This window comes from Luteibacter sp. (genome assembly GCF_009912395.1).
GTDB lineage: Bacteria > Pseudomonadota > Gammaproteobacteria > Xanthomonadales > Rhodanobacteraceae > Luteibacter.
In genome coordinates, this window is the sequence record NZ_WNDO01000009.1 from 113,963 (window position 1) to 171,465 (window position 57,503).

At 66.1% G+C, this 57,503-nt stretch carries 46 protein-coding genes and 1 riboswitch (1 of these 47 cut by a window edge); of the genes, 25 read left to right on the forward strand and 21 right to left on the reverse strand.

Going from position 1 to position 57,503, the window contains the following annotated elements; translation table 11 throughout:
- Positions 1-805: the 5' portion of a ribosome small subunit-dependent GTPase A gene (gene rsgA / locus GAK28_RS10400; protein WP_291778243.1), read on the reverse strand. Its footprint begins 251 nt before the window's first position; only the first 805 of its 1,056 coding nucleotides appear in the window; its start codon is at positions 803-805; the stop codon falls past the left edge of the window.
- 118 nt (positions 806-923) lie between these two features.
- Here rsgA and GAK28_RS10405 point away from each other — a divergent pair, with 118 nt between their 5' ends.
- The 4 genes from GAK28_RS10405 to grxD all read left to right on the forward strand — a co-directional run bounded on the left by GAK28_RS10405 (position 924) and on the right by grxD (position 4,810).
- Positions 924-2,168: an aminotransferase class I/II-fold pyridoxal phosphate-dependent enzyme gene (locus GAK28_RS10405; protein WP_291778246.1), complete on the forward strand. Its 1,245-nt coding sequence runs from the start codon at positions 924-926 to the stop codon at positions 2,166-2,168.
- Positions 2,169-2,171: 3 nt separating this feature from the next.
- Entirely contained in the window at positions 2,172-2,792 is a 621-nt protein-coding gene (locus GAK28_RS10410; protein ID WP_291778249.1) for a GDSL-type esterase/lipase family protein, read from the forward strand.
- Between the two features lie 165 nt (positions 2,793-2,957).
- On the forward strand, positions 2,958-3,827 hold the full coding sequence (locus tag GAK28_RS10415) for a UDP-2,3-diacylglucosamine diphosphatase (protein WP_291778252.1): 870 nt from the start codon (positions 2,958-2,960) through the stop codon (positions 3,825-3,827).
- Positions 3,828-3,886: 59 nt separating this feature from the next.
- Positions 3,887-4,810 carry a Grx4 family monothiol glutaredoxin gene (gene grxD, locus GAK28_RS10420; protein ID WP_291778255.1) on the forward strand — a complete coding sequence of 308 codons (924 nt, stop codon included), beginning with the start codon at positions 3,887-3,889 and terminating at the stop codon, positions 4,808-4,810.
- Positions 4,811-4,943: 133 nt separating this feature from the next.
- Here grxD and GAK28_RS10425 read toward each other — a convergent pair whose 3' ends face one another.
- The 6 genes from GAK28_RS10425 to GAK28_RS10450 all read right to left on the reverse strand — a co-directional run bounded on the left by GAK28_RS10425 (position 4,944) and on the right by GAK28_RS10450 (position 11,526).
- Positions 4,944-6,119: an acyltransferase gene (locus tag GAK28_RS10425; RefSeq protein ID WP_291778258.1), complete on the reverse strand. Its 1,176-nt coding sequence runs from the start codon at positions 6,117-6,119 to the stop codon at positions 4,944-4,946.
- Positions 6,120-6,204: 85 nt separating this feature from the next.
- Positions 6,205-6,684: a nuclear transport factor 2 family protein gene (locus tag GAK28_RS10430; protein WP_291778261.1), complete on the reverse strand. Its 480-nt coding sequence runs from the start codon at positions 6,682-6,684 to the stop codon at positions 6,205-6,207.
- Between the two features lie 103 nt (positions 6,685-6,787).
- Positions 6,788-7,279: a hypothetical protein gene (locus GAK28_RS10435; RefSeq protein WP_291778264.1), complete on the reverse strand. Its 492-nt coding sequence runs from the start codon at positions 7,277-7,279 to the stop codon at positions 6,788-6,790.
- Positions 7,280-7,380: 101 nt separating this feature from the next.
- Positions 7,381-10,011, reverse strand: a complete 2,631-nt coding sequence (gene mgtA / locus GAK28_RS10440) for a magnesium-translocating P-type ATPase (protein WP_291778268.1) — start codon at positions 10,009-10,011, stop codon at positions 7,381-7,383.
- A 153-nt stretch (positions 10,012-10,164) separates the two neighbouring features.
- Positions 10,165-10,344: a hypothetical protein gene (locus GAK28_RS10445; protein WP_291778270.1), complete on the reverse strand. Its 180-nt coding sequence runs from the start codon at positions 10,342-10,344 to the stop codon at positions 10,165-10,167.
- 258 nt (positions 10,345-10,602) lie between these two features.
- Positions 10,603-11,526, reverse strand: coding sequence for a LysR substrate-binding domain-containing protein (locus tag GAK28_RS10450; RefSeq protein WP_291778272.1), 924 nt, complete (start codon positions 11,524-11,526; stop codon positions 10,603-10,605).
- Between the two features lie 122 nt (positions 11,527-11,648).
- On the opposite strand from GAK28_RS10450, the gene GAK28_RS10455 reads away from it, so the two are divergent.
- The 4 genes from GAK28_RS10455 (at position 11,649) to GAK28_RS10470 (ending at position 15,636) form a co-directional block, all read left to right on the forward strand.
- A complete protein-coding gene (locus tag GAK28_RS10455) occupies positions 11,649-11,846 on the forward strand; it encodes a hypothetical protein (protein ID WP_291778274.1) in 198 nt (65 codons plus the stop codon).
- Between the two features lie 65 nt (positions 11,847-11,911).
- On the forward strand, positions 11,912-12,859 hold the full coding sequence (locus tag GAK28_RS10460; RefSeq protein WP_291778277.1) for an aldo/keto reductase: 948 nt from the start codon (positions 11,912-11,914) through the stop codon (positions 12,857-12,859).
- A 131-nt stretch (positions 12,860-12,990) separates the two neighbouring features.
- Complete coding sequence (locus GAK28_RS10465; RefSeq protein ID WP_291778280.1) at positions 12,991-14,235, forward strand: SGNH/GDSL hydrolase family protein; 1,245 nt, start codon at positions 12,991-12,993, stop codon at positions 14,233-14,235.
- A 153-nt stretch (positions 14,236-14,388) separates the two neighbouring features.
- Positions 14,389-15,636 (forward strand): SGNH/GDSL hydrolase family protein, encoded by a 1,248-nt coding sequence (locus tag GAK28_RS10470; RefSeq protein ID WP_291778282.1) that lies wholly within the window; start codon positions 14,389-14,391, stop codon positions 15,634-15,636.
- 54 nt (positions 15,637-15,690) lie between these two features.
- Here GAK28_RS10470 and GAK28_RS10475 read toward each other — a convergent pair whose 3' ends face one another.
- From GAK28_RS10475 to GAK28_RS10490, 4 genes are all read right to left on the reverse strand, one after another.
- Complete coding sequence (locus tag GAK28_RS10475; RefSeq protein ID WP_291778285.1) at positions 15,691-17,919, reverse strand: NADP-dependent isocitrate dehydrogenase; 2,229 nt, start codon at positions 17,917-17,919, stop codon at positions 15,691-15,693.
- Between the two features lie 602 nt (positions 17,920-18,521).
- The gene (locus GAK28_RS10480; protein ID WP_291778288.1) at positions 18,522-21,644 is read right to left on the reverse strand and encodes an efflux RND transporter permease subunit; all 3,123 of its coding nucleotides are present in this window, start codon (positions 21,642-21,644) and stop codon (positions 18,522-18,524) included.
- Between the two features lie 131 nt (positions 21,645-21,775).
- On the reverse strand, positions 21,776-25,015 hold the full coding sequence (locus GAK28_RS10485; RefSeq protein ID WP_291778290.1) for an efflux RND transporter permease subunit: 3,240 nt from the start codon (positions 25,013-25,015) through the stop codon (positions 21,776-21,778).
- A gap of 71 nt (positions 25,016-25,086) precedes the next feature.
- Positions 25,087-26,355 carry an efflux RND transporter periplasmic adaptor subunit gene (locus GAK28_RS10490; protein ID WP_291778292.1) on the reverse strand — a complete coding sequence of 423 codons (1,269 nt, stop codon included), beginning with the start codon at positions 26,353-26,355 and terminating at the stop codon, positions 25,087-25,089.
- 375 nt (positions 26,356-26,730) lie between these two features.
- Here GAK28_RS10490 and GAK28_RS10495 point away from each other — a divergent pair, with 375 nt between their 5' ends.
- Positions 26,731-27,228, forward strand: a complete 498-nt coding sequence (locus GAK28_RS10495) for a c-type cytochrome (protein ID WP_291778361.1) — start codon at positions 26,731-26,733, stop codon at positions 27,226-27,228.
- 152 nt (positions 27,229-27,380) lie between these two features.
- Here GAK28_RS10495 and GAK28_RS10500 read toward each other — a convergent pair whose 3' ends face one another.
- Positions 27,381-27,968, reverse strand: a complete 588-nt coding sequence (locus tag GAK28_RS10500; protein ID WP_291778295.1) for an ACP phosphodiesterase — start codon at positions 27,966-27,968, stop codon at positions 27,381-27,383.
- A gap of 48 nt (positions 27,969-28,016) precedes the next feature.
- Here GAK28_RS10500 and GAK28_RS10505 point away from each other — a divergent pair, with 48 nt between their 5' ends.
- From GAK28_RS10505 to GAK28_RS10520, 4 genes are all read left to right on the forward strand, one after another.
- Positions 28,017-28,712, forward strand: coding sequence for an alpha/beta hydrolase (locus GAK28_RS10505; RefSeq protein ID WP_291778298.1), 696 nt, complete (start codon positions 28,017-28,019; stop codon positions 28,710-28,712).
- On the forward strand, positions 28,709-29,821 hold the full coding sequence (gene zapE, locus GAK28_RS10510) for a cell division protein ZapE (protein ID WP_291778302.1): 1,113 nt from the start codon (positions 28,709-28,711) through the stop codon (positions 29,819-29,821). The genes GAK28_RS10505 and zapE overlap by 4 nt, the downstream gene beginning before the upstream one ends.
- A gap of 90 nt (positions 29,822-29,911) precedes the next feature.
- A complete protein-coding gene (locus GAK28_RS10515) occupies positions 29,912-30,355 on the forward strand; it encodes a hypothetical protein (protein WP_291778304.1) in 444 nt (147 codons plus the stop codon).
- Positions 30,352-31,131 carry an N-acetylmuramoyl-L-alanine amidase gene (locus GAK28_RS10520; RefSeq protein WP_291778307.1) on the forward strand — a complete coding sequence of 260 codons (780 nt, stop codon included), beginning with the start codon at positions 30,352-30,354 and terminating at the stop codon, positions 31,129-31,131. The genes GAK28_RS10515 and GAK28_RS10520 overlap by 4 nt, the downstream gene beginning before the upstream one ends.
- A 299-nt stretch (positions 31,132-31,430) precedes the next feature.
- On the opposite strand, the gene ltaE is transcribed toward GAK28_RS10520, so the two are convergent.
- Positions 31,431-32,444: a low-specificity L-threonine aldolase gene (ltaE, locus tag GAK28_RS10525; protein ID WP_291778309.1), complete on the reverse strand. Its 1,014-nt coding sequence runs from the start codon at positions 32,442-32,444 to the stop codon at positions 31,431-31,433.
- Positions 32,445-32,522: 78 nt separating this feature from the next.
- Here ltaE and GAK28_RS10530 point away from each other — a divergent pair, with 78 nt between their 5' ends.
- Positions 32,523-33,038 carry a gluconokinase gene (locus GAK28_RS10530; RefSeq protein ID WP_291778312.1) on the forward strand — a complete coding sequence of 172 codons (516 nt, stop codon included), beginning with the start codon at positions 32,523-32,525 and terminating at the stop codon, positions 33,036-33,038.
- Here GAK28_RS10530 and GAK28_RS10535 read toward each other — a convergent pair.
- Positions 33,011-33,790, reverse strand: coding sequence for a helix-turn-helix transcriptional regulator (locus tag GAK28_RS10535; RefSeq protein WP_291778315.1), 780 nt, complete (start codon positions 33,788-33,790; stop codon positions 33,011-33,013). The genes GAK28_RS10530 and GAK28_RS10535 overlap by 28 nt on opposite strands.
- 98 nt (positions 33,791-33,888) lie before the next feature.
- Here GAK28_RS10535 and GAK28_RS10540 point away from each other — a divergent pair, with 98 nt between their 5' ends.
- Entirely contained in the window at positions 33,889-35,106 is a 1,218-nt protein-coding gene (locus tag GAK28_RS10540) for an MFS transporter (RefSeq protein WP_291778317.1), read from the forward strand.
- Between the two features lie 42 nt (positions 35,107-35,148).
- On the opposite strand, the gene hmpA is transcribed toward GAK28_RS10540, so the two are convergent.
- Positions 35,149-36,330 (reverse strand): NO-inducible flavohemoprotein, encoded by a 1,182-nt coding sequence (gene hmpA / locus GAK28_RS10545; protein ID WP_291778320.1) that lies wholly within the window; start codon positions 36,328-36,330, stop codon positions 35,149-35,151.
- A 150-nt stretch (positions 36,331-36,480) separates the two neighbouring features.
- Between hmpA and norR the strand changes: the two genes are divergently transcribed.
- Positions 36,481-38,001, forward strand: a complete 1,521-nt coding sequence (norR, locus tag GAK28_RS10550; protein WP_291778323.1) for a nitric oxide reductase transcriptional regulator NorR — start codon at positions 36,481-36,483, stop codon at positions 37,999-38,001.
- A gap of 543 nt (positions 38,002-38,544) precedes the next feature.
- Here the strand turns inward: norR and GAK28_RS10555 are convergent.
- The 4 genes from GAK28_RS10555 to GAK28_RS10570 all read right to left on the reverse strand — a co-directional run bounded on the left by GAK28_RS10555 (position 38,545) and on the right by GAK28_RS10570 (position 46,202).
- On the reverse strand, positions 38,545-41,004 hold the full coding sequence (locus tag GAK28_RS10555; RefSeq protein WP_291778325.1) for a membrane-bound PQQ-dependent dehydrogenase, glucose/quinate/shikimate family: 2,460 nt from the start codon (positions 41,002-41,004) through the stop codon (positions 38,545-38,547).
- Positions 41,005-41,085: 81 nt separating this feature from the next.
- Positions 41,086-42,726: an AMP-binding protein gene (locus GAK28_RS10560; RefSeq protein ID WP_291778327.1), complete on the reverse strand. Its 1,641-nt coding sequence runs from the start codon at positions 42,724-42,726 to the stop codon at positions 41,086-41,088.
- An 87-nt stretch (positions 42,727-42,813) separates the two neighbouring features.
- A complete protein-coding gene (locus GAK28_RS10565) occupies positions 42,814-43,665 on the reverse strand; it encodes an NmrA family NAD(P)-binding protein (RefSeq protein WP_291778329.1) in 852 nt (283 codons plus the stop codon).
- A 290-nt stretch (positions 43,666-43,955) separates the two neighbouring features.
- Complete coding sequence (locus GAK28_RS10570) at positions 43,956-46,202, reverse strand: response regulator (RefSeq protein ID WP_291778331.1); 2,247 nt, start codon at positions 46,200-46,202, stop codon at positions 43,956-43,958.
- Between the two features lie 218 nt (positions 46,203-46,420).
- Positions 46,421-46,633, forward strand: a riboswitch (cobalamin riboswitch).
- A 157-nt stretch (positions 46,634-46,790) separates the two neighbouring features.
- Here GAK28_RS10570 and GAK28_RS10575 point away from each other — a divergent pair.
- The 7 genes from GAK28_RS10575 to GAK28_RS10605 all read left to right on the forward strand — a co-directional run bounded on the left by GAK28_RS10575 (position 46,791) and on the right by GAK28_RS10605 (position 54,057).
- Positions 46,791-49,301 (forward strand): ribonucleoside-diphosphate reductase subunit alpha, encoded by a 2,511-nt coding sequence (locus GAK28_RS10575; protein ID WP_291778334.1) that lies wholly within the window; start codon positions 46,791-46,793, stop codon positions 49,299-49,301.
- 93 nt (positions 49,302-49,394) lie between these two features.
- On the forward strand, positions 49,395-50,423 hold the full coding sequence (locus GAK28_RS10580; RefSeq protein WP_291778337.1) for a ribonucleotide-diphosphate reductase subunit beta: 1,029 nt from the start codon (positions 49,395-49,397) through the stop codon (positions 50,421-50,423).
- A gap of 173 nt (positions 50,424-50,596) precedes the next feature.
- Positions 50,597-50,986 carry an acyl-CoA thioesterase gene (locus GAK28_RS10585; protein ID WP_291778339.1) on the forward strand — a complete coding sequence of 130 codons (390 nt, stop codon included), beginning with the start codon at positions 50,597-50,599 and terminating at the stop codon, positions 50,984-50,986.
- A gap of 46 nt (positions 50,987-51,032) precedes the next feature.
- Positions 51,033-51,470, forward strand: coding sequence for a MerR family transcriptional regulator (locus GAK28_RS10590; RefSeq protein ID WP_291778342.1), 438 nt, complete (start codon positions 51,033-51,035; stop codon positions 51,468-51,470).
- Positions 51,467-52,459, forward strand: coding sequence for an aldo/keto reductase (locus GAK28_RS10595; protein WP_291778344.1), 993 nt, complete (start codon positions 51,467-51,469; stop codon positions 52,457-52,459). The genes GAK28_RS10590 and GAK28_RS10595 overlap by 4 nt, the downstream gene beginning before the upstream one ends.
- Positions 52,460-52,505: 46 nt before the next feature.
- Positions 52,506-53,333, forward strand: coding sequence for an NADPH-dependent 7-cyano-7-deazaguanine reductase QueF (queF, locus tag GAK28_RS10600; RefSeq protein WP_291778347.1), 828 nt, complete (start codon positions 52,506-52,508; stop codon positions 53,331-53,333).
- Between the two features lie 139 nt (positions 53,334-53,472).
- Positions 53,473-54,057: a hypothetical protein gene (locus tag GAK28_RS10605; RefSeq protein ID WP_291778350.1), complete on the forward strand. Its 585-nt coding sequence runs from the start codon at positions 53,473-53,475 to the stop codon at positions 54,055-54,057.
- A 112-nt stretch (positions 54,058-54,169) separates the two neighbouring features.
- Here the strand turns inward: GAK28_RS10605 and GAK28_RS10610 are convergent, their stop codons facing one another.
- Entirely contained in the window at positions 54,170-54,949 is a 780-nt protein-coding gene (locus tag GAK28_RS10610; protein ID WP_291778353.1) for an isocitrate lyase/phosphoenolpyruvate mutase family protein, read from the reverse strand.
- A 223-nt stretch (positions 54,950-55,172) separates the two neighbouring features.
- On the opposite strand from GAK28_RS10610, the gene GAK28_RS10615 reads away from it, so the two are divergent.
- On the forward strand, positions 55,173-55,346 hold the full coding sequence (locus GAK28_RS10615) for a DUF1328 domain-containing protein (RefSeq protein ID WP_291778364.1): 174 nt from the start codon (positions 55,173-55,175) through the stop codon (positions 55,344-55,346).
- 63 nt (positions 55,347-55,409) lie between these two features.
- Here GAK28_RS10615 and GAK28_RS10620 read toward each other — a convergent pair whose 3' ends face one another.
- Positions 55,410-56,108 carry a dienelactone hydrolase family protein gene (locus GAK28_RS10620; protein WP_291778355.1) on the reverse strand — a complete coding sequence of 233 codons (699 nt, stop codon included), beginning with the start codon at positions 56,106-56,108 and terminating at the stop codon, positions 55,410-55,412.
- A gap of 76 nt (positions 56,109-56,184) precedes the next feature.
- Here GAK28_RS10620 and GAK28_RS10625 point away from each other — a divergent pair, with 76 nt between their 5' ends.
- Positions 56,185-57,141: a helix-turn-helix domain-containing protein gene (locus GAK28_RS10625; protein ID WP_291778357.1), complete on the forward strand. Its 957-nt coding sequence runs from the start codon at positions 56,185-56,187 to the stop codon at positions 57,139-57,141.
- Positions 57,142-57,503: the final 362 nt, after the last annotated feature.

Below are 57,503 nucleotides of genomic sequence, written 5' to 3' on the forward strand. Positions count from 1 at the left end.
AGAGATCGAGGTTTTCCTCGCCGGTGAGCTTCAGCTCACGCATGCCCGGCGTATCGATCAGGCAACCGCCGGTCGGCAGGCTGAGCAAGGCACGATGCGTGGTGGTGTGGCGACCGCGGCTGTCGTGCGAACGCACGGCGCTGGTGGCCATGCGCTCCTCGCCCAGCAGCGTATTGGTCAAGGTGGACTTGCCCGCGCCCGACGACCCGACCAGCACCGCGCTGGAACCCGGACCCAAGTAGGGCTCCAGCAACGCGACGGTGGAGGAATCCTTGCCATTGATCGCATGCACCGCCGCCTCGGCAGGCAGGCGCGCGCGCAATGCGTCTACGGCCGCGTCGACATCGACGCCCGTATCCGCCTTGCTCAACAGCACCACGGGACGTGCGCCTGACCCCTCGACCAGGGTCAGGTAACGCTCGATGCGCGCCGGGTTGAAGTCGCCATCGAGTCCGGTGAGCACCAACACGTAGTCGATGTTGGTGGCGATGATCTGCCGTTCGTAGCGCTCGCCGGCCGCCGCGCGGGTCAGCACGCTGCGCCGGGGAAGTACCGCTTCGATCACCGGATGCGAGGCGTGGTCCAGGAAGACGAAGTCGCCGACGGCGGGGCGCAGCGACGGATCGAGTCCTCGCTTGAGGAACTGGCCGGCCGGCTGCGCGTTGAACGCGGACGCGCCGTCGTGCACCTCGTAGCCGGCGCGATGCTGCGCCACCACGCGGGCGAGTCGGCGTGGATCGTCGGGCAAGGCGGGCTCGCGCCAGCCGATTCGGCGCAGGCGCGCCAGGTCCGCAGGGTCGGTCATGGCCGCGATTATGCCCGCTCGGCGACCGAATTCCGCCTCGCGACACCACGGCGACGCTGATAGGATCGGGACAGACCGCCGGGAAAGGGCCTGGCGGTACCTACCGGAAGTCCGTGACGTGTCCTCGATCAAGCCCAGTGCGCACCTGGCGGAAGTGCGCTATGAAATCCGCGGCGCCCTCACCCGACGCGCGCGCGAACTGGAGGCCGCCGGCCGGCCGATCATCAAGCTCAACATCGGCAACCCGGGCCGCTACGGGTTCACCACCCCGACGCACCTGCGCGAAGCCATCGCCAGCCACCTGGTCGACAGCGAGGCCTACGGCCACGAGCAGGGCCTGGAAGAAGCCCGCGAGGCCATCGTCACCCAGCAGCGCGCCCGCGGCGCCTTCGGCGTGGACGTGGAACGGGTGTTCATCGGCAACGGCGTCAGCGAGCTGATCGACCTGTCCCTGCGCGCCCTGCTCCAGCCAGGCGAGGAAGTACTGCTACCCAGCCCGGACTATCCGCTGTGGAGCGCGGCGACGATCCTCAACAACGGCCATCCGCGCTACTACCGCTGCCTCGCCGAGAACGGCCACCTGCCAGACCCGGACGAAATGGAATCCCTGATCGGCCCGCGCACCCGCGCGCTGGTGCTGATCAACCCGAACAACCCCACCGGCGCCGTCTATCCGAAGGCGCTGCTGGAGCGCATCGTCGCCGTGGCCCGCAAGCACAACCTGCTGCTGCTCTGCGACGAGATCTACGACGAGATCCTCTACGACGGCACGCCGTTCCAGCCGCTCGCCGCCGTCGCCGGCGACCATCCCTGCGTGAGCTTCGGCGGCCTGTCCAAGGTGCATCGCGCCTGCGGCTACCGCGTCGGCTGGATGAGCCTGTCCGGCGATGCGAAGCGCACGGCCGAGTATCGCGACGCGCTCCAGTTGCTGGCCGCGCTGCGCCTGTGCGCCAACGTCACCGCACAGTGGGCGGTGAAACCCGCGCTGCTCGACAAGCCCACCATCGTCGACCTCACCTCGCCGGGCGGCCGCCTGCACGAGGCGCGCCGTCTGATCCTCGATCAGGTGAAGGCCAGCCCGTACTTCGACGTGGTCGCACCCGGTGGGGCCATCTACGCCTTCCCCTGGATCCGCGCCGACGCGGTGCCGCACTTCGACGACACCGCGTTCGCCCTGCGCCTGCTGGACGAAGAGAACGTGCTGGTCGTGCCGGGCACGAGCTTCAACCTGCCGGCCAGCCGCCACCTGCGTCTCACCCTGCTGCCCGAACTGTCCCAGCTGAGCGAAGTATTCGCCCGCATGGACCGCGTGCTGGGTCGCATGGTGGCCGACAGCCGTCCGCTCGCCAGCGCGGTCGCCTGATCCATGGCGGCACCGACCTTCCTCGCCCTGGGCGATTCGTACACCATCGGCGAGGGCGTTCCGGAAGCCGGTCGCTGGCCGGTGCAACTCGTCGCCCGGCTGCATGCCGAGGGCGTGGTGGTGGGCGATCCGCGCATCGTGGCGACCACCGGCTGGACCACCGACGAACTGTCGGCGGCGATGGACCAGGCCCATCTGCATCCCGGCCATGGCCTGGTGACGCTGCTGATCGGCGTCAACAACCAATACCGGGGCCGCCCGGCCACGGAATATCGCGAACAGTTCCTTGCCCTGCTCCAGCGCGCCATCGGCCTTGCCGGCGACGCGCGACGCGTGGTCGTGGTGTCGATCCCCGACTGGGGCGTCACCGCCTTCGCCGAGGGCCGCGACCGCACGGCGATCGGTCGGGACATCGATACGTTCAACGCCATCGCGAAGGACGAGACCCTGCGCGCCCATGCACGCTGGGCCGACGTGACGCCGGCCTCGCGCGAAGCCGGCGCCAAGCACGACATGCTGGTGGACGATGGCCTGCACCCTTCGGCGAAGCAGTATGGGCGCTGGGTCGACGTCATCCTCCCGGAGGCCCGGGCGGCGTTGCGGGAGTTGCCGTCGTCTCGTTAGCGCCGGGGTCGCGCGCAAGCGCGCTCCTACAGCGGCTTCCGCAAGCCGGGCTCATCAGCTGAAACATGGGCTTATCGCCGAAACCTCATTGAAACACCCTCGCCACGGCCCGGTTACCTCCCGGGCCGATACTGGTTTCCCGGGACAGCCCCGGAAACCGACGCCATGGCCAAGCTCACCTGCCGCAGCGCCTTCATCTCCGACGTGCACCTTGGCACGCCTGACTGCAAGGCCGCCTATCTTCTCGACTTCCTCCGTCACCTGGATTGCGAGCGCCTGTACCTCGTCGGCGACATCGTCGACCTGGAAGCCCTGGCGAAGCGCCACTGGTGGCATCCGGACCACAGCGCCGTGATCGCGGAACTGGTCGCCATCGCCGCGCGCGGCGTCGAGGTGATCTACATTCCCGGCAACCACGACTTCCAGATGCGCGGCATGGCGGGTTCCACCATCGCCGGCATCCGTGTCGAACTGGACGCCCTGCACGAAGGCGCCGACGGCCGCCGCTACCGGGTGAGCCACGGCGACGAATTCGATCCGGAGCACATCGGCAAGCGCTGGCTCACCGTGCTGGGCGACGCCATGCACCGGGTGATCTGCTGGGCCAACCGGCGCATGCATGCGGTGCGCCGCCGCCTCGACATGCCCTACCTGCCGCTGTCGATCATCATCAAGTCACACATCCGCCTCGCCATGGAGTACATCCGCGGCTACGAGCAGCGGGTGGCGAAGGATGCGAAGGAACGCGGCCTCGACGGGCATATCTGTGGCCATATCCACTTCGGCCACATGCGCCCCATCGACGACATCCTGTACCTCAACGACGGCGACTGGGTGGAGCACTGCACCGCGCTGGTCGAGGATTTCACCGGGGCCATGGAGCTGATCCACTGGACCGAGCGCTACACCCCGCTGGGCCGGGCCAGCCGCGAGACGGTGCTGCCCTCCCCCGAGGCGGTGTTGAGCTTCGCTCCGCTGGCGGACTGCCGGGCCGACCTTTCTGGCCTCCGCGCCGAGGTGTCGGTAGCGGGTTGAAACGGACAGGGGCGCGCCCATGTAAAATGGGTTCTTTCCCCCTTCCGCGGTGACCCTCCATGGCCCTTGATACCCCCACCCGCGAGCGCATCGAAGCCCTGCTCGCCCAGCACGAGGTCGTGCTGTTCATGAAGGGCACGCGCCAGCAGCCGATGTGCGGCTTTTCCGCCGCCGCCACCAACACGCTCAACGACGTGGTCGACCAGTACCACACCGTGAACGTGCTGGAAGACCCGGAAATCCGCGAGGGCATCAAGGAGTACGGCCAGTGGCCGACGATTCCGCAGCTCTATGTGAAGGGCGAACTGGTCGGTGGCTCGGACATCATTCGCCAGCTCTACACCAGCGGTGAGCTGTACACCCTGTTCGGTTCGACCCCGCCGGATCGCACCCCGCCGGAGATCACCATCACCGAGAAGGCCGCCGAGGCTATCCGTGGCGGCATGGCCAACGCCGACGGCATGGCCCTGCACCTGGAAATTGGCCCCGACCACAGCGCCGGCTTCCAGCTCGCTCCGGCCGGCGATTTCGACATCGTCACCGTCGCCAACGGTATCGAAGTGCATTTCGATCCGGGCAGCGCCCAGCGCGCCAAGGGCATCGTGATCGACTGGGTGACCACGGTGCAGGGCGAAGGCCTCAGCCTGAAGTTCCCGGGCGCGGTCGAGATCGGCACGCTCTCGGTGCACCAGCTGAAGGACCGCCTCACCGCCGGCGACATCGTGCTCGTGGACGTGCGTCCGTCGCACGGCCGCGCCGTGGCCGCCCCGCTGGCCGGCGCGCGCATCCTTGAAGACGAAGGCTACGAGGCCCTGGCCTCGCTGCCGAAGGACACGCCGATCGCCTTCATCTGCCACCACGGCATCTCCAGCCGCGCGGCAGCCGAGCGCTTCGCCGCGCACGGCTTCACCAGCCTCTTCAATGTCGAAGGCGGCATGGACGCGTGGGCACGCGAAGTCGACCCGACCGTTCCGCGTTACTGAGAAAAAAACGACGCCCAGGGCGCCGTTTCCCTGTAGGAGCGCGCTTGCGCGCGAACCCTCAGGGCAGCCATAGCGAATGAGGCCTTGCGTTGATCTGGCGAGCTGTAACAGCTCGCTTGATCATCGCGAGGCTTCATCGTTTTAAAGGATCCGTTGAGGGTTCGCGCGCAAGCGCGCTCCTACAAAAACGGTGCCCGGGTTTCGTTGGCGCTCCTACAGGAGCATGACGGTCGCGCCAGCTTAGGAAGGGGCGCTCTACCGCGTAATGGAGCACGGCGCCGCCGGCCAGGGTTGCCGCGGCGAAGATCGCGAAGCGGACGAAGCGATGGTCGTCCAGCGAGTCGCCGATGGCGGTGTCCACGAGCGTGAACACGCCTTTGTGGCTCAGGTAGAGACTGTACGAAGCGCGGGCCAGCCAACCTGCGCCGGGGATGCGAAGACGACCGAGCCGCGTCGGCCCGGAGGCTGCGGTGACGAACATCGCCATCGACAGCGCCACGAGCGGATAGCCCAGCACGCATGGCCAGAAATCGACACGGGCGCCATCGAACAGCACGATGGACGCCCCGAGGCAGGCCAAGCCACCGACCAGGATCTTGCCGGCGTGGGCATGCATCCGGGCCATCATCGTCGGGCGGTAGACCGTGATCGCCGCGATCAGCACACCAGCCAACAGACCGTCGCAACGCGACCATGTCGGGTAATACAGGTAGCGCAGGTACGGCAGCCCCGGCCTGCCACCGGCCTTGACGATCGGCTCGATGTAGTGCCACCAAAGCCCCGCACGCAACGCAATGCCACCGATCAGCATGAACGTGCAGACGGCGACGAACGCCCGTACCGAGGATCGCCGCGACAGCAGCAACGCCAGGAACGGGAAGACGAGATAGAACTGCTCCTCAACGCAGAGCGACCAGACATGCGAGAAGGCGTAGTTGTCGCCGTTGTCGTAAAGCAGGTTGAACGTGAAGGTCGGGAACTGCCATAGCGGCTGCATGCCTTGCGTTTCGCGCCACGCAGGCCAGAAGGCGTAAAGCGTCAGCACGACGAAGAACGCAGGCAGGATGCGGATCGCTCGCCGCTTATAAAAGGCAGGGAAATCGACGCTTCCCGTCCGCTGCAACGATGCCAGCACCTGGCGGCCGATCAGGAAGCCGCTAAGCACGAAGAACAGGTCCACACCCATCCAGCCCGAGCGTTCGAGTTGACCGAAGCCTTCGCCGAGCCCGCCGACGAGATAGCTATGGAAAAGCATCACCCACGCGATGGCGATGGCGCGCAGGGTGTCGAGGCCGGGCTGACGATCCATGGAACGTCCTTGGGATGGATCATGGAAATCTGGGCCGCGCCGATGACGCGGCCGGGGTGGAAAGATGGCCAAACGCGGGCGACCGTCAGAAGTTGCTGGAATAGAGCATCGCGACGATCTTCCAGCCATCATCGGTACGCAGCATCTGCCAGGTTTCGGCGCCGTGGTTGTTGACCTTGCCGTCGCTGACGAACTCGAAATCGAAGTACACGGTGGCGACGCTGCCATCGGTATGGATACGCACATCGTGGAAGCGCTCCTCGATGGCGCCACCCGGCTTGCCCACGTAGTCGGCGAATTGCTGCCAGGTGCCCTGCTTGTAGCGCGGGACCGGCTTATCGGGGTGCTCCTTGCGCACCTTGTCCAGGGAGGCCTGGCCCAGCGTGGTGTACCAGGCCGTGCTGTCGGCCACGAAGAGCGAGCCCAGCGTCTTGGCATCGTGCGCCTTGAGCGACGTCTGGAAGGTCTCGACGACCTTGCGGATGTCCGCTTCGGCGGCCTCGTCGGCGAGGATCGGCAGCGGCAGTAGAAGGGCGACGGCGAGCAGGTAGCGACGAAGGTTCATGGGAAGACTCCGTTGACCAAGGGAGCCCAAGAACACCAAAGCGAAGGCCCGCCGCATAGCAGGATGCGGCGGGCCGTGGTCGTCCAGCGATGAACCGGTGGCGTTAGAGGCAGCCCACCAGGCCGTCGTAGATCGATGCACGCGACATCGGCAGCTTGCCATCAAGCGGTGTCTCGCCTTCGAGGAGCGCATAGAAGGCATCCACCGGCGTGTCCTTGGCGAGCGGCAGCTTGCACTTGTAGAGCTTGGCGGCGACCTGCACGGCGCCGGTCTTGCCGTTCACCCCGGCATGGCTGCCGGAGAAGGTCCACACACACTGCTTGACGGTGCTCTTGGTGGCATCGACCGAACAGCGCAGCTGCAGCGGACGGAGGTTGGCGTACTCGCCTTCGCAGAAGGTGTCGCCACAGACCTTGTCGAAGGCCGCGTTGAGGCGGACCTCGGCGTTGAAGAAACGATCCATGCCCGCTTCAGAAGCCGGCCAGTCGATGACGTCGACGTAGCGGGCAGGCGCGGGGACCGGGGTCGGCGCGGTTTGTGCGAAGGCGGTGGCGGAAACGGCGAACAGGGCGGCGACGAGAGTGCTTCGAACCATGATGTGGCTCCTTTGTTGTGGAGCCGCTATCTCACCGTCTGCGGCGCCACGGGTCTGTCCCGTGGCGCCGAAAGCATCGTGTAGTCGCTAGGCGCCCCGGCTTATAGCCAGCGCCCGTAACGACGGATGTAGATCGTCTTCATCACCTGGGTCAGCACGCAGTAGCAGGCGAGCGTCAGCGCCAGCCAGGCGAAGTAGATGCCCGGCAACGGCTGCATGCCGATACGTGCGCCCAGGGCCGTGTACGGGATGTACATGCCGACGATCATGATCGCGCTGGTCAACGCCAGCACCGGCGCCGAGGCGACGCTGCGCAGGAACGGGATACGACGCGTGCGGATCATATGGACGATCAGCGTCTGCGAGAGCAGGCCCTCGATGAACCAGCCGGACTGGAACAGCAACTGGTGCTCGGGCGAGTTGGCGCCGAAGTAGTGCCACATCAGCCAGAACGTGGTGATGTCGAACACCGAGCTGACGGGACCGATCCAGACCATGAAGCGACCGATGTCGCCCGCGTCCCACTTCTGCGGCGCGCGCAGGTATTCCTCGTCCATGCGGTCGAACGGGATCGACAGCTGGGAGAGGTCGTAGAGCAGGTTCTGCACGAGGATCTGCAACGGCATCATCGGCAGGAACGGTAGGAACGCGCTCGCCACCAGCACGCTGAACACGTTGCCGAAGTTCGAGCTGGCCGTCATCTTGATGTACTTCATGATGTTGCCGAAGGTGACGCGGCCTTCCAGCACGCCCTCCTCCAGCACCATCAGGTTCTTCTCGAGCAGGATGATGTCCGCCGATTCCTTCGCGATATCGGTGGCGGTATCCACCGAGATACCCACGTCGGCATCGCGCAACGCGGGTGCGTCGTTGATGCCGTCGCCGAGGAAGCCCACGGTGTGGCCGCGACGCTGCAGCGCCTTGACCACGCGGGCCTTCTGCACGGGCGACATCTTCGCGAACACGGTGGTCTTCTCCACCATCGCGTCGAGCGCGTCGTCGTCGAGCTGCTCGATGTCGCGTCCCTGCGCCGAGGCCGTGACATCGAAGCCCACTTCCGCGCAGATCTTGCGGGTCACGGCCTCGTTGTCGCCGGTGATGACCTTCACCGCCACGCCGTGGTGGTTGAGCGCGCGGATCGCCGTGGCAGCGGAATCCTTCGGCGGATCGAGGAAAGCGAGGCAGCCCACGGCCGTGAGGCCGGCTTCGTCGGCGACGCCGTAGGCGCGGTCGCCGGTCGGGTCACGGCGCACCGCCACCACCAGCACGCGCAGGCCATCCTCGTTGAGGCGGCGGGTCATCGCGCGGATCTCGCGGCGCTTCTCGTCCGTCATCGGCTCGACGATGTCGCCAGTGCGCGCCTCGGTGCAGATGGAGAGCATTTCCTCCACGGCGCCCTTGCAGACCAGCAGCTGTTCGTCGCGGCCGTCGGTCACCACCACCGACATGCGGCGGCGCTGGAAGTCGAAGGGAATCTCGTCGACGATGCGGTAACGCCCCGCCACGGCCTCGAGGTCGCGGTGGGTAAGCACGGCCTTGTCCATGAGGTTGCGCAGGCCGGTCTGGAAGCGGCTGTTGAGGTAGCCCCACTCCAGCGCTTCGTCCGAGTCCTCACCGGCCAGGTCGACATGGCGCTCCAGCACGATCTTGTCGAGCGTGAGGGTGCCGGTCTTGTCCGTGCAGAGCACGTCCATCGCGCCGAAGTTCTGGATCGCGTTCAGACGCTTCACCACCACCTTACGCTTCGACATGGCGATGGCGCCCTTGCCGAGGTTGGCGGTGACGATCAGCGGCAGCATCTCGGGCGTGAGGCCCACCGCCACCGACAGGCCGAACATGAAGGCACCGAGCCAGTCGTGCTTGTCGAAGCCGTTGATCAGGAAGACGACCGGCACCATCACCGCCATGAAGCGGATCAGCAGCCAGCTCACCGAGGAGATGCCGCGGTCGAAGCTTGTCTGCACGCGCTCGCCGGACAGCGTGCGCGCCAGCGAGCCCAGGTAGGTGCGCGGACCGGTCGCCAGCACCACGGCGGTGGCGGTACCGGACACCACGTTGGTGCCCATGTAGCAGACGGTCGGCAGGTCGAGCGGGCCGCTGGCGTCGGAGGCTGCCTGGGCATGGCCGTTCGGCGCGGCCTTCTCCACCGGGAGGGATTCGCCGGTGAGGATGGCCTGGCTGATGAAGAGGTCCTTCGTCGCCAGCAGGCGCAGGTCGGCGGGAATCATGTCGCCCGCGCCGAGGTGGATGATGTCGCCCACCACCAGTTCTTCCACCGGCACCTCGATGCGCTCGGCGTGGCCGTCGTCGGCGCGGCGCGTGACCGTGGCCGTGTTGCGGACCATCGCCTTCAGCTTCTCCGCCGCCATCGAGGAGCGGTACTCCTGGGTGAAGGAGAGCAGCACGCTGATACCGACCATCACACCGATGATCGTCGGGCCGGTGAGGTCGTCGGGCTCGGTGAACAGCTGCACCACCGCCAGCACGAGCAGCACGATGATGAACGGGTTGCGGAAGGCGCGCAGGAGCTGGATCGACCAGTGCGCCGGTTTCTCGTGACCTACCTCGTTGACGCCGTCCCGATCCAGCCGCTCGGCGATGGCGGCCTCGTCGAGGCCGTCCGTGCGGGAATCGAGCGAACGCAGCAGGTCGTCCGCGGGACGATAGGCGTCCGCGGTGGCGTTGGTGAAGGTCTTGGCGGCGACGGCCGCCTGCGAGGTGTGCTTCTTCATGGCTCGCTGCCTTTCCGGACGCAGGCTCCGGCGGCGCGAGCGGGTATCAGCGAGGGGCTGAGACCAGGCGCGCCGGCAAAGGCCGACGGACGGTAATCCGGGTGGTCGTGACGACGGGCGGCGCAGGCCGCGCCGTACTGTCTATGTCGCTTTTCATGACTGTTGCAGTTTGCCGCTCGCCTGTTTCAGGGAGCTTTCAGTCGTGTCCAGGGAACGCGGCACCGTGATGGTGCGCTTGACCGGCACGATGGCGGTGTTGCGACGACGGGCGATGGCGAACGCGAGACGGCGGCCGAACATGAGCGGACCGGTCTTTTCGAGCTGGAGGTTCATGGCTCAATCCTCGAATAACGGAAGCTCACGGCTTCCGTCGAGGTGAGCCGGACTTTCCCTAGTGAAGGAAAGCGCCGGCCGACCGTGAGCGGTCGCCGCGGGCGATTTTATTTTTCAACGCCGGTACCCGATGCTTGCGGATGCCGGCGCGTCGACTAGGGTGAACGTCCATATGCCTGGATAAGCTAAGGAGGGTGCCGCCCGGGCAGAAGAGCCGCCTGGGTAGCCGGGGAATTGTCGCGCCGCAGCGTAGATGGGTCAAGCCTTTGGAAGCTCGGATTCGACCGGCCCGGGAAGGGACAGGCCGGCCTCGTACTCCGCCGCCTCGGCGAGCAGCCATTCGCGGAACTTGGTCACGCCGCAGTGGGACTCGGAGCGCTTGGGGTAGACGAGGTAATAGGCCTCGGTGACCCGCATGCGCTCCTTGCACAGCACCGTGAGGGCCCCGCATTCGATCAGCGAGCGGGCCATCACCAGACGTCCCAGGGCCACGCCCAGGCCTTCGAGCACCGCGCGCTGGAGGCTTTCGGTGTTGTCGAAGCGGGCCACGTAGCGCGACGGCAACGGCATGCCGAATTCGGCCGCCCAGTCGCTCCAGCGCCCGGAGGGATCGCCCAGCAGCGGCCAGCCCTTCAGCGACACATCGGGCAGGCCGCCCATGCGACGCACCAGTGACGGGCTGGCGATGGGCACGATGTATTCGCCGAAAAGACGCTCCGCCCGCGTACGCGGCCACACGCCCAGGCCATAACGCATGGCGCAGTCGATCGTGGGCTCCCTATCGAAGTCGATCACCTCGGTCGAGGAATGCTGGCTCAGCTCCAGCTCCGGGTACTTGGCGATGAGGCGAGGCAGGCGCGGCACCAGCCAGCTGGACGCCACGGAGGGCATCATGCTGAGGGTGATCGAATCCTGGTGGCGGCTCTGGTAGCGGCCAAAGGCGTGCTCGATGCCCTCGAAATGATGGCCGATGGCGTCAAGCAACTGGCTGCCCTCGGCCGTCAGCGTCACGCCGCGCGGTCCGCGATCAAACAGGGTGCGGCCCAGCCGGCCCTCCAGATTGCGGATCTGGTGGCTCAGGGCGCTCACGGTGAGGTTGAGCTGCTCGGCGGCGCGCGAGAACTTGCCCGAACGGGCAACCAGTACGAACCCCTGAAGCAGGCCGAGCGGCAAGCGGGACATATGAAAATTCCTCAAGTCCTGCTTGCAAACATATCGCTTTTACGGGGCCTGGGGAAGGCGCACCCTTTAGCTCACCGAAAGTCGCAGGGTATCGCGACCCTTAACTTTCACGGGAGGGTGTCATGGCTTCGATCTTCACCGGCCTTGCCTTCATGCATGGCCATATCGTGGACCGCGAACTGATCCAGCGCCTGGGCAGGGAGGAGCCGCAGGTCGACCGCGGCGCAGGCGCTCGCAAGACCGTGCCAAAGGCCGTACGCAAGCCGCTATGGCGCTTCAGGACGGCGCCAGCCCGTTGTGCCAGCGGCGCCTGCTGCTGACGCCTCACACGATGGCAACCCTCCGGAAGCGATCATAGGCATTTGATCCTTCCGGAGACCTTCGCATGAACCTTCGTCCACTCGGCCGCTCCCCGCTACAGGTGGCCCCGCTCGCCTTCGGCGGCAATGTGTTCGGCTGGAGCGCCGACGAGGCTCGTTCGTTCGAGCTGCTCGACGCCTTCGTCGACCACGGCTTCAACCTGGTCGACACCGCCGATGTCTACGAAGCCTGGGTACCGGGCAACGAAGGCGGCGAATCCGAGGCCATCATCGGCAAATGGCTGAAGCAGTCCGGCAAGCGCGACAAGGTGCTGATCGCCACCAAGGTCGGCAAATGGGCGCGCTATCCGGGCCTGTCGCCCACGAACATCCGCGAAGCCGTGGAAGCTTCGCTGCGTCGCCTGCAAACCGACCGCATCGATCTCTACCAGTCGCATCAGGATGATCCGAAGGTGCCGCTGGAAGAAACCCTGCGCGCTTTCGACGACCTGGTGACCGCGGGCAAGGTACGCGTGATTGGCGCGTCCAACTACGACGCCACGCGACTGGGCGACGCGCTGGACATCAGCGCGTCGAAGGGACTGGCACGCTATGAATCCCTCCAGCCCGAATACAACCTCATGGATCGCAAGGGCTTCGAGGACGCGCTGCAACCGCTTTGCGTGAAGGACAACGTGAGCGTGATCAGCTACTACTCGCTGGCGAGCGGTTTCTTGAGCGGCAAGTACCGCAGCGAAGCCGACCTCGACAAGAGCAAGGCCCGCGGCGCGAAGGTGAAGAACTACCTCAACGATCGCGGCCATCGCGTGCTCGACGCGCTGGATATCGTGGCGAAAAACCACAACGCGACGCCTGCGCAAGTCTCGCTGGCCTGGGTGATGGCGCAGCCTTCCATCGCCGCGGCGATCGCCAGCGCGACCACGGTGGAACAACTGGCGGATATCGCAAAGTCGGCCACGCTCAAACTCAGCGACGCCGAGCTTCACTCCCTGCGTGACGCGAGCGCCGCATAAAGCCTTACAACGCGCGCGGCCGTATCTGACGCGGCAGCCGGGATAATCCGGCTGCCATCACCGGCGCCGCCGACGAAGATAGTCGGGCCGGAACCGCTCCGGCGCACCCCAAAAGCAGACAAGGAATGTCTATGCGCACGATCACCAAGCGTTTCGTTTTTTCCGCGCTGGCCCTGGCGACGCCGTTATCGGCGTCGATCGCCTCGGCGCAACAGTATGAGAATCCCTTCGACCGCCCCACCGTCGCCCAGCTTCGCTGCTGGTACAAGGATTCATCCAGCCAGACCGACCTGAAAACCGGGTATGTCGACGCCAGCGACTTCACCCTGCGCGGCCATTGGCGAAGCCTCAGCGCGCTCAACGAAGGCGCCCTGTTCTTTACGCTACAGGAGCCAGAGGACGTGACCGACGCCTGCCGTCGGGCCCTGGATCGCAAGGGTAAGGGCCTGCTTGTCCAGGCAAGCGCAGCCAGCGGTTCGTGGGGAAAGAACTTCCAGATATGGTATGACGGCGATGTCGCGGCACGCCGTGGCAACCCCGTGGAGCGCATCGTCTCGTTCGGCGACAGCCTCAGCGACACCGGCAACATCTATAACGAACTGCAGCAGACCTTTCCGATCCACACCTCGTGGTTCCTCGGACGCTTCAGCAACGGACCGGTATGGACGGAATACCTCGCCCGGCGCACCGGACTGCCACTCAACACCTGGGCTACCGGCGGCGCGCAATCGGATAACGCCTACGGCGTGATCAACGGCGTCAAGGCACAGGTGGATTCGTTCCTGCGCTACATCCGGTTGAATACCAACCGGTACGATGTCAGCCGCACCTTGTTCACGGTATGGATCGGAGGCAACGACGCCATGAACGGAAGAAAGGCCGGCGACGTCATCGCCGACCTGGACAAGGCCCTCAACGCCCTGGTGGATCGGGGAGCACGCAAGATCGTCCTCATGGGGCTACCCGATCTCACCCGTGCACCCGCCTTCCGCCCGATCGAGGGCAAGGAAGGCACGGGGCGGCACGACACCGACGAGGTGTACGCCACGGTCAGCGCACTCAACGAGGCACTGCCCAGGCTGGCCCGGGACGTTGCGACGAGAACGGGGGCCGACGTCGTGTGGATCGACGCCGCAAAGCACTTTGACAGTGTGCTGGCCGATCCTGGTGCCTATGGATTCTCGGAAGTGACGCGACCCTGCCTCGCGTTGCGCTCGCAAGGCTCGCAGGTCTACCTCGGTACGCAGCAGGTCAGGAGCGATTGCACCCCCGAGCGCTACGTCTTCTGGGACATGGTCCATCCCACCACGCGCATGCACGAACTGATGTCACGTTGGGTGCTCGCCGACCTGCCCTCGACGTGGGATCTGCGATGAGATCGCATGGCTAACCCCATCGGGCATGCCCTACACAGGCCGCGCCTTTGACTGACGCAACAGCCGGACCTCGTCCGGCTGTTGTCGGTGACACCTCCGACGAAGATAGTCAGGCCGGAACGACTCCGGCCCCGATCCCCAAGGAGGCTCACCATGTCCAGGAAAGGACGCACCCTGTCGGCCGCACTCGCATGCGCCGCATCCCTGTTCGCCACCACGACGGCGCTCGCCCAGGCGCCGTACGCAGACACTCACATCGCGACACTCCGCTGCCTTTACCAGGATCTCATCGATCCGACAGGCGCGCGCACCGGCGAGGTCGAGGCCGCCGAGCCCATCGCCGGCACCTGGCGATATCCGAAGGTATGGTCCTGGAGCAAGTTCTTCACCACCTACCGTCCCGAAGCCGAGGTGGATGCCTTGTGCGAGCGAACCGTCGCCACCGTGCCCGACGCGCGCTATGTCCAGGCCCGCGTCGCCGGCACCGGTCTTCTCCAGCTTTCGTACCAGATCTGGTACACCGGCGATGTACGACCGGGCGAGCCCATTGAACGTATCGTCTCGTTCGGTGACAGCCTGACCGACACCGGCAACATGTCCACGGTGTCGCAAACCTTCCTCAGTGTCTTCGGCGGCGCGCTGCCCAGCTCGACCTGGTTCGCCGGTCGCTTCAGCAACGGACCGAGCTGGGTCGAATACCTCGCCACGCGCAACGGCATCACACACAACAACTGGGCGGTCGGCGGCGCGCAAACCGAAGATGCACAATTCGGCCTGATCAATGGCATCGAATCGCAGATCAAGAGCTACTTCGATAGCGTCGCCGTGATCCCCGATCACAAGCTCGACCGCACGTTGTTTACCTTCCTGGTGGCCGGCAACGATTTCGTCAACGACAGTAAATACGCCACGAACATCGTCAGGCTACAGCGTGATGCCCTCAACAAGCTCGTCGATGGCGGTGCGCGCAAGATCCTGGTCGTCGAACTGCCCAATGTCAGTGTGGCTCCTGTCTTCCGTATGGGACGAACGGACAGGGAACAGGTCCACCAGCGTGTTTATACCTACAACAGTGGGCTGGACGGCATCATCGCCAACGTGAAGAAACGTGCCAAGGATCAGGGCATCGACAACCTGGAAATCCGCAAGGTGCCTGCCTATGCGAAGTTCGACCAGGTGTTGAATTCGCCGGCCAGCTATGGTTTCGACAACGTCACCGAGTCGTGCCGGAAGATCGATTCGAACAACTTCCTCAATTACCTGAAGACGCCTCAGCCGCGCACGCACTGCGTGGCCGATCGCTTCCTGTTCTGGGACACGCTGCACCCGTCGACGAAGATGCACGAGGTGATGTCACGCTGGGCCACCGATTACGCGGCGCCCGACTGGAAGCTCAAGTAACAAAAAAGGGCCGCTCCGTGGAGCGGCCCTTTTCATGTCACGAAACGCGATGGATCAACGCAGGCCGTCGATCACCGTGTTGAACGTGGTGCTGGGACGCATGGCGGCGCTGACCAGAGCCACGTCCGGGTGGTAATAGCCCTTGATCTCCACCGGCTTGCCCTGCGCACCGTTGAGCTCGCCGATGATCTTCGCCTCGTTCTCGCTCAGCGCCTTCGCCACCGGAACAAACTTCGCCTTGAGGTCGGCATCGTCGTCCTGCCCGGCCAGCGCCTCGGCCCAGTACATGGTGAGGTAGAAGTGGCTACCGCGGTTGTCGATCTCGCCCACCTTGCGGGCCGGTGACTTGTTGCTGTCGAGGAAGCGGCCGTTGGCCTGGTCGAGCGTCTTGGCCAGCACGCGGGCATGCCGGTTGTCGTAACGCTCGGCGAGGTGTTCCAGCGAGGCGGCCAGGGCGAGGAACTCACCCAGCGAATCCCAGCGCAGGTAATCCTCTTCGACGAACTGCTGCACATGCTTCGGCGCCGAACCGCCCGCACCGGTCTCGAACAGGCCGCCACCGGCCATCAGCGGCACGATGGAGAGCATCTTGGCCGAGGTGCCCAGCTCCATGATCGGGAACAGGTCGGTGAGGTAGTCGCGCAGCACGTTGCCAGTGACCGAGATCGTGTCCTGGCCCTTGCGGATGCGCTCCAGCGAGAACGTCGTGGCGTCGACCGGCGCGAGGATACGGATGTCCAGACCCGAGGTATCGTGGTCCTTGAGGTAGCGCTCGACCTTGGCGATCACCTGGGCGTCGTGGGCACGCGCCTTGTCGAGCCAGAACACGGCCGGGGTTTCCGACAGGCGCGCACGCTGCACGGCGAGCTTCACCCAATCCTGGATCGGGGCGTCCTTGGTCTGGCACATGCGCCAGATGTCGCCCTGCTCCACCGCATGCTCGAATACCACCGAGCCGTCCTCGGCGAGCACGCGCACGATGCCGTCGGCCGGAATCTGGAAGGTCTTGTCGTGCGACCCGTATTCCTCGGCCTTCTGCGCCATCAGGCCCACGTTGGGCACGCTGCCCATGGTGGCTGGGTCGAAGGCGCCATGGGTGATGCAATCCTCGATCACCGCCTGGTACACGCCAGCGTAGGAACGATCGGGAATGACGGCCTTGGCGTCCTGCAGCTTGCCTTCGGCGTTCCACATGCCACCCGAGTCGCGAATCATCGCCGGCATGGAGGCGTCGACGATGACGTCGCTGGGCACATGCAGGTTGGTGATGCCCTTGTCGGAATTGACCATGGCCAGCGCCGGGCGCTTGGCGTATTCGGCCTTGAGGTCGGCTTCGATGGCGTCGCGGGTCGCCGCGTCGAGCTTGTCGAGACGGGCGTAGAGATCGCCGATGCCGTTGTTGGCATCAAAGCCGACCTTCGCCAGCGCGTCGGCGTGCTTGGCGAGCACGTCCTTGTAGAACTCGCGCACCACGATGCCGAACATGATGGGATCGGAGACCTTCATCATGGTGGCCTTCAGGTGCAGCGAGAACAGCACGCCCTTGGCCTGGGCATCGGCGATCTGCGCGTCGATGAAGGCGGCCAGCTTGTTCTTGCTCATCACGGCGGCGTCGACGATCTCGCCGGCCTTCACCGCGACCTTTTCCTTCAGCACCTTGACGGCACCGTCCTTGCCGGTGAACTCGATGCGGAGGTTGCCGGCCTTCTCGATCGTGGTGGACTTCTCGCTACCGTAGAAATCGCCGCCATCCATGTGCGACACATGCGACTTCGATTCCGACGACCACTTGCCCATGCGATGCGGGTGCTTGCGGGCATAGTTCTTCACCGACAGCGGCGCGCGGCGATCGGAGTTGCCTTCGCGCAGCACCGGGTTCACGGCGCTGCCCATGGCCTTGCCGTAGCGGGCGTTGCTTTCCTTCTCGGCGTCGGTGGACGGGGCGTCCACGTAATCCGGAAGATCGTAGCCCTGCGACTGGAGCTCACGGATGGCGGCCTTCATCTGCGGCACGGAGGCGCTGATGTTGGGCAGCTTGATGATGTTGGCTTCCGGCGTGGTGGCCAGCTCGCCCAGCTCGGCGAGGTGGTCGCCGATACGCTGCGCGTCGGTCAGACGCTCGGGAAACTGAGCGAGGATGCGGCCGGCGAGCGAGATGTCGCGCGTCTCCACCGCTACGCCGGCGGTACCCGCGAAGGCCTCGATGATCGGCAGGAACGAAGCCGTGGCGAGGAACGGGGCTTCGTCGGTGAGCGTGTAGATGATCTTGGGCGACTTGGACATGATGCGGCGAGCCTTGTGCTTGAGTGGGCCAGGTCATGGGGCCGGCAGGCAGGCGCCTCAAGGGCGGGCCGGCGGCCAGACAACCTCTCCATTGTGGCCCGGATGGCCCGGACGGGGAAAGCGAGGGTGCAGCATGAGACTTTTGCCGCTGGGGCAATGGCGCTTCGGCCGGCGGCTCGCCTTACGGCATTGCGTTCGGCGCTCGTGCGCGGTCGCCCAGGCGCTGGCGGGTGCGCCCTGGGGCGCGCCGGCCTGCGGTGTCCCTCGGGAAAGGAGAGCTGCTGCGCAGCTCGTGTCTTATGGCTGCGCCCCTTCGGGCCCGGTGAGCGGGCGGGGTTTTCCGACTCGGCTCCTGCCTCGGCGGAAAAGACGGTTCATCCTGACCCGCCCCCTGCGGGCCTTGTCCGCCCGCTCCCCTCACCTCCGTCAAGTCGCGCCCCAGGACGCACCCGCCAGCGCCTACCCATCTCACGGAGTACGACAGACATGTAGGAGCGCGCTTGCGCGCGATGGGTGCTCGCGATGGAGCCCAATCGCGCGCAAGCGCGCTCCTACAGTTACTTCGTAGCCGCTAAGTACGAGCGCCCCCAACCACGACGCGATCAGGCCTGCGAAGCGCGCAACGCCTTGCGTTCCTTGCGACGGGCCTTGCGTGCCTTCCAGCGTTCGGAGAGGCAGGCGAAAATCACGTACAGCGCCGGAGTGGAGAGCAGCGTCAGGCTCTGCGAGATCAGCAGGCCGCCGATCATGGCGATACCCAGCGGACGGCGCAGTTCGGAGCCTTCGCCCAGGCCGATGGCCAGGGGGAGCGCCGCGAGGATGGCGACCATGGTGGTCATCATGATCGGGCGGAAGCGCACTAGGCACGCCTCGCGGATGGCTTCCTTCGAGGTCAGGTGATGCTCGCGCTGCGCGACCAGGGCGAAGTCGATCATCATGATCGCGTTCTTCTTTACGATGCCGATCAAGAGCACCAGCGCGATCATCGCCACCACCGACAGCTCGGTGTCGGTGATCACCAGCGCTGCCAGCGCACCAACACCGGCCGCCGGTAGGGTCGAGAGAATGGTCACCGGGTGGATCAGGCTCTCGTAGAGCATGCCCATCAGCAGGTATACGGTGACGATCGCGGCGAGGATCAGCAGAGGCATGTCGCTCTGCGACTGCTGGAAGCGACGGAAGTCACCGCCCGCCTCCAAGCGGATGTCGCCCGGCATGCGCATGCCGTCGATGGTCTTCTGGATGACCACCATGGCCTCGCTCATGCTCGCGTCCGGCGCGAGGTTGAAGCTTACGTCCATCGTCGTGTACTGGTCTTCGTGCACGATCTGCACGGGGGCCAGGCCGGGCTCCTGGCGGGTCAGTGCCGACATCGGCACCATCTTGCCTGCGCTGGAGCGCACGTAGATCTCGTTCAGCGCCTCCGGCGTCGCGGCCATCTGCGGCAGCGAATTGACGATGACGCGGTACTGGTTGATGTCTGAATAGATGGTGGACACCGCACGCTGGCCGAACGCGTTGTAGAGGGCACCGTCGATATCGCCGATGCCCACGCCGAGACGGCCTGCCGTATCGCGGTCGATCACCATGTTCTGGCGCAGGCCGGCTGCGTCGATGTCGCTGCCCACGTCCTTGAGCACCGGGCTCTTCTTCAGCGCGTCGACGAGCTTAGGCAGCCATATCTGCAATTCGCCGACGTCGTTGCCCTTCAGCGATACGGAGTACTGGCCGCCCTGCGAGGAACCACCACCGCCGCCCGTGAGCAGGTCCTGGATCGGGCGCAGGCGCAGGTTGAGGTCGGGATAGCGATTGGCCTTGGCGGACAGGCGGGCCAGCGCATCGAAGGTGGTGTCCTTGCGCCCATCCGCTACCGTCTTCAGCTCGATATTGAAGCTGCCCGTGGAACCGGTACGGCTAGTGCCCAGGCGCGAACCGACCGCCTTCACGTCGGGATCGGCGAGCAACATCTCGGTGAGGCGCGCCTGGCGCGTCATCATCTCGCCGAACGATACCGTGGAGCTGGCCGTGGCACGCGCGGCGATCAGGCCGGTGTCCTGCGGCGGGAAGAAGCTGCCCTTCACCATGCCGAACAGGAAGAAGGTGATGATGATCAGGCCCAGCGGCGTGAGCGCCATGAGCAACGCGTGGCGTAGCGTCCAATCCAGCGCGCGGGCATACGCGGAGACCATGCGCTCGTGCATGCGCTCCAGCGCACGACCCAGCTTCGATTCCGGCTCGTCGCTCTTGTGCGAAGTGAGGAAGTGGCCGCACAGCGACGGCGTGAGGGTCAGGGAGACCACGGCCGAGACCACGATCGCCGCGATCAGCGTGACCGTGAACTCCTTGAAGAACATGCCGATGATGCCCGGGGCGAGCAGCATCGGGATAAAGACGGCGATCAGCGAGCCGGTGATCGAGACGATGGTGAAGCCGATCTCGCGTGCACCCAGCAATGCCGCTTCGAATCGCGGCACACCTTCATCCATGTGACGGATGACGTTCTCGATCACCACGATCGCATCGTCCACGACGAAGCCGATGGCGATGACCAGTGCCAGGAGGGTCAGGTTGTTCAGCGTGTACCCGAAGGCGTACATCACCACGAACGCGCCGGCCAGCGACAACGGCACGGCGAGGCCGGCGATCACGGTGGGGGCCAGGCGACGCAGGAACAGCGCCATGGTCATGATGACCATGGCCAGGCTGATCAACAGCGTGGCCTGCACCTCATGCAGCGACGCGCGAATGGTCGGCGTGCCGTCGAAGAACGAGTGCAGCTCGGCGCCCGCGGGCAACCAGCTCTGCATGGTGGGCATCAGCGCCTTCACGCGATCCACCGTAGCGATGATGTTCGCGTTCGACTTGCGGTACACGTACATCAGGATGCCGGGCTTGCCGTTGAACCAGGCCGCCTGGTAGGCGTCCTGCTGGCCGTCGTAGACCTTGGCGATATCCGACAAGCGCACCGGCACGCCGTTCTTGTTGGCGATCACCAGCTTCGCGAACTCTTCGGCCGTGTGCAGCGAGTCGTTGGCGGTGACGGCGATATTGGTGTTGCCGTCGGTGAGGAAGCCCTGCGGCGAGGTGACGTTGGCGGCCGTGAGCGCGTTGCGCAGCTGGTCGGGCGACAGGCCCATGGCGTTGAGCGCGCGCAGGTTCACGTCCACGCGGATGGCCGGCGTCGCGCTGCCGGCGATGTCCACCGTGGCGATGCCTTCCTGCTGGCGCAGGCGCTGCGCGAGGATCGAGTCGGCCACGTTGTAGAGCGCGGTACGCGCCATCGTGTCCGAGGTGAGCGCCAGCACGATGATCGGATCGTCGTTCGGATTGGCCTTGGTGTACGACGGCGCGTTGAGCAAGCCGGTGGGCAGGTCGGGCTGTGCCGAGTTGATCGCCGACTGCACGTCGCGTGCGGCGGCGTCGATGTTCACGCCGTTCTGGAAGAACAACAGCACGAAGGTCGAACCCTCGGAGCTGTTCGAACGCATCGACTCCACGCCCGGCACCTGGCCGAGATGGCGTTCCAGTGGCGCGGCCACCGTGGACGCCATGGTGCTGGCATCCGCGCCCGACTGCTGGGCCTGCACAAAGATAGCCGGGAACTGGATGCCTGGCAGCGCGGTGACGCCAAGCAACGAGTAGCAGATGAGGCCCACGACGAAGATACCGATCGCCAGCAGGGATGTGCCGATCGGGCGGCGGATGAAGGGGCCGGAAATATTCATCGGGGAAATAAAGTCGGGAGCGGGATGGCGCGGATCATTTCCTTACGAACGCGCCAGCCGGAAAAAGGTTTCGCCGGGCGCTTGCGCGCCCGGCGATGAGGTCGGAACAAAGGCCCTGGCGCCCAGCGCCATCAGCCCGCCGTCCGTGGCGCGCCGTGGGCCAGCGCGCGTTGGCGCTTGCGTTCGGCGAGCCAGTCGGAGAACCGTTCCATGTACAGGTAGATCACCGGCGTGGTGTACAGCGTGACCAGCTGCGACAACAGCAGGCCGCCCACGATGGACACGCCCAACGGCTTGCGCAGCTCCGAACCGATGCCGTTGCCGAGCGCCAGGGGCAATGCGCCCAGCAGCGCCGCCGCGGTGGTCATCATGATCGGACGGAAGCGCAGCAGGCACGCGCGGCGGATGGCGTCGGTGGCGTTCATGCCGGTGCGCTTCGCCTCGATGGCGAAGTCGATCATCATGATCGCGTTCTTCTTCACGATGCCGATCAGCAGCACGATGCCGACGATGCCGTCCACCGAGAGCGTCATGCCGCACATCAGCAGCGCGAGCAGCGCACCCACGCCCGCCGGCGGCAGGGTCGAGATGATCGTCAGCGGGTGGATGTAGCTCTCGTAGAGCACGCCCAGCACGATGTAGATCACGATGATCGCCGCCAGCAGCAGGAGCACCTCGTCACCCACCGAGGTGGAGAACTCGGCGGCCTTGCCGATGAACTGGCCGCGCACCTGCGGCGGGAAGCTCAGTTCCGACTCCACGTCGTGGATCGCGGCAACGGCCTCGGACAGCGAATAGCCCTGGGCGAGGTTGAACGAGATCGTGACGGCCGGCAGCTGCTGCAGGTGGCTCACCACCAGCGGTGCCGTGGTGACCTTGGCGCTGGCCAGCGACGCGATGGGGATCGTGCCGCCCGCGCCGACCTGGAAGCCGACGTTACCCGTGCTGCCGATGCCGGCCGGGGTCGCCGAGTTGCTCGACGCGAGCTGGCCGAAGCTGGTGGCGTTGGAACCGGTGAGGGCGCCGTTGCCGTTGCCGCGCACGGTCAGCTTGTTGAGCAGGTCGGCGCTGGTGCGGAACTCCGGCGACACCTCCAGCACCACGCGGTACTGGTTGAGCTGGGTGAAGATCGTCGAGATCTGGCGCTGGCCGAAGGCGTCGTACAGCGTGTCGTCGATGGTCTGCACCGGCACGCCGAGGCGGCTGGCGCTGTCGCGGTCGATGGTGAGCTTGAGCGCGGTGCCCTGGTCGGCGAGGTTGTTGTCGACGTCGGCCAGTTCCTTGCGCTTGCGCATCGCGGAGGTCATCTGCTGCGCGTAGCCGGCCAGCTCCGTCGAATTCACGTCGGACAGCGAGTACTGGTACTCGGTGGCGGAGACCTGGCTGTCCAGCGTCACGTCCTGCACCGGCTTCAGGTACAGCACGACACCGGCGATGCCGCTCACGGCGTTCTGCAGGCGCGGCAGCACCTTGTCGAGGCCGTCGCGGTCACTGCGATCCTTCAGCACCAGCGAGATCTGACCCTGATTGAGCGTGGGATTGACCGAGCCGGCACCGATGAACGCGGCGACGCCCGCCACGTCGGGATCCTTCTGCAGCGCGTCGGCCACGGCCTTGGTGCGCTGCTCCATCTGCGGGAAGGCGACGTTCTGGTCGGCCTGGACCACGGCGGTGATGAGGCCGGTGTCCTGTTCGGGCAGCAGTCCCTTCGGGATCACGATGTACAGCACGACGGTGAGCGCCACAGTCAACGCCGCCACCAGCATGGTGAGCGGACGGTGATCCAGCACCCAGTCCAGGCTGCGGCCATAGCCCTCGACGATGCGCGACCAGGTGGTGTGCTTGCCGGCGGCGATGGCATGCTCGTGCGCGTCTTCCGCATCCGGCAGCTCATCGGCCTTGAGCAGGTAGGCGCACATCATCGGGGTGAGGGTCAGCGAGACCAGCATCGAGATCGCCACGGCGATCGTCAGCACCCACGCGAATTCGTGGAACAGGCGACCGGTGACACCCGGCATCAGCAGCAGCGGCAGGAACACGGCGATCAGCGAGACGGTCAGCGAGAGCACCGTGAAGCCGATTTCCTTCGCACCGATTTCCGCCACCATCTTGCCGTCGTGGCCTTGCTCGATATAGCGGACGATGTTCTCGATCATCACGATCGCGTCGTCCACCACGAAGCCGGTGGCCACCGCGAGCGCCATGAGCGAGAGGTTGTCCAGCGACATCCCCGCGAAGGCCATCACGCCGAAGGTGCCCATCAGCGACAGCGGCACCGCCACCGAAGGGATCACCGTGGCCCACAGGCGACGCAGGAAGACGAAGATCACCGCCACCACGAGGCAGACCGTGAGGATCAGGGTAAACTGCACGTCCTCGACCGAGGCGCGGATGGTGATGGTGCGGTCGGCGAACACGTTCAAGTGCACGTCGGCCGGCAGCACCTTCTGCAGGTCGGGGATGGTCGCGCGGATCTGCTTGACCGTCTGCACGATGTTCGCGCCGGGCTGGCGGCGGATGTCGAGCAGCACGGCGGGTTTACCGTTGGCCCACGCGGCGAGCTGGTCGTTCTCCACGCCGTCGATCACGTTGGCGACGTCGGACAGACGCACCGGCGCGCCGTTCTTGTAGCTAATGATGGTGCCCTTGTAGTCGGCGGCGTCCGCGAGCTGGTCGTTGGTGCCGATCGAGTACGACTGGGTCTTGCCGTTCAACGTGCCCTTGGGCGCGTTGACGTTGGCCTGGGTGAGCGAGCTGCGCACGTCCTCCATGGTGAGGCCGAGGTTGGCCAGCTGCGCCGGGTTCACCTGGATGCGCACGGCCGGACGCACGTTGCCGGCGATGGACACCAGGCCCACGCCCTGCACCTGCGAGAGCTTCTGCGCGAGGATCGAATCCGCGTAGTTGTTGACGTCACGCAGCGGCAGGCTGTCCGAGGTGAGCATCAGCGTCATGATCGGCGCATCGGCCGGATTGACGCGGTTGTAGACCGGCGGATACGGCAGGTTGTTCGGCAGCGTGCCGCGCGCCTGGTTGATCGCCGCCTGCACGTCCTGCGCCGCGATGTCGATGTCGCGGTCCATATTGAACTGGAGCACGATCGTCGACAGGCCGGCTGACGAGTCCGAGCTCATCATGCTCAGGCCGGAAATCTGGCCGAAGTTGCGCTCGAGCGGCGTGGTGACCAGCGCCGCCATGGTCGTGGCGCTGGCACCGGGGTACTGGGTGGTGACGACGAGGCTCGGCGCGTCGATCTCCGGCAGTGCCGACACGGGCAGCTGGCGGTAGCCGAGGATGCCGAGCAGCAGCACCGCCACCATCAGCAGCGAGGTCGCGATCGGTCGGCGAATGAAGAGTGTCGAGAAACCCACGTTCTGATCCTGGTGTGGCGGAGCCGTAAGGCCCGTGGGCGGCGCGCCCGTCGTGGACGCGCCGCGCGCTATCAGCCGCCTCGGCGGCCGCCCTGGCGACCCTTCTGGCCATCCTTCGCCTTCTGCAGTTCCTCGGCAGTCGGCGCGGCGGGCACCTGGCCCGGCGCCAGCGGCTGGATCTTCGAACCCGGCTTCAGACGGAACTGACCTTCGGTGACGACCTTGTCACCCAGCTTGAGGCCCTTGCTGATCATGACGTGGCTGTCGCCGACCTCGGTGGCGGTCTCCACGGTCTGCATCTTGACCGTGTTGTCGCCCTGCACGAGATACACGTAGTCGCCATCGGGGCCGCGCTGCACGGCCTGCGCCGGCACCACGAGACCGCCCTTGACCGTGCGCACGCGCAGCTGCACGTTCACGAACTGGCCCGGCCACAGCTGGGTCTTCTCGTTGTCGAACAGCGAACGCAGGCGGAAGGTGCCGGTGGTGGTGTCGATGGTGTTGTCGATCACGTCGAGGTGGCCGGTGGCCATCACGTGCGCATCGACGCGATCGAGCGCCTGCACTTCCAGCGAGGACAGCGACTGCTCGTCACCCTGCGTGGAGGAACGAACCATGTCGAGGTTCTTCTCCGGCAGGTAGAACATGACGTAGATCGGATGCAACTCCGTGAGCGTCACGATGGAATCGGTGGTGGCCACGATGTTGCCCACGTCCACCGCGCGGATGCCCGCGAGGCCGTCGATCGGCGAGATCACCTTGGTGAAGCCCAGTTGCACCTGCGAAGCGCGGATCGCGGCCTGATCGGCGATGACCGTGGCGGTGGCCTGGTCAAGCGTGTTCTTCAGGTTGTCCAGGTCCTGCTTCGAGACGTACTGCTGGCCGCCCTTGCTGACCAGGTTCTGCGAACGGTCGAGGTTGTTCTTGGCGGTGGCGGCGGCGGCCTGGTCCTGCTTGAGCTTGGCCACCGACTGGTCGTACTGCGACTGGATCGTGCGCGGGTCGATCTCCGCGATCACGTCACCGGCCTTTACTTCCTGGCCTTCCTTGAAGTTCAGCTTCATCAGCTGGCCGCCCACCTGCGGCTTCACCGTGACGGTGTTGCGCGCCTGCACGGTACCCAGCGCCGTGAGATAGACCGGAACATCCTGGCTCACGGCCGGGACGACGGTGACCGGTACCGGTGGCTGATCCTTGCCCTGCCCTTCGCCGTTGGCACGGGCTCCGGCCGCCGCAGCACCCTCACCGCCCTTGCCGCCATGCAGGCGTGGAACGATGAAGAAGCCCGCGATCACCAGTACCACGATGACGGCCAGCGCGATTTTCCAGAAACGCGACATGAAACACTCCCAGATGAATAACCGGTCGAACGCGGCGGACGGTGGGGAACCGGGCGCGCCGGGCGCCAAGGGTTTATACCCGTAATACGTTAAGAATCCACGGCGCCAATATAGGTGTAGGGGAACGGGATTGAACAATGCCGGTTGACAGGGGTGCACCATGACTGACGGCATGCCTCCCCCGGATCGCAAGCCCCCTGACCGGCCCGTGTTTCGCAGACCACTGACGCACGCCGAGGTTCCGCTATACTCGGGAAGGTTAGACGCCGCATCGCGGCTTGCAGGCACGCCGGTCCCCGGGGAGGGGGACGGCAAACCCAAACCCAGTGGAGTGAATGCGTGAGCGGTTCTCCAAGCAAGTCCGACCAGAACTTCATGCGCCAGTTTTCCTGGCTTACCGCCGGCCTGAGCATCCTGGCCATCGCCTTGATGGTGCTCGCATACACCATCTACAGCCACATTCCGAAAGAGCAGGACCCGGCCGTCGCCAAGCGCACCGAGGCCCGCATCGCTCCCGTGGGTGGCGTGTACGCGGGCGACACCGGCCGCGCCGCCATGCAGGCTGCCCAGGAAGCCGCGGCCAAGGCCGCCGCCGCCCAGGTCGCCTACGGTGGCAGCACCGACGGCAAGACCATCTACGACAACCTGTGCCACAGCTGCCACACGGCCGGCGTGGCCGGTGCGCCGAAACTGGGCGACAAGGGCGCCTGGGGCTCGCGCATCGCCGAAGGCACCGCCGTCCTGGTCAAGCACGCCATCGAGGGCTATACGGGCCCCGACGGCAACCACATGCCGGCCAAGGGCGGCAATCCGTCCCTCACCGACGAGCAGGTGGGCAACACGGTCAAGTGGATGATCGACCAGGCGAAGTAACGCACGCGGACATTGCGGGAAGGTTGCCTTGCCGAAAAAAGCGAAAGGCCGCGAGCGATCGCGGCCTTTTTCGTGGCGAAAAAGCTCCTGTAGGAGCGCGCTTGCGCGCGATGGGAGCTCGTCGCGACCTGTCATCGCGCGCAAGCGCGCTCCTACGGGTGTTGGCGGATCCAGTCGGCCGCAAAGGCCTGCAGGTCGGGGAAGAATCGCTCGAAAGTGCCGTGCAGGGCTGCCTCGTCGGCGAGCAGCACCGGCACGGCCTCCGCGATGGGGTTGGCCCGGGACAATCGGGTCGACAGGCCCGCCAGAGCGTGCTCTACCCGTTCCAGCCGCTCGTAGCCCGCGGGCAGGTCGTACCTGTCCATATATATAAGGAAGCGGCGCAGTCGCTCCGGCAGCAACGGCATCGCCTCGTGCAGCTCGGCGCGGTAGCGATCCGAGAACGTGCCCAGCGGTTCGTCACTCCAGCGGGCGAAGTCCCGGGCCAGACAATGGTCGAACCACACATCGAGCAGGATGCCCGCGTAACGCCGGAACGGGGGCGGCATGCGCTCTCGTGCCGCACGCACCTCGTCGTGGCTGTCGGTGAAGCCGTCGATGGCGCGATGCAGGTAAATCCCATCGCGGACCCGCGCCGGCAGAGCCTCGTCGGGCGTGCCGTGGGTGAAGTCGCCGAGGATGCCGCCCAGGCGCAGGGCCGCGTCGTCACCCGCCAGCAGGGCATGGGCCAGCACGTTCATGGCGCGTGTCCGGGGCGACAGCGGGAGGCAACGGGTATCATGGAGGGCATGAGCGATCTACTACCTGATGCGCCGGGACAGTTCCCGGCCGAAACGACGAGCTTCGCGCTCGCCGGCCCCGCGGGCAAGCTCGAATGCGAGGCGAAGCCCGCCACCGAGGGACGCCGCGACGCCGTCGCCGTCATCTGCCATCCGCTGTCCACCGACGGCGGCAGCATGCACAACAAGGTGGTGACCATGGTCGAGCGCTCGCTGCGCGAGTCCGGCCTCGACACCGTCATCTTCAATTTCCGCAGTGTCGGCCGCTCCGAAGGTGCCTTCGACCACGGCAATGGCGAAAGCGACGACCTCGCGGCCGTCGTGGCCTGGGCCCGCCAGGTCCGCCCCGGCGCCAAGCTGTGGCTCGCCGGCTTTTCGTTCGGCAGCTACGTCAGCCTGCGCAACGCCGTCGCCCTTCAGGCCGATGCCCTCATCAGCATCGCGCCGCCGGCCGCTGGCCGTGGCTGGGACTTCTCGCCGATCAAGCTGCCGTCCTGCCCCTGGCTGGTCGTCATGGGCGACGCGGACGAAATCGTGGAACCGAAGGCCGTATACGACTGGGTCGCCAGCCTGCCCGAAGGTCATAAGCCGACCCTGGTGAAGATGGAAGAGACCAGCCATTTCTTCCACCGTCGCCTCATGGACCTGCGTGGCGTCATCAAGCACGCCGTCAAGAACTGGCCGCCACACCCGGAACACGCATGACCTGCAGCGAATCCACCCCGGGCGAGCGCTATCGCGATGGCGTCGCCGGACACCGCTGGGAATCCGACCCGGCCCAGCTCGGCGTCGTCGCCGAGTTCGACCGCCTCCATGCGGCACTGTGCACGGCCGAGCCCGCCAACGGCGGCCTGTTCGGCCGGCTACGCACCATGCTTGGCGGTGAACAACGCAAGACGGTGCAAGGCCTGTACCTCTGGGGTAGCGTCGGTCGCGGCAAGACCTTCCTGATGGACCTCTTCGTCTCCAGCCTCTCGCCGGGGCTTGCACTGCGTCGACACTTCCATCGCTTCATGCAGGAAATCCACGCCACGTTGCGCGAACTGGGCGAGCGCCAGAATCCGCTCGACGAAGTCGCCGCGCGACTGGCCGCAAAGTGTCGCGTGCTCTGCCTCGACGAATTCCTGGTTACCGACATCGGCGACGCGATGATCCTGGCCGGCCTGATGGATGGCCTGTTCCAGCGCGGCGTCGTGCTGGTCACCACCTCGAACACGCCGCCGTCCAATCTCTACAAGGATGGCCTGCAGCGCGCCCGCTTCCTGCCGGCGATCGCTGCCATCGAGAAACACTGCGTGGTGCATGAGATGGTCTCGCCGCGCGACTGGCGCCTGCGTGCACTGAGCCAGGCCTCGGTGTACCTGGTACCACCGGGCCAGGAAGCCGAGCGCTCGCTGGCGAAGATCTTCGCCGGACAGGCGCAGGGCGATATCGTCGAAGGGGGCGGCCTGCACATCAACGCACGCGACATCCCCGTGCGTCGTCGTGCCGAGAACATCGTCTGGTTCGACTTCGAGGCCCTTTGCGAAGGACCGCGCGCCGTCGCCGACTACATCGAACTGGCCAAGACCTTTCCCGCGGTCATCGTCTCCAACGTGCCGCAGTTCACCGTCTACTCGGAGAACGAAGCCAAGCGTTTCGTGCTGCTGGTGGACGAGTTCTACGATCGTCACGTGAAACTCGTACTCTCCGCCGCCGCGCCGATCACCGAGTTGTACGACGGCGCGAAAGTACGCGCCGAGTTCGGTCGCACCGAATCCCGCCTGATCGAAATGCAGAGCGAGGACTACCTGGGTCGTGACCACAAACCTTGAACCGAATAGCGGGAGGACGGCTGGTCGTGCGCCCCCGATTGCGGGCATGCTTGGCGGGCGGTCAACCCGCACCATCCCACGAGGTACGCCATGGAACATTGCGAACTGATTCCCGGCCGCGGCATCCGCCGGGGCGACACCGATATCTTCTTCGGCATGCGCCGCAAGGCACTGCGTGACGCACTCGGCTATAAGCCCGCCAGCGAGAACATGTGGGACGACGAGGACGAATACGCCGACAGCCACGGCAACGACTGGCTGCTGCTGCGCTTCCTCGACGACAAGCTCTGCGACATCGAGGTTCGCGGCGGCCGCCTCGGCCACGAAGGCATCGAGCTGAAGGACACCAATGTCCACGCCCTCAAGGCCGCACTGAAGAAGACCGGCATGGACTTGGAAAAAACCCAGTGGTTGTCCGAAGGGCGCGACTGCGTCGACCTGCAGGTGGTCGTCGCCTCCCAGGAAGATGCCGGCGACGTGGGCGACGAGATCGAATGGGTCATCGCCAGCAGCGACTTCAAGGTCGAGGAATGAATCCACGGGCCATGGCGTTTGTCTCGCTGCCGCGCTTCGGCGTCGCCGCCGCGCTGATGCTCGCGCTGGCCGGCTGCGCCAGCACGCCCGCCGTAGCGCCGCAACGCAGCGCCCTGGCCCAATGGTCGCCCTCGCCCAACTTCAACGCGCGCAAGGCGCAGTTCATCGTGCTGCACCACACGTCCACCACGAACGCCGCCGAAGCGCTCAAGGTGCTGAAGAGCCGCAACAGCGGTGGCCCGGTGAGCGCGCATTACCTCGTTGAAGCCGATGGCCGCATCGACCAACTGGTCGACGATGGCGCCCGCGCCTGGCATGCCGGTGCCGCGCGCTGGGGCGACATGACCGACCTCAACTCATCGTCCATCGGCATCGAACTGGACAACGACGGCGTGTCGCCCTTCACCCAGCCGCAGATCCAGGCGCTCATCAACCTGCTCAACGATCTCACGACACGGCTAGGCATTCCGAAGCAGGCCGTGATCGGTCATGGCGATATCGCGCCGGGGCGCAAGAACGATCCCAGCGTGCGGTTTCCGTGGTCCACGCTGGCGAGCTACGGCTTCGGCCTGTGGCCCGACCAGCCACTGATCCCCGCACCGCCCGGCTTCGACAGCCTCGCCGCGATGCGCCTGGTGGGCTACGACGTGTCCAATCCGCGTGCCGCGATCATCGCCTTCCATCGGCACTATCGCGCGATGGAGAGCGACACGCTGGACAACACGGATGCGTCGATTCTGTATGCGTTGCAGCGCAAGCTGATGGCACCGCGCTGACCCACCGTCGTTCCAGCGCACGCTGGAACCCAGCGCGAGGCGATCGGTTATCGCGACGCGGCCTCCTACGTAAAGCCGATGCGATGCCCTCGCCGTGCTGGCGAACCGGGGCGCTGGGTTCCTGTTTTCACAGGAACGACGAGGCTGGGAGACCGTCGTTCCAGCGAACGCTGGAACCCAGCGCGAGGCGATCGATTATCGCGACGTGGCCTCCTACGCAAAGCCGATGCAACGCCCTCGCCATGCTGGCAAACCGGGGCGTTGGGTTCCTGTTTTCACAGGAACGACGGTAGGTAGGGTTAGTATGAAAACGAAGCAAACGCCGCGATCGTCCGCTCGACGCCTTCATCGTCCACGTCGATATGCGTGACCATCCGCACCTGCGGCAGATAACCGATGCTCAACAGCACGCCCGCCTTCGACATGTGCGCAGCAAGATCCTTTAGCCGTTCCGCAGGCACGTCCACGAAAACCATATTGGTGTGGCAGCCCTTCACCGCCAGCCCGTCGATGCGGCCGAGTCCTTCGGCGAGGCGTGCCGCGCGGGCGTGATCCTCCGCCAATCGCTCCACATGGTGATCCAGCGCGTACGTCGCGGCGGCCGCCAGCATGCCGGCCTGGCGCCAGCCACCGCCGGTGACCTTGCGCCAGCGACGCGCACGCTCGATCAGCGACGCGCTGCCCACCAGGACGGAACCCACCGGCGCACCCAATCCCTTCGACAGACAGATGGACACGCTGTCGAAACCGGCGACGACCTCGCGCACCGGCCGCCCGTACGCGACGGCCGCGTTGAACAGACGCGCGCCATCCAGATGCAGGCCCAGCCCACGTCGCGTCGCCAGCTCGCGAGCACGCGCAAGATAACCAAACTCGATCGTGCGCCCCATCCACGTGTTTTCCAGCGTGAGCAACCGCGTCCGCGCGAAATGGGGATCGATCGGCTTGATCACGGCCTCCACTTTGTCCAGCGGCAAGCTGCCGTCGGCGTCCTGCGGAATCGGCTGCGGCTGGATCGAACCGAGTACCGCTGCGCCGCCACCTTCGAAACGGTAGGTATGCGCATCGGCACCCACGATGTACTCGTCGCCGCGCTCGCAATGCGACATCAACGCGAGCAGGTTGCTCTGCGTGCCTGACGGCACGAACAACCCCGCCTCGAAACCGAGATCGGCCGCCAGGCGCTCTTGCAGCGCGTTGACCGTGGGGTCTTCCCCGTAGACATCGTCACCGACCTCCGCCCGAAGCATGGCCTCGCGCATCGCCTGGGTGGGTCGGGTCACGGTATCGCTGCGCAGATCGACGGGAGTCATGGGCTTGTTGGCGGGTAGTGGTCCCCCATCCTAATCCACGCTTTCGCCTTCACACATCCCGGTGCATCATTTGTTCCCATGATCACCATCGTCATGGGCGTCTCCGGCAGCGGCAAGAGCACGATCGGCGAAGGGCTGGCCACGCGGCTGGGCATTCCCTTCATCGATGGCGACAGCCTCCATCCCCAGGCCAATCGCGACAAGATGGCCCAAGGCATCCCCCTCGACGACACCGACCGCCAGCCCTGGCTGGAAGCGATCGTCGCCGAGATGGATCGTCATCGCGCCGATGGACGGTCGCTGGTGCTGGCCTGTTCGGCGCTAAAGAAGCGCTATCGCGATTTCCTGCGCCAGGGTCACGATGACGTGCGCTTCGTCTACCTGCACGGATCGCGCGACTTACTGGCCGCCCGATTGGGTCACCGCAGCGGGCATTTCTTCAACCCCGCCCTGCTCGACAGCCAGCTGGCGACGCTCGAAGAACCCTCGCGCGACGAAGCCTTCTGGGTCGACATCGGCGATTCGCCCACCGACACCATCGAGACGGTGATCCGCAGCGGCTGCGCTCAGGCACGCGGCGCCGCGTCGCGATAGCTGGTGGGCGCGCGACCGAGCGCACGACGGAACATCGTGGAGAAACCCGTCGGGTTCTCGTAGCCCAGGTCCAGCGCGATCTCGGTCACCGACTCGCCCGCCGACAGGCGTGGCAGCGCATGTAGCAGGCAGGCCTGCTGGCGCCACTGCGCGAAGCTCATGCCGGTCTCGTGACGGAACAGGCGAGTGAAGCTGCGCCGGTGCATCGCCAGGTCGTCGGCCCACGCGTCGATGGGCTCGGTGATCGTCGGACGTTCCAGGAAGCGCGTACAGCGCTCGGCCAACGCAGCGTGCGTCGGCAACGGCAAGGCGAGAGGCACGGTCGGCGCGCGGCCGATCTCGGCGACCAGCAAGGCCATCAGCAAGCCATCGCGCCCCGTCGGCTCGTACTCGCGTGGCACCTGCTGCGCCTCCACCAACAAGGCACGCAGCAACGGCGAAACGGCGAGCACGCGGCAGCCTTCGTCCACCGGACCGATCGCTCCCGGCTCGATATAGACGCCACAGGTGAACACCACGCCGATCATGCGCACCGAATGCGGCATCGTCGGCGGAATCCACACCGCCCGCTCCGGCGGCGCGATCCACGCCCCGTCTGGCGTGGTGACCGCCACGGTGCCCTGCGAGGCATAGAGCAACTGGGCCCGACGATGATGATGGGTCGCCAGCTCGAAAGAGGCCGGATAGACGTTGGCCCGCGCGACGACGGGCCGGGCCACGGCCTCGAAGCTGTCCGGATCGCGCTCGGTCATGCCCTGTCCCATTCTCGAAGGCTTGTGACCCATATTCTAGCGCGGGACGAACCCTGAGCATGTTCTCATAGACCTTCCACGCTACCCCAGGAACGTCCATGCAAGCCCCGACCACCGACGCCCCGGTGGAAACACCCCGCGCCGCCACGCCCACCGTCTATGGCGTGATCTTCGCGATCAGCTTCTGCCACCTGCTCAACGACATGATGCAGTCGCTGCTGCCGGCCATCTATCCGGGATTGAAAGAGGGTTTTCATCTGGACTTCGGCCAGATCGGCCTGATCACCCTCACCTACCAGATCACGGCCTCGATCCTGCAGCCTCTGGTCGGCCTATACGCCGACCGTCGCCCGACGCCGCTCGCGCTGCCCGGCGGCACGCTGTTCTCGCTGGCTGGCCTGCTCGTGCTGTCGGTGGCCCACTCCTATCCGATGCTGCTGGTCGGCGCGTCGCTGCTGGGCATGGGTTCGTCGGTGTTCCATCCCGAGTCGTCGCGCGTGGTGCGCATGGCCGCCGGCGGCCGTCACGGCCTCGCGCAGTCGTTGTTCCAGGTGGGCGGCAACGCCGGCCAGGCGCTCGGTCCGCTCGCCGCCGCCGTGGTCGTGGTGCGCTGGGGCCAGTCGAGCCTGGCCTTCTTCGCCCTGCTCGCCCTGCTCTCCGGCGCCGTGCTGTGGAACGTAGGTCAGTGGTATCGCCACCACGGCCTCGTGCGCCTGAAGAGCGGCGGCGGTGCACACGACGTCGCGCCGCCGACCAGCGCGGAAGCACGCCGTGGCATCACGGTGCTGCTGGCGTTGATCTTCTCGAAGTACGTGTACCTCGCCAGCCTCACCAGCTACTTCACCTTCTATCTCATCCACCGCTTTGGCGTGTCGGTGGAAAACGCGCAGCTGCACCTGTTCGTCTTCCTCGGCGCGGTAGCCGTCGGCACGATCCTCGGTGGTCCGATGGGCGACCGCTTCGGCCGCAAGCACGTCATCTGGTTCTCGATCCTCGGCGCGCTGCCATTCACCCTGCTGCTGCCCCACGCGAACCTGTTCTGGACGGCACCGCTAACCGTCGCGATCGGCCTCATCCTCGCCTCTGCGTTCCCGGCCATCGTCGTCTTCGCGCAGGAGCTGGTGCCCGGCAAGGTCGGCATGATCTCCGGCCTGTTCTTTGGCTTCTCGTTCGGCATGGGCGGCCTCGGTGCCGCTGGCCTGGGCGAACTCGCGGACCATATCGGCATCGAAGCCGTCTACCAGGTCTGCGCGTTCCTGCCGCTGATCGGCCTGCTCGCCGCCTTCCTGCCCAACCCGAAGCGAAAGACCGCCTGACCATGAAAGCGGCCGCGCCTGCGGCCGCTTTCCCATGGCAGGTCAGTCCAGCGACGCCGCCGGCCCGAAGAACTCGTATTTCGCACGCGCATCCGGCACGCCCAGTTCGCGCAACGCGTCGCGCACGTTGCGCATGAATGCCTTGGGTCCAAGGAAGTACGCATCCATGGCATCGGGATGCGGCAACCATGCGGCAAGCAACGCACGATCGAGGAAGCCCGAGGCGTTAGGCTCCGGATCGCCATCGCGCAGCGTCTCGTAGCAGTAGTAACGCTTCAGGTTCGAATGGCGCGCGGCCAGCGCATCGATGGTGTCGCGGAAGGCATGCGCGCCACCGTGGCGCGCCGCATGGATGAAATGGATCCGCCGCTGGGTCGCCAACGCCTGTTCCAGCATCGCCAGCGTCGGCGTAATACCCACGCCACCGCTGATCAGCACGAGATCGCGCTCGCTGTCTTCCAGTGTGAAATGACCGGCCGGCGGAAACAGCTCCACCGTATCGCCCACGTGCACGCGATCGTGCAGATGGTTGGACACGACGCCACCCGGCTGGCGCTTGACGCTGATCCGATAGCCCTTGCCATCGGCCGCTGCCGACAGCGAATAGTTGCGGCGAAGATCTTGTCCATCGACGCTCAATCGCAGGCCGATGTACTGGCCTGGCACATGCGCCATGACGGCACCACCGTCTTCTGGCTCCAGGCGGAACGACGTGATCTCGTCGCTCTCCCGCGTCTTCGCCACCACGCGGAAGGCGCGACCGTCGCGCCAGCCACCCGGCGCGCTCGCTTGCTGATCGTACACCGCCTCTTCGGCATTCGCGAGGATATCGGCAAGTTGGCCATACGCCGCGGCCCACGCGTCAATCACCGCCTCGGTGGCGATCTCAGGGCCCAACACCTCGCGGATCGCACGCAACAGGCACGCACCGACGATGGGGTAATGCTCGCGGCGGATACGCAGCGACACGTGCTTGCTCACGATCATGCCGACCATGTCGCCCAGCGCGTCGAGGTGGTCGATATGTTTCGCGTACATCAGCACGCCGTTGGCCAGCGCGCGCGGCTGGTCGCCGGATAGCTGGTTGGCCTGGTTGAAGTACGGACGCACCTCGGGATACTCGCCGAGCATGATGCCGTAGAAGTGCGTGGTAAGCGCCTCGCCGCCGGTTTCCAGCAGCGGCACCGTGGCGCGGACGATGGCCTTGTGTTCGTGGGAGAGCATGGACGTACCTTCGTGTGGTCGTGGGATGCTCTCTTCCATCCACATCCCGTGCCAGCCCCCTGCGACCTTTTGGATCAATACGTTATTCATCGACCGAGTCATAATGACTTCCATCCGGACCGGGTCGTAACGACTCGCACCGAGGTCAGAATGACGACATCCACCCACATCCTCGCGTCCCTGCTTCCCCTCGTGGACGACCTCTCCCGCGACTTGCCCGAAGCCGAGCGTTATCGCCGCCTGCTCGAAGCCCTGCGCGGCCTGGTCGCCTGCGACGCCAGCGCGCTGCTTCGTCTGGAAGGCGACGAACTCGTGCCGCTGGCCGTGGACGGTCTCAGCCCCGACACGCTCGGCCGCCGCTTCCGCGTCGCGGACCATCCGCGCTTCGCGACGCTGCTCGCCAGCGACGAACCCACGCTGTTCCCCGCCGACAGTCCGCTGCCCGATCCCTACGACGGCCTGGTCACCGCCGAACCGCACTTGGACGTACACGACTGCATGGGCTGCCCACTGCATGTCGACGGCAAGCCCTGGGGTCTCGTTACGCTTGACGCTTTGGAAGCCGGCCGCTTCGACACCGCCGACCTATCCATCCTGCGCGCCTTCGCCAGCCTCGCGGCCGCGACGGTCGCCGCCAGCGAACGCATGCACGGCCTGCAACGCGACGCCGAAAGCTTCCGCCTCGCCGCCGGACAGGCCCCCGTGCGTCGACTGACCGGACGCAGTTCCGCCTTCCGCCGCCTCGTCGACGACATCGCCACCGTCGCGCACAGCGATCTCACCGTGCTGATCCGCGGCGAGACCGGCACGGGCAAGGAACTGGTCGCGCAGGCGATCCATGCCGCATCCTCGCGCGCCAACCGACCGCTGATCGCCGTGAACTGCGCCGCGCTGCCGGAACACCTGCTGGAAAGCGAACTGTTCGGCCATGTGCGCGGCGCGTTCTCCGGCGCGATGACCGACCGTCGCGGCAAGTTCGAGCTGGCCGACCACGGCACGCTCTTCCTCGACGAAGTCGCCGACCTCTCCCTCGCCGCACAAGCCGCCCTGCTGCGCGTCATGCAAAGCGGTCAGCTGCAACGCGTGGGGTCGGATCGCGAGCATCGCGTGGACGTACGCATCATCGCCGCCAGCAATCGCGACCTCGCCGACGAAGTCCGCGCCGGCCGCTGCCGCGCCGACTTCTACCACCGCATCAGCGCCTACCCGCTCACCGTCCCCGCGCTGCGCGAACGCGACACCGACGTGCTGTTGCTCGCCGGTGGCTTCCTCGAAGAAAACCGCGCACGCCTCGGCCTCACCGGCCTGCGCCTGTCGCCTGAAGGGCAGATAGCGATCCAGGCCTGGTCGTGGCCAGGTAATGTACGCGAACTGGAGCACACCATCGGTCGCGCGGCGCTCAAGGCGCTGGCACGCATGGGTCGCGACAAAGCGGTGACGATCGACACGGCCGACCTCGATCTGTCTATCGCGCCAGCGGAACCCGCGATCGCAGAAGCTCCGCGCGAAGCCAATGCGCTTCCCTTGCGCGCAGCACTCGCGCTCTACGAGCGTCGCCGCATCGAAGACGCGCTGCAACGCGGCGAAGGCAACTGGGCTGCCGCCGCACGTGAACTGGGCATCGACCGAGCTAACCTGCGCCGATCCGCCACGCGGCTTGGTATCGGCTAATGACGGCATCAAGCTTTCTTGTAGGAGCGTGCTTGCACGCGATGCAACGTTACCGCGAGCCCCATCGCGCGCAAGCGCGCTCCTACAAAAGCAGAGCCCGGCTGATCTGTAGGAGCGTGCTTGCACGCGATCCCGCGAAGCGGGCCAGATTGCCGCTGCCGCGGGTCGCGCGCAAGCGCGCTCCTACAAGGCCACCGTAACGTTCGGAAGCCGTCGGGCCGCCGCCGGGGCGCGACTTGAGGAGCCGAGGGTAGGTGGTCGAAGAAGGCCGCGCAGCGGTGGCGGTCAGGATGACCGCCATTCCTCGCCGAGGCAGGATGCCGAGTCGAGGAACCTCGACCACCTGCCCGAGCCCGAAGGGGCGCAGCCACAAGACATGGGCCGCGTAGCGGCCAACCTTTCCCGAGGGACGGCGGAGCCGGCGCGCCCCGGCGGTGGCCCGACGGCTCCACCGCCACGCCCGAGCGCCGCGCGCGACGCCGCAGGCGAGCCACCCCCTACGAAGCAGCCGCTAAAAACACGAGCTGCGCAGCAGCTAACCGCTTACTTCGGCAAGGCGTAAGCGATCACCCAATCGCCCTGCTTCGTACCCAGCGAACCATGTCCGCCCGCCGTCACGAGGATGTACTGACGACCGCTCGCATCGGCATAGCTCATCGGCGTCGCCTGCCCACCGGCCGGCAGGCGCGCCTCCCACACCTTGCGGCCCGTGCGCACGTCGTAGCCACGCACGTAGTAATCCAGCGTGCCGCTCAGGAAGGTGACGCCACCACCCGTGGTCAGCATGCCGCCGAGACTCGGTACACCCAGCGGCATCGGAATCGGCAGCGGCGCGCTGTCCACGATGGTGCCATTCCGGTGACGCCACATCATCCGACCGGTGCCCAGATCCACGCCCGCGACATAACCCCACGGCGGCGCCTGGCAGGGAATGCCCAGCGGCGAAAGGAACGGCGACAACTCGATGGCGTACGGCGCACCCTTGGCCAGCTTGATGCCTTCCGTCTCGCTCTTGGATTCCTTCACCTCCACGTTCGCCAACTCCTCCTTCGGAATCAGCTTCGACTGGAAGGCCATGTAGCTCGGATTGATCAGCATCAACTGCCGCGTGGGATCAACCGACACGCCACCCCAGTCGAACACGCCGAAGTTACCCGGGAACACCAGCGAACCCTGCAACGACGGCGGCGTGAACATGCCTTCGTAACGCAGCGAACGGTAACGCACGCGGCACCACAACTGGTCGAGTGGCGTGGTGCCCCACATATCCTTCTCGCGCACGTCCGGCGGCGCGAAATTCAGATCGGACATCGGCTGCGTCGGCGACGTATGGTCGCCCGCCACCGCACCCTGCGGACGCTCCACCTCGCGAATGGGCACGATCGCCGTACCATCGCGACGATCCAGCACATACACGCTGCCCTGCTTCGTCGACGCGATCAGCGCGGGCTTCATTCCGTCGTTGGTCTTGAGATCTATCAGGGTCGGCTGGCCGCCGATATCCATGTCCCACAGGTCGTGGTGGGTGAACTGGTAATTCCACTTCACCTTGCCCGTCGCGATATCCAGCGCCACGATGCCCGCGCCGTACTTCTCCGACGTGGGTGTGCGATCCCCGGCGAACTGGTCCGGCGTCTGGTTGCCCATCGGCAGGTAGACCATGCCCAGGTCTTCGTCGACACTGAAAACCGACCAGACGTTCGGCGAGTTGCGTGTATACGTTTCGCCGGTCGCGATCGGTGCGGTGTCGTCCGGTTTGCCCGGATCCCAGTTCCACACGAGATGACCATCGTGCACGTCGTAGGCGCGGATCACGCCCGACGGCTCGTTGGTGGATTCGTTATCGGTGACATGGCCGCCGATGATGACCAGGTCGCGGGTCACGGCCGGCGGCGAGGTGGAGTAGTAACCGCCCGGCGTGAACGGACCGATGTTCGCGCGCAGGTCCACCGTGCCGTCCTTGCCGAAGTCCGTGCACGGCTTGCCGCTATCGGCGTCCAACGCGATCAGGCGCGCATCGGCGGTCGGCAGGAACAGGCGACGCGGGCAGGTCGCGGATACATTGGCCGGTGCCGGCAGCGGTGCCGTCGATGCGGGAGCCGGTACGCCCGCGGCCGTCGTGGCCGGGGCCGGAATCACCGCCGAGGCGTATTTCATGTCGTCGTGGTACGAAACGCCACGGCAGGTCATGTGTTCCCAGTGCTTGAAGCCCACCGGGCTCTGCAACTTCGGATCGAACTCCCAGCGCTTCTGGCCCGTCGCGGCATCCACCGCGATCACGCGGCTATGCGGCGTGCAGAGATAGACCGTGTCGCCAATCTTCAGCGGCGTGTTTTCCGCCGTGGTCTCGGTCGGATCGTCCGGCCCCGGCACATCGCCGGTCTGGATCTTCCAGGCCACCTGCAACTGGCCGACGTTGTCCGGGGTGATCTGGGTCAGCGGGGAATAGCGCTGTCCGTAAGGCGAGCCGCCGTAGTCGGTCCAGTCGCCGTCGGGGCGCATCGCGCGGTCGCCCTGCGGACCGGTGACATCGGCCATCGGCAGTTCGCCGGGAATGTCCCGTTCCGGATGCAGCACACCCGCCACGCCCACCGCCGCCATGACGAGCAGGCCCAGAAACAGGATGCCGCCACCCGTACCGCGTGCGCTGGCGTAGAAACGCTCCCGGTTGAGGCCACGACGCGGCCAGGGCAGTAGCAACCAGAGGCCCAGGGCGAACCAGACGTCGAGGCGGGTCAGCAGCTGCCACCAGTCCAGCCCCACTTCCCAGAATGCCCAGCCGGTGGTGGCGATCAGCAACAAGGCGTAGATCGTCACCGCCGAGCGTTGCCTGAGCAGGAGCAGCAGAGCCACCAGCACGGTGATGACACCCGCGACCAGGTAATAAACCGACCCGCCCAACCGGACAAGTTCGATCCCTCCCCACACCAGCGCGGCACCGTACAGTGCGAAGACGAGCGCGGTGAACAGCGTCGCCGGATGGAAACTCCTGGTTCGATTCATGGCCTCACCTTGGAACGACCGCCCCTGGACGGATGAAAGGTTGGCCGTGGGGGCGTGAATCCCAGGTGGAGACGCGAAAGCTCAGTCCGTGGCGTTTCCGGCCAGTTCGGCGATCATCGCCTCACGCATAAGGTATTTCTGCACCTTGCCGGTCACCGTCATGGGGAAGGCGTCCACGAAACGCACGTGCTGCGGCACCTTGAAATAGGCTAGCTGGCGACGGCAATGCTCGCGGATGGCCTCCTCGGTCAAGGTCGCACCCTCGCGCAGGCGAACCCAGGCGGCGACCTGCTCGCCCAGCCGGGGATCGGGCACGCCGAAGACCTGCACTTCCTGGATGTCCGGATGACCGTAGAGGAATTCCTCGATCTCGCGCGGATAGATGTTCTCGCCGCCGCGGATGATCATGTCCTTGAGCCGGCCGACGATGCGGCAGTAGCCGTCCTCATCGAGAGTCGCCAGGTCGCCCGTATGCATCCAGCGAGCGGCGTCCAGCGCCGTCCGCGTCGCCAGTTCGTCACCCCAGTAGCCGCGCATCACCGAATAGCCCCGGGTGAGCAGTTCGCCCGTCTCGCCACGCGGCACGATATGGCCCACATCGTCCACGACCTTCACTTCCACGTGCGGATGCACACGACCCACCGTGGAGACACGCAGTTCCAACGGATCGTCGGTGACGGTCTGGAAACTCACCGGGCTCGTTTCCGTCATGCCGTAGGCGATGGTCACCTCCGCCATGTGCATCTCGTCGACCACGCGCCGCGTCACCTCGATGGGGCATGGCGAGCCGGCCATGATGCCGGTGCGCAGGCTCGACAGGTCGAACTCGCCGAAGCGCGGATGCTCCAGTTCGGCGATGAACATCGTCGGCACGCCGTGCAGGCCCGTGCAACGTTCCTCTGCCACAGTTTCCAGCGTCGCCAGCGGATCGAAGCCCTCCCCCGGAATCACCATGCAGGCGCCATGCGTCACGCAGGCGAGGTTGCCCAGCACCATGCCGAAGCAGTGATAGAAAGGCACGGGAATGCACAGGCGATCGACCTCGGTAAGACGCATGGCCTCGCCGATAAAGAAACCGTTGTTGACGATGTTGTGGTGCGTGAGCGTGGCACCCTTCGGCGCGCCCGTGGTGCCAGAGGTGAACTGGATGTTCGCCGGATCGTCGAACGACAGGCGCTTTTCGACCACCGCCAGCGTGGCGCGCGATGCGTCGTCGGCGACGATGTCGGACCAGCGCAAGGTCCCCGGCTCGGCGATGTCGTCGAGCAGGATCACATGACGAAGGCCGGCAAGCTCCGCGCGTACCGAGGCGAGGATCTCCAGGTAATGCGAACTCTTGAATGCCCGCGGCAGGATCAGCGCACGGCAGCCGACCTTGTTCAACGCGTAGGTCAGCTCATGCGAACGGTAGGCGGGGTTGATGTTGACCAGTACGAGGCCGGCCTTCGGCGCGGCGAACTGCGTCACCACCCACTCGGCGCGATTTGGCGCCCAGATACCGACGCGATCGCCCGGCTCCAGCCCCAGCGCCAGCAAGCCGGCTGCGACACGTTCCACTTCGGCATGGAACTGCCGGTACGTCCAGCGCACGCCCTGCTGGCGTACCACGAGGGCGGGACGGTCGGGCCAGCGGGCGGCGACGCGGTCGAGCAGTTCGCCGACGGTCTCGCCGAGCAGGGGCGTCGCGCTCGCGCCGTGGACGTAGCTGGGGGTGGGGGGCATGCGGGGCCTCGTGCTTCGGGAGGCCTTCGACCATACGGGATCGCGCGCAAGCGTGCTCCTACAGAAGCGTGCTTGCGCGCGATGGCCTCAGCGCGACACCAGCTCGGCGATGACATCGTCCAACCCGGTCTCACCCTTGACCGACGTCGTGCCGAAATCGATCCAACCCTCGTTGAAGCCATCGATCATCCGCATGCGCGGTGTCGGATGGCGCATGCCCTGCGCCTGGAAGCGCGCCTCCCAGGTATCGCGCGGCACGACGCGAGCCACGACGTCGCGACCCAGCGCGCGCGCGAACGCGGCGGCGATGTCGTTGGGGCTGGTGCGCACGGGGCCTTCGAGCTCGACCACGCGTACGCCATCCCACGATTCATCGAGCAGCTTCGCCGCGAGGCGGCCGATATCCTTCGTCGCCACCATCGCGATGGGGCGATCCAGCGGCTGGAGGTAGCTTTCGATCACACCGTGCTCGCGGGCCGACGACACGTCCCACTGCGAGTTTTCGAAGAACCAGCCGGCACGGAGAAACGCCACCGGCATCGGCAACGCACCCAGCACGGCCTCCATGCGACCCAGCTGCGACAGCAGGTTTTCTTCCGCCGCCTCCGCGCCGATGGTGGACAGCACCACGACACGCTTCGGCTTCGCCACGGCCAGCGCGTCACGGATCGAGGCGATGGTGCGGTTGGATTCCGGAAAGCCCTCCGAGGGGTCGAACTGCGGAGGCAACAGCACGAATACGGCATCGCAGCCGCGGAAGGCGTCGGTCAGGGCGACGGTATCGTCCAGTTCGGCGACCGCCAGCGTGGCGCCACGCTCGACGAAACCCCGGGCTTTCTCAGGGCTGCGCACGACGGCGCGGAAGGGACGGCCGGCGGCGAACAGGGCCTCGGCAAGCGAGGCTCCGACCTGGCCGGTGATACCGGTGATGGCGTACATGGCGTTTCTCCGTGGGGGATGGAGAAAGGTTAGGCATCCGCGATCCATGACTGAAGCGACGCAGCGGTACGTCTTCAATGACTTTCGATCACGACCGAGGCGTCTCGGCACACATCTTCCTAACGTGCCGGGGGGTATTCCTTCACGCACCCCAACCCAGAGGAGCCCACCTTATGAAGAGCACCCTCGTTGCCGGCCTCGCCTTGGCACTGACTCTGACCGGAGGCGGTGCCTCCGCCATGCAACTGGACAAGCTCGGCGGCCTGCTGGGCAAGGGCGGCGGTGGCGATTCATTCGCGTCGGGCAGCATGGGCAATGCCGCCGGCATCATCCAGTACTGCGTCAGCAACAACTATCTGGGCGGCGACAGCGGCGCCAGCGGCGTGAAGGACCAGCTCATCTCCAAGCTCGGCGGCGAGTCCAAGCAGAAGCAGGACATGGGCTTCGTCGAAGGCCAGCGCGGCCTGCTCAACGACGACAAGGGCAAGACGATCCTGGACCTGGGCAAGGAGAACAAACAAAGCCAGGGCCAGGCCGGCGACCTGAAGGCCCAGCTCACCCGCAAGGTCTGCGACACGGTGTTGAAGCAGGGCAAGAAGTGGGTCGGGATGTGATGACGCGCCTGTTGGGGTGCCGCGGCATGCCCGATCGCGCGCCAGCGCTTCCGTCAATTCCGCCACGCCATAGGGTTTCACGATGATCGCCGTGCGGGCGTCGCGGTGGATCTCGTTGGCCGCGTGGTCGCCCGTGGCGTAAATCACCGGCAGGTCGGGACGGGTCTCGCGGGCCCGCTCCACCACCTCCACGCCGCTCAGGCCCGGCAGGCCCACGTCGGCCAGCATCACGTCGATGACTTCGGTAGCGTAGACGCGCAGCGCCTCGTTGCCGTCGCCCGCCTCGAACACGGTGTGCCCGCGGCTTTCCAGCATCTCGGCGATCGACAGGCGGATCAGCGCGTCGTCTTCCAGCACCAGCACGCGCAATGGGCCATGACGCGGTGGTACCGGCATCGCGGGCGCGGGCGCCTCGCTCGACGCCGTGCGCGGCACGCGACCGGACAGCACGTGGCGCACGCGACGGGCCAGGGCCTCGCGGGTGTAGGGCTTGCTCAGCAGCTCCACGCCCTCATCCAGGCGGCCGCCGTGGACGATGGCGTTCTCGGTGTAGCCCGAGGTGAACAGCACAGCGATGCCCGGCTGGCGTTCCACCGCCTTGCGCGCCAGCTCGGGGCTGCGCAACGGACCGGGCATCACCACGTCGGTGAACAGCATGTCGATCGCGATGCCGCTCTCGATGATGGACAACGCGCTCTCGGCGTCACGCGCCCGCAGTACGCGGTAGCCCAGGTCGGCCAGCATGCCGACCACGGTCTCGCGCACGGCGTCGTCGTCCTCGGCCACCAGGATGGTCTCGTCGCCACCACGGACCTCGCCGCCGTCCAGGTCGACGATGCGGTCTTCGGTCTGCGTGGAGCGCGGCAGGTAGATCCGCACCGTCGTACCGTGGCCGGGCTCGCTGTAGATCTTCACGTGGCCGCCGGACTGCTTCACGAAGCCGTAGACCATCGACAGGCCCAGGCCAGTGCCCTGGCCCTCGGGCTTGGTGGTGAAGAAGGGCTCGAACACATGCGGCAGGATCGCGGCCGGGATGCCGCCGCCGGTGTCGGTCACCGCCAGCATCACGTACTGGCCGGGGCGCAGGTCGCCGTGGGCCGTGGCATAGGCGTCGTCGAGCAGGGCGTTGCCGGCCTCGATGGTCAGCTTGCCCTGCCCGTCCATGGCGTCGCGCGCGTTGATCGCGAGGTTGAGCAGGGCGTTCTCGACATTGGTCGGGTCGATCAGGGTGTTCCACAGGCCGCCCGCGATCACGGTCTCGACCTCGATGGCCTCACCCAGGGCGCGGCGCAGCAGTTCGTCCATGTCGCGGACGAAGCGGCCGATGTTGACCACCTTGGGCGCCAGCGGCTGGCGACGACCGAAGGCCAACAGCTGGGCGGCCAGACGGGCACCCCGGGTGACGCCCGCCATGGCGTTGGCCACGCGGCGCTCGGCCCGGGTGTTGCCGTTGACGTCAGCGGTCAGCAGCTGGAGGTTGCCGCTGATCACCTGGAGCAGGTTGTTGAAGTCGTGGGCGACACCACCGGTCAGCTTGCCGATGGCGTCCATCTTCTGGGCCTGGCGCAGCTGGTCCTGGGTCATGTCGATGGACGGGTCCAGGCGCACGGCGTCGAGCGAGCGCAAGGTGCCGATCACGCTGCCCGTCCCCCAGGGCTCCAGGGCCACGCGCCAGATCGAACCGTCGGCCGTCCGCAGTTCCAGCTCCCGAGGGCCGTCATCGGCCACCAGAGCCGCCCGAAGGCGGTCGGCGTCGCCGGGGCTCCACAGTCCCAGGAACCCGGCCACACCCAGCCGCCCCCGCGCCCAGGCGTTGGCGTACAGCAAATCCCCGGTCGGGGTGAGGGCCACGACGCCGAAAGGCACGGCGTCGAGCGATTGGGCAAGCAGTGAGTGGTCCTGCAACTCGAAAGAAGAGGGCATCTAGCTTGGAATCCTTGTGGCGGAACGGTTGGCGACCGCGAAGTCTAGCTTCGTTGCAAGGCCAACTTTGTGTAGACGATCTTCACATCTTATTGACGTCTATCGGTGCTAGAGGCCGTCGGAAGCCCCCTTCCGGCCGGCTGGCAGCGTGTCGGCCCCGCCGATCAAGGACATACGAACTGACCCTACATATTGTGTTGACCTACCCTCTCCCCGCCTATATCGTGTGTCTCGCTGGTGTCCGAACTGGTCAGAAAATGACCGTCGGATGTGAGGGAATCCGGTGCAAATCCGGAACTGCCCCGCAACGGTAAGTGGAGACGGTCCCGTGGATCGCATCGCCCCTTCGGGAGGCGGCGAGAGGCGGGATGGCCGGGTCGAAAAGCCCCTGTCCACGAGTCCGAGTACCTCCCAGCGGTCGGTGCCACGCCGGCATCGATGAATGTGGTGGCGGCTTCCGCGGGGAGGTACGTCGCGGACGGGAGTCCCTGAACGCTCCCATCCCCGGCCTTTCCGCGACGCGCTACCGCGTCGAGCCCCGTTTCGAGGGAACGGGTGTTTGGATACAGGCCCTGGGGCACGCCACACATGACCACGATGGATTCCGCAGCGCGCGAGCGCACCGAGACGGCCGCCGAGACGACCGCCACCCCCAACCCTGCCGCCGAGAAGGCGCCCGCTGCCGGCTACCGCAACGACGCCCCGCCGGCGTTCACCCTGACTCCTCCCCATAGCCCCGGCCAGATGCGCGTGAAGAAGCGCAACGGCGGCCAGGAAACCGTTGACGTCAACAAGATCGTGCGCGCGGTGACTCGCAGCGCCGATGGCCTGTTCGCGGTCGATCCGATGCGCGTTGCGCTGAAGACGATCGGCGGCCTGTACGACGGCGCCACCACCCAGGAACTCGACCAGCTGTCGATCCGCACCTCCGCGGCGCTCACCGCCGAGGAACCGGAATACGGCCAGCTCGCCGCGCGCCTGCTCTCGGCGTTCATCGACAAGGAAGTGGCCGGCCAGGAAATCCAGTCGTTCTCGCAGTCCATCGCGACGGGCTCCGAGCTGGGCATCCTGAACGAGCGTCTGCGCGACTTCGTGCAGACCAACTCGCGCAAGCTCAACGACGCGATCGACACCACCGCCTCGCGCCGCTTCGAGTACTTCGGCCTGCGTACGGTCTACGACCGCTACCTGCTGCGCCACCCGACCAAGCGCTTCGTCATCGAGACGCCGCAGTACTTCTTCATGCGCATCGCCTGCGCGCTCGGCGGCAACGACGTGACCGAGACGCTCGAGCTGTACCGCATGCTCTCGTCGCTGGAATACCTCGCCAGCTCGCCGACCCTGTTCAATGCCGGTACGGCGCACGAGCAGCTATCGTCGTGCTTCCTGCTCGACTCGCCGCAGGACGCGCTGGAATCCATCTACGCCAAGTACGGCGACGTGGCCCAGCTGTCGAAGTTCGCCGGCGGCATCGGCCTGGCCTACTCACGCATCCGTTCGCGCGGCTCGCTGATCAAGGGCACCAACGGCCACTCCAACGGCCTCGTGCCGTGGCTGAAGACGCTCGACGCCTCGGTCGCCGCCGTGAACCAGGGCGGCAAGCGCAAGGGCGCCGCCTGCGTGTACCTCGAAAGCTGGCACGCCGACATCGAGGAATTCCTCGAGCTGCGCGAGAACACCGGCGACGACGCCCGCCGCACGCACAACCTGAACCTCGCCAACTGGGTGCCGGACCTCTTCATGCGTCGCGTGGAGACGGACGGCGACTGGTCGCTGTTCGATCCGAAGATCGTGCCGCACTTCGTCGACACCTGGGGTGCCACCTTCGACGCAGCCTACGAGAAGGCCGAGGCCGAGGGCCTCGCCGTCAAGTCGATCAAGGCGCGCGAGCTGTACGCCCGCATGCTGCGTTCGCTGGCGCAGACAGGCAACGGCTGGATGACTTTCAAGGATCGCTCCAACGCGACCAGCAACCAGACCGCGCGTCCGGAAAACGTCATCCATCTGTCGAACCTCTGCACCGAGATCCTCGAAGTCACCAACGAGAACGAGACCGCGGTGTGCAACCTCGGCTCGGTGAACCTCGCCCGCCACGTCGTGGACGGCGTGTTCGACTTCGAGAAGCTCTCCACCACCGTCCGTACGGCGGTGCGCCAGCTCAACCGCGTGATCGACCTCAACTTCTACCCGATCGCCACCGCGAAGACGGCGAACGTGAAGTGGCGCCCGGTCGGCCTCGGCGTGATGGGCCTGCAGGACGTCTTCTTCAAGCTGCGCCTGCCGTTCGACTCCGACGAAGCCCGTACGCTGTCCACGCGCATCCAGGAAGAGATCTACTTCCACGCGCTGTCGCAGTCCAACGAGATCGCCGAGCGTGACGGCGCCCACCCGGGCTTCGACGAAAGCCGCGCCGCCAACGGCGAGCTGCAGTTCGACTACTGGCCGGCCGCTACCCCGAATGGCAAGGACGAACGCTGGGCCGAGCTGCGCGCGAAGATCAAGCAGCACGGCCTGCGCAACTCGCTGCTCATCGCGATCGCGCCGACCGCCACCATCGCCTCGATCGCCGGTTGCTACGAGTGCATCGAGCCGCAGGTGTCCAACCTATTCAAGCGCGAAACGCTCTCGGGCGACTTCCTGGTGGTGAACCGCTACCTCGTCGACGAACTGAAGACGCTGGGCCTGTGGACCGCCGAAGTGCGTGACCAGATCAAGCTGGCCGAAGGTTCGGTGCAGGGCGTGACCGCCATCCCCGCCCAGCTGCGCCTGGTGTACCGCACCGTGTGGGAGCTGCCGCAGAAGGCGCTGATCGACCTCGCCGCCGCTCGCGGTGCGTACATCGACCAGAGCCAGTCGCTGAACCTGTTCATGGAAAACCCGAACATCGGTCAGCTGTCGTCGATGTACATGTACGCCTGGAAGTCGGGTGTGAAAACCACCTACTACCTGCGTTCGCGTCCGGCTACCCGTATCGCCAAGACCACGGTCAGCGCCTCGGTTTCCGCACCGGTCGCCCCGGTCGTTGACGCCCAGGAAGAAGCCACCGCCGCAGTGTTCTGCTCGCTCGAAAACCCCGAGTACTGCGAAGCCTGCCAGTAACACGCACCACCCGCGGGACGGCCGTGCGGCCGTCCCGCTCCATTTCGATGCTGGCGCGTAGCGCGCCGCTCACCCGCTGAAAGAGGTACCCCGATGTCCGCCGCCCCCATCACCCGCGATGCCCACCTGCTCGATCCCGGCTTCGAACTGACGCTGCGTCCGATGCGTTATCCGAAGTTCTACGAGATGTATCGCGCCGCGATCCGCAACACCTGGACGGTGGAAGAAGTGGACTTCTCGCTCGACGTCACCGACCTGAAGTCGAAGATGTCCGATGCCGACCGCCACCTCATCCATCGCCTCGTGGCCTTCTTCGCCACCGGCGACACGATCGTGTCGAACAACCTGGTGCTCAACCTGTACCAGCACGTGAACTCGCCCGAAGCGCGCATGTTCCTCTCGCGCCAGCTGTATGAAGAAGCGCTGCACGTGCAGTTCTACCTGACCCTGCTCGACACCTACATTCCGGAACCGTCGGAGCGCAACAAGGCCTTCGCCGCCATCGAGAGCATCCCCTCGATCCGCCAGAAGGGCGAGTTCTGCTTCAAGTGGATCGACTCCATCCAGGACATCAACCGCCTGGAAACTCGCGAACACCGCCGTCAGTTCCTGCTGAACCTGATCTGCTTCGCCGCGTGCATCGAAGGCCTGTTCTTCTTCGCCGCCTTCGCCTACGTGTACTACCTGCGTTCGCGCGGCCTGCTGCACGGCCTCGCCTCGGGCACCAACTGGGTGTTCCGTGACGAGTCCGGCCACATGGCCTTCGCCTTCGACGTCGTGCGCACCGTGCGCGAGGAAGAGCCGGATCTCTTCGACGAAGAGATGCGCATGCAGGTTGAGGAGATGTTGGAAGACGCCATCGCCTGCGAGACGCAGTTCGCCCAGGACGTCCTCTCGGGCGGCGTGGCCGGCCTCTCGGTGAACGACATGCGCCAGTACCTCGAGTACTGCGCCGACCAGCGCCTGGTTCAGCTGGACATGCCGAAGAAGTACGGCGCAAAGAATCCGTTCGACTTCATGGACCTGCAGGACGTCCAGGAACTCACCAACTTCTTCGAGCGCCGCGTCTCGTCGTACCAGGTGGGCGTGCAGGGCGAGGTCTCGTTCGACCAGTCGTTCTGATCCTGTCCCGCTTGTTGCGGGATAGCTCTTGTAGGAGCGCGCTTGCGCGCGATCCGGCCGTGGCGGCCAGGTTGCCGCTGCCGCGGGTCGCGCGCAAGCGCGCTCCTACAACTTATGCGGCGGTGCAGCATCCGCGATAGAATGGGCCTCTCCCCACGCTCATTCGCCTCCCCATGCTCCCCATCTCCCGCCCCACCGAGGCCCGCGTCCTCGAGATCGTCTTCCCCGACCACACCAACCACCTCGGCACGCTGTTCGGCGGCCAGGCGCTGGCATGGATGGACAAGGCGGCCTTTCTCGCCGCCTCCCGCTACTCGCGCAAGGTCGTGGTCACCGCCCGCTCCGAGCAGGTCGATTTCCACGTGCCTGTGCACAAGGGCCAGATGGTCGAGCTGATCGCCACGGTGCTTTCCGTGGGCCGCACGTCGATGAAGGTCGACGTGGCCATGTACACCGAAGACCTCATCACCGGCGCACGCGAACTGTGCACCCGCGGCACCTTCGTGATGATCGCGCTTGGCCCGGACCACAAGCCGGCCCCGATCGACCCGCCGCAGGCCTGATCCCCCTGTTGACTTAGAGCGCGCTCGAAGGCGTACGCTTTCGGGCATGCCCATCGCCCTGACCATCGCCGAGGCCGCGCAGACCAGCGGCCTCACCGCGTACACGCTGCGCTACTACGAGCAGATCGGCCTGATCGACCCGGTGCCTCGACGCAGCGGGCAGCGCGTCTACGGCGACACCGACATGCGCCTGATCGGCTTCGTGCAGTGCCTTCGCGCCACCGGCATGCCCATGCGCGACATCCAGGAATACATGCGCCTGCGCCGTCTCGGCGACACGCAGGACAGCATCCGGCTGCGCGGCGAACTGCTCGGTCGCCATGCCACGCACCTGCGCTCGGAACTGGTCCTGCTCACGGAAACGATCGACCGCCTCGACGCGAAGATCGCGAGGTACCGTGCACGCTATGTCACCGATGAGGCCCCGTCTTCCTCCTGCCAGACCACCGGCAAGATCCCCTCGAAACGAAGGAGAAACGCATGAAGACCCGCAAACTCGGCAAGCACGGCCCCGAGGTTTCGATCCTCGGCCTCGGCTGCATAGGCATGAGCGAGTTCTACGGCCCCGGTGACGAGAAGGAAAGCATCGCCACGCTGGAACGCGCGCTCGACCTGGGCATCACCTTCTGGGACACCTCCGACGTCTACGGACCGCACACCAACGAGGAACTGCTCGGCCGCGTACTCCAGGGCCGTCGCGACAAAGTGTTTCTTGCCACCAAGTTCGGCATCGTGCGCGATCCCAACGACCCCACCGTGCGCGGCGCCAACGGCCATCCGGACTATGTGCGCAAGTCGATCGACGCCAGCCTGCGCCGCCTGAAAACCGACCATGTCGATCTCTACTACCAGCACCGCGTGGATCGCAGCGTGCCGATCGAGGAAACCGTCGGCGCGATGGCTGATCTGGTGAAGGAGGGCAAGGTGCGCCATCTCGGCCTGTCCGAGGCCGGCGCCGAGACCATCCGCCGCGCGGCGAAGGTGCATCCGATCACCGCGCTGCAAAGCGAATACTCCCTGTGGACGCGCGATCCGGAAACCACCGGCTCGCTGGCCGCCTGTCGCGACAACGGCATCGCCCTGGTCGCCTATAGCCCCCTGGGCCGTGGTTTCCTCACCGGCGCGATCACCCGGCCGGAGGATTTCGCGGAAGACGACTACCGCCGCAGCAATCCACGCTTCACCGGCGAGAATTTCACGAAGAACCTCGCCATCGTGGAAAAGGTGAAGCAGTTCGCCGCCGACAAGGGCTGCACGCCCGGCCAGCTGGCGCTGGCGTGGGTGCTGGCCAAGGGCGACGACATCGTGCCGATTCCCGGCACCAAGCGCGTGAAGTACCTGGAGGAAAACGCTGGCGCCGCCGACGTGACGCTCAGCGCCGCCGAGGTGGCCGAGATCGACGCGGTGTTCCCGGCCGATGCCGCCGCCGGTTCACGTTACCTGCCGCACATGATGGGCTCGATCAACGCTTGAGCCCCGGCGACCTATAATGGCGGTTTGTTGCCAGCAGCAAACCGCCATGTCGTCTCCCGAACATTCGCCCCTGGGCAAGACCACGGTCTACGCCGACCGCTACGACCCCAGCCTGCTTTTCCCCATCCCCCGCCAGGGCAAGCGCGACGAGATCGGCGTCGCCGCCGGTCCGCTGCCGTTCCACGGCGTGGACCTGTGGAACGGCTACGAGTTGTCGTGGCTGGATGCTCGCGGCAAGCCGATGGTGGCCGTGGCCGAGTTCCGCTTTCCTGCCACCACGCCGAACATCGTCGAATCCAAGTCGTTCAAGCTATACCTGAACAGCTTCGCCCAGGAGACGGTGGCCTCCATCGAGGCGCTGCGCGAGACGCTCGTCCGCGACCTCTCCGCCGCCTCCGGCGGTCCTGTCGAAATCACCCTGCATACCCCTGAAGCGCTGCGCGGTACCCCGATCGGCGAGCCCGAAGGCATCCTGCTCGACACGATGACGCTGGATTTCGACAGCTACGGCCCGCCGCGCGCCGACTTCCTCGCCACCGGCGAGGGTGACGTGCGCGAGACGCTGGTGTCGCACCTGCTTCGCTCCAACTGCCCGGTGACCGGCCAGCCCGACTGGGGCAGCGTGCAGATCGCCTACACCGGCCGCCCGCTCGACCGCGCGGGCCTGCTGCGTTACCTGGTGTCCTTCCGTAGCCACACGGAATTCCATGAGCAGTGCGTCGAGCGCATCTTCATGGATATCCAGGCACGTTGCGCTCCGGAAGCGCTGACCGTGTACGCGCGTTACACCCGTCGCGGCGGCCTGGATATCAATCCGTTCCGCAGCACCGACGCGTCCCTGCGCCCGGAAAACCCGCGCGGCGCCCGTCAATGATGAATGGCGCATTCATGCCATCTTCATTGGTCTTGCCTTTAGTTGTGTAGCCTGTAACCTGCCGCGTCGAAGGGGATCGGCCCCACGCGCGTCCCTCATACCGACAAGTACTCTCCGGAATCCAGACATGAAGCTTTCCATGCGTTCGTCCGTCCTCGCCTCGGCCACCATCGCCGGTCTGCTGGTCCTCACCGCCTGCGGCAAGAAGGACGAACAGCAGAACGCCGCTCCGGCCCCGGCCTCCACCGCTCCGGCAGCCACTGCGCCGGCTCCGGCGTCCACCGCGCCCGCCGCCCCGGCTGCCGCCGGTACCGCCGCCGCTGCCCCGGCCGCCCAGCCGGCTGCCGCTCCGGCTCCCGCCGCTCCGACCGCCAGCGAGTCGCTGAAGGTCGGTTCGGTCACCCTCGGCAATGCCGTCGGCGCCGACAAGAAGGTCGCCAAGGCCAAGAACGCCTTCGCCCCGAACGACAAGACGATCTACGCCTCGGTCGCCACCGAAGGCAGCACCGCCGGCGCCACCCTGGCCGCCAAGTGGACCTTCCAGGACGGCGACACCGCCACCACGGTGAGCGACATCAGCCAGTCGATCAGCACGGATGGCCCGGCCGTCACCACGTTCAAGATCCAGAACCCGAACGAGTGGCCGGAAGGCAAGTACAAGGTCGTCATCTCGCTGAACGGCCAGGCCGTCGGCAACGAGGCCTTCGAGGTCAAGAAGAAGTAAGCCTTCCGCTCTTGCGGGATGCAAAAAAGGCGCGGCTTCGGCCGCGCCTTTTTTCTTTGCGGCTCTACACCTGTAGGAGCGCGCTTGCGCGCGATCGCGCGCAAGCGCGCTCCTACAGGGCGAGGAGGCCGTTTAGGGTGCCGTAGTCCAAAGCCTTCGGCTGCTCGACACCCAGCAACACCGCCGCACCCTTCGCCGCGCCGGCGTACGCGTCGATCGACAGCGCGATGCCCGCGCTCAGCCGCCGTACGCCCGCAGCGAACAGTTCCTCTCGTAACGGCAACCCCGGCACCAGCATCACATTCAGCGGCATGTCGCCGATGGCCGCCACCACGCGACGGATATCGTCCACGGCCTTGATCCCCGGCGCGAACAAACCATCGGCACCCGCCTCGCGATACAGCGCCGCCCGACGTACCACCTCATCCACCGCCGCGTCGCCCGAGGCGAGACCGCGCAGATAGACGTCCGTACGGGCGTTGATATACAGATCGCGCCCGCCCAATGCAGCGCGGATCGCCTTCAGCTTGACCACCAGCGCCTCCGGCTTACCCGCGCCATCCTCGATGTTGATCCCCGCCACGCCCGCATCGACCAGCGATGCCACGAAGCGCCCGACGCTGGCTGCGTCGTCCGAGCCACCCTCCTCGATATCCACGGTGAGCGGCAGCTTCGCCACGCGGGCGATGCGCTTCACCGCTGCGAGCATCTCGTCGGCCGGCAGGTGGTTACCGTCGGCCCAGCCGCAGGCCCAAGCGACACCCGCGCTGGTGGTGGCGATGGCGGAGGCCCCGGCATGCTGGATCGCCACGGCGCTGCCGGCGTCCCACGCGTTGGGCAGGACGAGCAGGCGGTCGCCGCGATGCAGTTCCCGGAAACGTTGCACGGACATGGGTCGCACTCCTTCGGAAAAGTCCGGCAACGATCCTCCTCTGAAGGCGACCTCGCAATATCCTTCAGTCGCGATGCCGTTTTGTGAGGGAGCCGCATAGGCCGGGTGAGATCCCGTCTCACCGCCTACAGACACGACCTTCAACACAGCGATGCTCGAATGGCCCCCGAACCCGGACGAACGAAAGCCGGGCCGCCCCACCACCCATTCGGAGACCATCGCCATGCTGCATTGGGCCGTTATTTTCTTCGTGATCGCGATCATCGCCGCGATCTTCGGCTTCACTGGCATCGCCGCCGGCGCCGCCAGCATCGCGAAGATCCTGTTCGTCGTGTTCCTGATCCTGTTCGTGCTTTCGCTGCTGTTCGGCGGTTTCCGCCGAGGTCCGCGCGTATAGCTCGAATCGCACCGAGTGACAGGAGAAGCGCCCCGGCCCCAGACCGGGGCGTTTTTTCATGCGTCAGTCGCGCAGCGTTTCGCGGAAGAACGCCCGCGTGCGCGCATTGGCCCGCGCCGCGTCGTCCGCATGGAAGTGCGCGCCGTTGGGCCGGGCGAAGGCGTGGTCGCGCCCTTCGTACACATGCACCTCGGCATGCGGGTTGTCGCGCAGGCCATTGACGACCGTGTCGATGGCCGTCCGGTCCATGAACTTGTCCTCGCCGGCCAGATGAATCAGCAACGGCGTCTTCGAATGCACGGCCCGGGCGACGAATTCGTCGGTACGGCTGCCGTAGTACTCGGCGGCGGCGTCCACGTTGCCGCGCGCGGCCGTGAGGAAGGTGAGCAGGCCACCGAGGCAGTAGCCCGTCACACCGGCACGGTCGCCAGCCTCCGGCAGGTCGCGCGCGGCGGCGAGCGTGGCTTCGATGTCGTCGACGGCCTTGTCCAGGTCGAGGCGGAGATAATAGTCGAGTGCCTGCTTCCAGTCGTCTTCGCTGTGCTCGGACAGCACGATGCCGGGGCGGAAGCGCCAGAACAGGTCCGGGGCCACCGCGAGGTAGCCTTCACGCGCCCATCCGTCGGCGATGCTGCGGATGCCTTCCGTAAGGCCGAAGATCTCCTGGACGACGATTACGATCGGCGCGGGTGTCACGGCGGGGCGGGCAACGTAGGCGTGGAAGGAACCGTCGGACGTGGTGACGGTGAGGGATTCGCTCATGGGTGACTCCAGGTGAGATGACCGGCCACCAAGGTAGCCACGCCTATGGCCGCGCGCAGTTGGCTAAACTGACGCCATGCATGGCAAAACTGACAACGTCGCGCTGGAGGTCGGCCTGGTGCTCTACCCGGGCGCCCAGGAAGCGGCCATCCGCGGCCTGACCGACCTGTTCCAGATTGCCGACCGGCTCGTGCGCCGGGACGACGGCGACGCACCGACCATGCTGCGGGTCAGCCATTACGACGCCGATGCGCGGCGGGTGTTCGATTCGTCGCCCGGAGCGCGAGGCACGCCCCAGGCACTTGTGCTGCCGCCCAGCGTGGACGATCCGCTGGCCGCGCGGTTCCATCCGCCCATGGCAACGTGGCTGCATGCGCGGCATGCCGAGGGTGCGTTGCTGGCTGGTGTGTGTTCCGGGGTGTTCGCGCTGGCGTCCTCGGGTGCGCTAGGCGGCCGGTTGGTCACGGCGCATGGGATGTACGCGAGGGAGTTATCGCGGCGGCATCCTGACGTTCGCGTGGATGCCGATCGCGGCCTCCTCGACGATGGCCCCGTCGTGACCGGTGCCGGTCTCATGTCATGGACGGCTGTCGGGTTGCGTCTGGTCGAGCGCTTGCTCGGCGCTCAGGCGATGCTCGATACCGCGCGATACATGCAGGTGGATCCGCCGGGGATGATGACACCGACGGCATATGTTTTCTCGCCGGATTTCGATCATGGCGACACAGCCATCCTTCACGTGCAGCATCGGTTGCATCGTGCAGGGACGCGCGGCATCGATGTCGCGACGATGGCGGCCGAGGCAGGGCTCGGTGAGCGGACCTTCCTGCGTCGGTTCCAGAAAGCGACGGGGATGAAGCCCACCGCGTATTGCCAACATCTGCGCGTGGCGGAAGCCTGCGCGATGCTCTCGAGTACGCGATGGTCCATCGACCGGATCGCCTACCTTGTCGGCTACGAGGACACTGGTTCGTTCCGGAAAATCTTCGCCCGCATCACTGGCATGTCGCCAGGCACGTATCGCGCTACCTGACCCAGACTCGTCGTTTCTGCGCACGCAGGAACCCAGCGCGGGGCAATCGGTTGTCGCGTCGCGGCCTCCTACGTAAAAGCCGATGCAGCGCCCTCTCGATGCTGGCGAACCGGGGCGCTGGGTTCCTGTTTTCACAGGAACGACGTGAGGTGATGTGTCGTTCCAGCGAACGCTGGAACCCAGCACTAGGCGGCCGGTTATCGCCTCGCGGCCTCCTACGCACAAGCCGATGCGACGCCCTCGCCATGCTGGTGAACCGAGACGCTGGGTTCCTGTTTTCACAGGAACGACGAGCTCGCGATCCGTCGTTCCAGCGCACGCTGGAACCCAGCGCGGTGCAATCGGTTATCGCGTCGCGGCCT

Bases quoted from the DNA above. Each gene is read 5' to 3' on its own strand.
- GAK28_RS10460 (WP_291778277.1), top strand. From the start codon at position 11,912: ATGAACCTTCGTCCACTCGGCCGCTCCCCGCTACAGGTGGCCCCGCTC.
- GAK28_RS10590 (WP_291778342.1), top strand. From the start codon at position 51,033: ATGCCCATCGCCCTGACCATCGCCGAGGCCGCGCAGACCAGCGGCCTC.
- GAK28_RS10500 (WP_291778295.1), bottom strand. From the start codon at position 27,968: ATGAACGTGCTGGCCCATGCCCTGCTGGCGGGTGACGACGCGGCCCTG.
- GAK28_RS10495 (WP_291778361.1), top strand. From the start codon at position 26,731: ATGCGCCAGTTTTCCTGGCTTACCGCCGGCCTGAGCATCCTGGCCATC.
- GAK28_RS10450 (WP_291778272.1), bottom strand. From the start codon at position 11,526: ATGTCCCGCTTGCCGCTCGGCCTGCTTCAGGGGTTCGTACTGGTTGCC.
- GAK28_RS10415 (WP_291778252.1), top strand. From the start codon at position 2,958: ATGGCCAAGCTCACCTGCCGCAGCGCCTTCATCTCCGACGTGCACCTT.
- queF (WP_291778347.1), top strand. From the start codon at position 52,506: ATGTCGTCTCCCGAACATTCGCCCCTGGGCAAGACCACGGTCTACGCC.
- GAK28_RS10430 (WP_291778261.1), bottom strand. From the start codon at position 6,684: ATGAACCTTCGTCGCTACCTGCTCGCCGTCGCCCTTCTACTGCCGCTG.
- mgtA (WP_291778268.1), bottom strand. From the start codon at position 10,011: ATGAAGAAGCACACCTCGCAGGCGGCCGTCGCCGCCAAGACCTTCACC.
- GAK28_RS10455 (WP_291778274.1), top strand. From the start codon at position 11,649: ATGGCTTCGATCTTCACCGGCCTTGCCTTCATGCATGGCCATATCGTG.
- GAK28_RS10555 (WP_291778325.1), bottom strand. From the start codon at position 41,004: ATGAATCGAACCAGGAGTTTCCATCCGGCGACGCTGTTCACCGCGCTC.
- GAK28_RS10535 (WP_291778315.1), bottom strand. From the start codon at position 33,790: ATGACCGAGCGCGATCCGGACAGCTTCGAGGCCGTGGCCCGGCCCGTC.
- norR (WP_291778323.1), top strand. From the start codon at position 36,481: ATGACGACATCCACCCACATCCTCGCGTCCCTGCTTCCCCTCGTGGAC.
- GAK28_RS10425 (WP_291778258.1), bottom strand. From the start codon at position 6,119: ATGGATCGTCAGCCCGGCCTCGACACCCTGCGCGCCATCGCCATCGCG.
- GAK28_RS10605 (WP_291778350.1), top strand. From the start codon at position 53,473: ATGCGTTCGTCCGTCCTCGCCTCGGCCACCATCGCCGGTCTGCTGGTC.
- GAK28_RS10565 (WP_291778329.1), bottom strand. From the start codon at position 43,665: ATGTACGCCATCACCGGTATCACCGGCCAGGTCGGAGCCTCGCTTGCC.
- GAK28_RS10625 (WP_291778357.1), top strand. From the start codon at position 56,185: ATGCATGGCAAAACTGACAACGTCGCGCTGGAGGTCGGCCTGGTGCTC.
- GAK28_RS10490 (WP_291778292.1), bottom strand. From the start codon at position 26,355: ATGTCGCGTTTCTGGAAAATCGCGCTGGCCGTCATCGTGGTACTGGTG.
- GAK28_RS10570 (WP_291778331.1), bottom strand. From the start codon at position 46,202: ATGCCCTCTTCTTTCGAGTTGCAGGACCACTCACTGCTTGCCCAATCG.
- GAK28_RS10585 (WP_291778339.1), top strand. From the start codon at position 50,597: ATGCTCCCCATCTCCCGCCCCACCGAGGCCCGCGTCCTCGAGATCGTC.
- ltaE (WP_291778309.1), bottom strand. From the start codon at position 32,444: ATGACTCCCGTCGATCTGCGCAGCGATACCGTGACCCGACCCACCCAG.
- GAK28_RS10560 (WP_291778327.1), bottom strand. From the start codon at position 42,726: ATGCCCCCCACCCCCAGCTACGTCCACGGCGCGAGCGCGACGCCCCTG.
- GAK28_RS10465 (WP_291778280.1), top strand. From the start codon at position 12,991: ATGCGCACGATCACCAAGCGTTTCGTTTTTTCCGCGCTGGCCCTGGCG.
- GAK28_RS10520 (WP_291778307.1), top strand. From the start codon at position 30,352: ATGAATCCACGGGCCATGGCGTTTGTCTCGCTGCCGCGCTTCGGCGTC.
- GAK28_RS10540 (WP_291778317.1), top strand. From the start codon at position 33,889: ATGCAAGCCCCGACCACCGACGCCCCGGTGGAAACACCCCGCGCCGCC.
- GAK28_RS10615 (WP_291778364.1), top strand. From the start codon at position 55,173: ATGCTGCATTGGGCCGTTATTTTCTTCGTGATCGCGATCATCGCCGCG.
- GAK28_RS10480 (WP_291778288.1), bottom strand. From the start codon at position 21,644: ATGAATATTTCCGGCCCCTTCATCCGCCGCCCGATCGGCACATCCCTG.
- zapE (WP_291778302.1), top strand. From the start codon at position 28,709: ATGACCTGCAGCGAATCCACCCCGGGCGAGCGCTATCGCGATGGCGTC.
- GAK28_RS10435 (WP_291778264.1), bottom strand. From the start codon at position 7,279: ATGGTTCGAAGCACTCTCGTCGCCGCCCTGTTCGCCGTTTCCGCCACC.
- GAK28_RS10475 (WP_291778285.1), bottom strand. From the start codon at position 17,919: ATGTCCAAGTCGCCCAAGATCATCTACACGCTCACCGACGAAGCCCCG.
- GAK28_RS10610 (WP_291778353.1), bottom strand. From the start codon at position 54,949: ATGTCCGTGCAACGTTTCCGGGAACTGCATCGCGGCGACCGCCTGCTC.
- GAK28_RS10470 (WP_291778282.1), top strand. From the start codon at position 14,389: ATGTCCAGGAAAGGACGCACCCTGTCGGCCGCACTCGCATGCGCCGCA.
- hmpA (WP_291778320.1), bottom strand. From the start codon at position 36,330: ATGCTCTCCCACGAACACAAGGCCATCGTCCGCGCCACGGTGCCGCTG.
- GAK28_RS10530 (WP_291778312.1), top strand. From the start codon at position 32,523: ATGATCACCATCGTCATGGGCGTCTCCGGCAGCGGCAAGAGCACGATC.
- GAK28_RS10410 (WP_291778249.1), top strand. From the start codon at position 2,172: ATGGCGGCACCGACCTTCCTCGCCCTGGGCGATTCGTACACCATCGGC.
- GAK28_RS10620 (WP_291778355.1), bottom strand. From the start codon at position 56,108: ATGAGCGAATCCCTCACCGTCACCACGTCCGACGGTTCCTTCCACGCC.
- GAK28_RS10580 (WP_291778337.1), top strand. From the start codon at position 49,395: ATGTCCGCCGCCCCCATCACCCGCGATGCCCACCTGCTCGATCCCGGC.
- GAK28_RS10575 (WP_291778334.1), top strand. From the start codon at position 46,791: ATGACCACGATGGATTCCGCAGCGCGCGAGCGCACCGAGACGGCCGCC.
- GAK28_RS10595 (WP_291778344.1), top strand. From the start codon at position 51,467: ATGAAGACCCGCAAACTCGGCAAGCACGGCCCCGAGGTTTCGATCCTC.
- GAK28_RS10445 (WP_291778270.1), bottom strand. From the start codon at position 10,344: ATGAACCTCCAGCTCGAAAAGACCGGTCCGCTCATGTTCGGCCGCCGT.
- grxD (WP_291778255.1), top strand. From the start codon at position 3,887: ATGGCCCTTGATACCCCCACCCGCGAGCGCATCGAAGCCCTGCTCGCC.
- GAK28_RS10505 (WP_291778298.1), top strand. From the start codon at position 28,017: ATGAGCGATCTACTACCTGATGCGCCGGGACAGTTCCCGGCCGAAACG.
- GAK28_RS10515 (WP_291778304.1), top strand. From the start codon at position 29,912: ATGGAACATTGCGAACTGATTCCCGGCCGCGGCATCCGCCGGGGCGAC.